A 56,950-nucleotide genomic window follows, 5' to 3' on the forward strand; every position below is an offset into this window, starting at 1 on the left:
CGCCGTTTTTCACCGCCATCCGGTAGGCGGGGTCCTCCGCAACCTCGTAGCAGGTGGCTACACCCAGGATGGTGTTGCCGATTCGCACCACGCCCGGACCATCCCCTGGCTTGAAGTCGCCCGCCAAGTCCACAAGGTCAGAGAAGTTGCGGAAGAAATCCCGCATAGGCATATATTCGCCAAACGGCTGGAGGAAGCGCTTGTGGTGCATATCGCCGGGTCCTGTCACCGGGTCGAAGACGACTTGGGTGTTGCGGGCCCCGACTTGGTCACGGGTCAGCGTGCCAACCATGATCGGCGCGCCCACAGCTTGTACGGCGGAGTCAATGAGCTGCGCAGCCTCAGCATCCGTAAACGGATTGACGTCAGATGAATTCTCGGGCCAGATAACGAAGTCAACATGGGTGCCAGCAAGCTTGAGCGTCTCATTGACGTGGTTGGCCAGCACCGCGCGGCGCTGCGCGTTGAAGTCCAGACCAAGCCTTGGCACGTTGCCTTGCACTGCGGCAACCGTCACCTCGTCGCTGGTTTTCGACGGGGAGTCCACCCCCAACCAAGCACCCAAGCCGAGCAGAAGTGGCGCGACGACACCTGCAGCCGCAGCCACACGCGCACGTCCTGAACGAAGCACCAGGGCGCATAGACTCGCGCCAACAATCACCGTGGCACAGGTAACTAGCACTGGCCCACCCCACGCGGCAAGCGAAGCCAGCGGTCCATTGATCTGCCCCCAGGCAAGGCGAACCCACGCAAACCCTCCAAAAGGCACAGAGGAGCGGATGAACTCCACTGCCACATACACCAGTGCAAACGTAAGGAAGCCGTAGCGGGTGCGCGCCACGCGCACCCCAAAGAGGCCGGTCATAATAGCGTAGAGCGCCATCGTGATACTCAGCGCAACATAGGGCATCGCTCCGACAAATTCGCCGATCCACGGCAACAAGTAGAGGTAGCACGCCACACCGTGCACAAACCCGAGCAGCGCGCCAAAGGCGGCACTCGGACGCTCCTGCGCAGCACCCGCCAGCCCAATCTTGCCGGTTACCTCCGGCGACCACGGCGATAGCGCCAGGAACAACAGCGCAATACCGGCAATGGCGCACCACCAGTAGCCATGCGGTTCATAGGACAAATACACTAGCCAGCCAGCAAGGGCTGCCAGTGTGATGCGGTAAAACGCCAGCACCTAGTCGTCCCCCATCCGGTACCACTTTTCCAGTTCCTCGGCGTCGATAACCTCGTGGGACGTGTCCTTTTCCGGGGTGAACGTTCCGTAGCTGGTGCGGTAGCGAGACATCGGAGCCGACTCATAAACGCGCATGCCCACTTGCTCAATGTCGCGGCGAACACGCGCCGTCAACACGCCGCGGATCAACGCGCGCGCCGGCGGCAAAATCAACAGCAACCCCACAAACGAGGACACGAACCCCGGCACGATACACAGCGCCCACCCCGCCAACAGCAGTGCGCTATCGCCTGCCAATCGGCCAACAGATGAACGCCCTTGTGCTGCGCGCGCCACGGCAGCGCGAAGCGACAAGCTGGCGGCAAACGCCCCGAGCGCCATCAACGCTAGAACCAAAAGGAGCGCCCAACCCACCCCGATTGCTTTGGCAACTCCCCAAAACGCCAGCATCTCAACGGCAAAGTACGCAAACATAAGCAGCGGCATGTGCCATAGGCTACCCGCCAAGCTGTGCTAGCAGCCAACGCACATCCCGGCTGAGCCACGCGAAGTACGGTCCGAAGTGGTTCATACCGGTGCGCCCCAGAATGCGCGGCAGCCGCCGCGTATGCACATCCACGCCCCAGGCGCTGCCGAGGGTGGTGACGGTTGGGTGGGGCACGAGGTCGTCGAAAAGCGAAGCCCACAGGCGGATCGGGATACGCGGCGGGCGGCGCGACCCGAGCCGGGAAGCCTCAAGATGTGCCGATGTCAGCGGCAAGTCTGCCAACAGCTCAGCCATAGTTTGGCCGGTAGTGGTCCATGTGCTTGTCTGCGCCCACGGCCTGTGCAACACCGCGCCTGCCGCACATACCTGCGCACCGAGCATGACAGCGCGCACCCCTTCCCCACTCAAGTGGGGGGTGATCTCGCCAGCAATCCGCTCATCCGCGGCCATGAGTGCCGCCACCGCGTACAGGATGACAACAGAGGACATTGCCCCGTCCACATGGTCCAGCATGGCGATCAGATCGGCCGGCGGGGCGCCCACTACAGCCGCAAGCGGTTGCAGTTCAGGGGTGTACTCCGGCTGCTCAAGCCAGGCACCTACCGCGCCGCCGCCTTGGGAAAACCCCCACAGGCCGAGGTTGGTGGTGTCTATACCAAGCTCGGATGATGCCCGCAGCGCGTCAGCCAACGCGCGAGCTGATGAGACGTGGTCGCAATACAGCTGCACGTTGTCTTCGGGATCACGCGGGTAGTCCGTGACCACCACGTTCGCGCCGCACGCCAACAACAGGTTGATCGCCGGCTGCTCATACGCCGCGATGGCGTCCAAAGGACTGCGACGGGTGCTGAAACCCACGGTGCAGGTGTAGGAAGGATCACAACGCGGCGCGACCCCCTGTGTGGAGGGGGCAAACGCCACCGTGGGTGCCTCGCCTTCACCCCGCCACGGCGAGAGCGATCGGAATACGGCTCCGGTTGCGCTTAAGACGCGGCTATCGCGATCACTCGTTGCGTAGCTGATGCGCCACGCTTTGGCCGGGTTCATCCGACCACCAAGGCCTATCGGGCTGATCGTTTCAGCCGCCAAGAGCTGTCCTGGGCGCGCGCCAGCAAGCCAGGTAGCGGCCGCGAACTCAGGGTCTGTGCGTGGGCGAAGCACAAATACGCTTCCCGCCAGCCCCAATGCCGTGCGTGCGATCGGTGTAAACAAGCTCTATTACCTCGGCATATGGCGCCAAATTGGGCGGGGCACAAGGCGCATGATGAAGGCAAGCAACGCAAGCCTGCCCGGAATCCACACGGTTTGGCTGCGACCGCGGCTTGCGGCGGAAACCACTGCTTCCGCTACAACGTCCGGAGTCACCGACATGATCGCCGGTTTCATTCCGGTGGTCATCTTGCCAATGACAAAGCCTGGCCGCGCCGTGATCAGGTGCAAGTCGCTACCGTGCAAGCGATCCGCCATGCCCTGGCAGAACGCGTCTAGCCCCGCCTTCGTGGAGCCGTAGACGTAGTTCGCGCGGCGCGCCCGCCAGCCGGCAATGGAAGAAAAGGCGAAGATTTCGCCGCGCTGCATTACGTCTGCAAGCACGGTGAGCATGCTGACCTGGGCGAGGTAATCCACGCTGGCAATACGCACGGCTTCCCGCTCATCGCGCTCAGCCAGCTCCTGGTCGCCCAGGATGCCAAACGCCACGATGGCGGTGGTGAGGTTGTCCACCGACTCAACCAGCGCACGGTGCGACTCTAAGTCAGTTGCCTCAAACGCCACCGTCCGCACGCTACTGGCACCAGCATTGAGCAGTTGCTTCTCGACGCCCACGCCAACCCCCACATCCCTCACCGCACACACCACATCGCGGCCCTGACAGATACGCTGAGCAATCTCACCGCCAATATCGCTGGTAGCGCCAAGGAGAAGAATTGTGCCCTGACTTAGCATTTAAGTGCCTTTGGGGCGTTGTTGAGTGAGCGGGCACCTGTATCCGTCAGCGTCACAATGTCCTCGATGCGTACACCGAACTGACCGTCGACGTACACGCCCGGCTCAATGGAAAACGCCATACCTTCCTCAAGGACCAGGTCAGAACCGGCGATGATGAAGGGCTGCTCGTGAATCTCCAGGCCGATGCCGTGACCCAGGCGGTGGGAGAATTCATCGCCAAAACCAGCCGCTGTAATGATGTCGCGCGCAACCGCATCCAGCTCACCAGCCGTCATGCCTGGGCGCGCAGCAGCTGCGGCAGCCTGCTGGGCTTCGAGCACTACCTGGTAGGCGCGTTGAAACTCCGGTGACGCCACAGCACCCGGCACTACATAGGTGCGCGTGCTGTCCGAGTGGTACCCAGTGTCAAGTGTGCCGCCGATGTCCACCACCACCGGATCCCCTGGCTGCAACACGCGGTCAGAAAAGTCGTGGTGCGGATTAGCGCCGTTGGGGCCAGATCCGACGATGACAAAGTCCGCCTGGGCGTGCTCACGGCGAATGAGTTCGGCGATTTCAGCCGCAACCTCTGCCTCCGTACGCCCGGCGACCAGCAGGGCGGGGACCTGCTCGTGGACCCAGTCGATGGCGGCGCCGGCCCGAGCCAACTCAGCGATCTCCGCCGGGTCCTTGATCATGAACATGTCCGCAAACTGCTGCGACATTAGCCTGGTTTCAGGCAGCACGCCCTGAAGACCAAACACGTGATCCGCGGTCAACGTCCGGGCAAGTTCTGCAGGTCCCCCTGCGACGTTGGCCACGGCAGCGTACGGGTTTTCGCCGTCGCGCCACGATTGCACGGTCACGTCCGTAAGGGCCGGCAAAGAGGCCGCATCCGTCGCCGGGGCGATAAGCACCTGGGAATCAGCCGTTACTACCAGCGCGGTCAAGCGCTCATGCGAGTGGAACTCATGCCCAGTCAACGCCTTCATCTCCGCGCCAACGCCGATAACCAGGGCAGTGACATCGGATTGCGCTACCCGCTTCTGTAGTGCTTGGCGGCGTGTTGCGTAGAACTCCTCAGCAAACAAATTCATGGCCACAATCGTAGGGCGCTAGCATGGTCGCGTGTCCGTCTCCCCCGCCCATCTCGTCCGGCTCCACAGTGCCAGCAGTTACTGCACCGGCACACTTGTCGCACCAGATGTGGTGCTGACCTGCGGCCACTTCTTCATTCCGCTGCTGGCAAAGCTTCGCAGTGTGATGTGCTCCGTAGGCGAAGAGCGCCGGCGAATCGACGAGCTCTACCTTTTCCCCGGCACTGACATTGCGCTGGTTACGCTCACAAAACCAGTGGTGCTTGGAGACTTTCCCACGATTGGACCGCCACCTTCACTGCTCAGCCAAACCGTTACTTTCGGCTTCGGCGGAGGAGCACGCACCCCAAACGCGCGCGCAGGCAGGTACCTCACGCCACTGCCCTTGGCAGTCTCGCGCGCAGGCTACACGCGCGTGAGGCCCGCAGGCCTCGTGCTCAGCGGTGCGATTAAAGGCGACTCGGGTGGACCCATCGTCGCGAAGGGACGCATCTTCGCCGTCCAGTCGCTGATCCTAGACCCATACGGCAGGAACCTTCGCTTGGCGACGGTTGCGTTAGTCTCACCCCGCGTCGTCGACAAGCTCGAGGCGCTTAAGCGCCGATAGCCACCACGCCGCGTCGCATAGCATCAATAGCCCGATTGGCGTTCTTGCGGATGGTATCGCTGTAGCCCGTGTTGTGGATCTGCTCCAGCACGTCAATGATCTGACGGCACCAGCGCACAAAGTCACCTGCGGACAACTCCGCGCCCGACTCCGCTGCCGCAGCCATGGCGTAACCTAACGGCGCACCAGCAGTCCACTGATGCACCGCCAGCGCGAACCCAGCCTCCGGGAGACGCGTCACCGGCAGCTGGTGGCGCTGCTCATCCGTAGTCAGCTCGTTGTAGACGCGCATCGTCTCATTCATCGCGTCCGCCATCGCATCTGTGGCGGCCTCCGGATACCCACCGGTGGTTTTGCGGTTCTCAAAGACCATCATTGAGGCAACGCCGGCCAGCTCCGCAGGATCCAACTCGTCCCAAATACCGCGCTTCAAACACTGCGCCACCAGCAAATCGGACACGTTATGGATTCTGGCCAGGCGCTCGCCCTCCTCCGTGACCTGCGGCTGGCCATCACGCAGCTCCACGTAGTCCAGCTCCGTGAGAAGGCCGATAATGCGCTCGAAGGTGCGGCCAAGCGTATCGGTCGAGCGGTCCACCTGGCGCTGGACGCGTTCAAGCTTGCGCTCCTCGCGCACCAACTGCTCGCCAACGCGAGCCAACAGCTCACGCTGCGGCGCCGGCCAATGGTGCGCCGGATGCTGGCGGATCGCCTCTCGCAGCGCCGTGACCTTCTTCGACGGACGCACCCGCGCCTGATCCTTCATCCGCTTCGGCGCGTGGAAATTGCTGCGCCTGAGAAGATCAACCACCTTGCGCGTGTGTTTGCGCGGCTGCTGCTGCATATGACGCGGCACCTTGATACGGCCCACCACAATCGGCGGATTACGGAACATATCCGCGCTAATGCGCCCAGACCAGCCGCGCTCCGTAGTCACCCACGGGCGGGGATCATCCTGCCTGCCCGCTGGCTGCACCACCGCGGCAAGCTCCGGCATCTTCTTGCCCGGAATCGCAACCACTTCGCCTACCTGCAGGCGGCCAAGGATCTTGCGGGTTTCTACTTCGCGGTCATGCAGGAAAGTGCGGCGGGCCTCCTTCTCGGCGTCGCTGAGCTCACGCCGCAGTGTCAGGTACTCCACCAGCTGGTCTGCGGCGTCGTCGGTTTCGGCACCGGCAAGCGTTGCAACGTCACGATCCAACTGCGCCCGCAGCTTTCGCACCTTCGCCTCGAGGCGCTCGATCTCGCGCACCTCACCCACCACCGAACGGTCAGTTTGGAACTGGGCAAACGACTGCTCAATGAGGCGAATGGAGTCCTCGTAGCCGTTCATGCCCAGCATGTTGATCGCCATGTTGTAGCCCGGCGCAAACGGTGAAATCAACGGATAGGTACGCGTAGACGCAAGCCCCGCAACCTCACGCGGGTCCATCGCCGGGGCCCACTGCACCACCGCGTTACCAATGTGGTCAATGCCGCGGCGGCCCGCACGCCCAGTCAGCTGCGTGTACTGGCCAGGTGTTAAGTCCACGTGTGCCTCACCGTTGAACTTCACCATCTTCTCCAGCACCACGGTGCGCGCCGGCATGTTGATACCCAACGCTAGCGTCTCGGTGGCAAACACCACCTTGACCAGGCCTCGCACAAAAAGCTGCTCAACAATGTGCTTAAACGCCGGCAACAGGCCCGCGTGATGCGCCGCAAAACCACGGGTCCAAGCTGTGCGCACTTGGCGATAGTTCAGAACTTCGAGGTCTTCTTCGGGGATGTCGGCTACGCCGGCGTCGATAATCGCCCGGATCTGCTCCTGTTCCTCCGGCGTGGTCAGTTCTTTTCGGGAGCGTAGGCATTGGAACAGTGCGCCGTCGCAACCCGCACGGGAGAAGATGAAGACGATCGCCGGCAACATGTCGCGCCCCTGCAACGCTCGGACCACCTCCGGTCGGCCGACTGGGCGCACTCGGTCCTGGGAGCGTTCGCGGCCGGAGCGCCGACCGTCCGCACGCGAGCGAAAGCCCCTGCCCTGCTCATAATCCGATCGGCCCTGGTCACCCGCACCCGCCTCAATGCGGGCAATGGCGCGTTCAAGTTCCCGATTCACCTGGTCTGAATCCGGCTCAAACAGCGGAAACACCTTGCGGCCGACCATCATGTACTGGCTCAGCGGCACAGGACGGTGCTCAGACACAATCACGGCGGTGTCCCCGCGCACCGTGCTCAGCCACTCACCGAACTCCTCCGAATTCGACACCGTTGCGGATAAGCCGATGAGGCTTACCGAATCATCCAGGTTCAAGATGATCTCTTCCCACACCGCGCCGCGGTCCAGATCCGCCAGGTAGTGGATCTCATCCATCACCACGTGGCTCAGCCTGTCCAACTGGGGCGATTCCGCGTAGATCATATTGCGCAGCACTTCAGTGGTCATCACAACTACCTCAGCGGAGCCGTTAATGGACACATCGCCGGTGAGAAGCCCCACGGCGTCCTCGCCATGCTCTGCAACCAGGTCGTGGTATTTCTGGTTGCTTAGCGCCTTAATTGGCGTAGTGTAGAAACACTTTGTGCCGCGACTCAGCGCCAGCGCCACGGCAAACTCCCCCACCACCGTCTTGCCGGAGCCCGTCGGCGCGCACACCAGCACCCCACGGTCCGCCTCCACCTCACGGCAGGCATCAAGTTGAAAGGGGTCGAGCTTAAAGCTTTTCGACGCCACAAATTCACCCAAAAACGTCCCAGACATAGCTACCAGCGTACGTGGTTGTGTGCGGGGCTAAAGAACGTCGCTAAACGGGTCCTCTGGCTTCTTCCGGCTGGGCGCCACAGGCTGCGGCGACTCTATCGGCGCGGCGGCAATTGACTCTGTGCCGCCAACCGATGTGGGCGCCGTGATTGGCCCGGAGGCCTCCTCATCATCTAGGTCCATCCAGTCCGGGCGCGCACGGTTTGTCCGCTTGTCATGGAGGCGGCAGAACTGAAACGCGATCTCTACAAGCACCGCCATCGATGTACCAAGCGCAACCATGGAGAACGGGTCTTGGCCAGGGGTCATAAACGCCGCGAAAATAAACAGGCCGACGATGATGATGCGGCGCTTTTCCTTCACCATGTCGTATCGCAAGATGCCCGCGAGGTTGAGCATGACAACGATGAGTGGCAGCTCAAAGCTCACGCCGAACACCACGGTCAGGCCAAGCAGGAAGTTGTAGTAGCTCTGGCCGGTGAGACCGCCTACCTGGACTTCCCCGCCCATGGTCATAAGCACGTACAGGCCTTGGTCCAGCACGAAGTACGCCAGCACAGCACCGGCGACAAACAACGTCACCGCAAGCGTGACAAAGGTAAACGTGTAGCGCCGCTCATTCTTGTGCAACCCAGGGGTGATGAAGTTCCAGATCTGCAGCAGCCAGATTGGCGAGGCCATCACCAACCCCGCCAGCGCACCCACCTTCAGGCGCAGCATGAACATCTCAAACGGGCTGGTGGCCAACAGGCGGCAGGAGCCGTCATGCGTGAAATCCGCACGCAAATCCTGCGGCAGGTTGCAGTAAGGGCGGCGAATAATCTCACCCAACGGCATCAGGCCACCGGGGGCGCTCTGGTACCAAATGAACCCGATGATGGTGCCCACCACAATGGCAACCAGGGACACAATAACGCGCCGGCGGAGCTCCGTCAGGTGCTCCACCAGCGTCATTTCCCCCTGAGGGTTATGCTTGCGCTTTCGCCTGCGAGCTTTTCCCGCCCGCGGCGTTGACGACGCCTGAGACGCCATGTGAACTAGCGCTGCGTCGGCTGGTTTTCAGGACGATCCCAGAAGTCATCGCCCTGGGATGCGCTGCTGGTCTCCGGGTTCACCGGGGAGGCCGGGTTAGCCGTGGTGGCCGGGCCTGCAGTCAACTCGCCCTGCGGTGCGGTGGTCGCAGGCTGGTCTTCCGCGTCTTCACGACGCATCTCCTTGACCTCAGACTTGAAAATACGAGCCGAACGACCCATCGAACGCGCCAAGTCAGGCAGCTTGTTTGCGCCAAACAGCAGCAGCACGATGGCAAGAATAATCAGAATTTCGGGAGCACCGAGATTAGGCATGTGCGTCATCCTAACACGCGCATCGCGACGTCCGCGCGACGAACAACTTCCTCGGCAAGTTCCTCTGGTGCCTGCAAACGCACCCTGCCAGCCTGGCCCAAACAGAAGCGCACGAGCCAATCGGCACTGCCGTAGCGCATTTGCGCTGGCACCCACTCCCCACCCTCGTGGGAAAGGTCGATATCCAGATCCCAGTCGTCTGCCAGCCACGTGGCGTCGCGGTGGATCAACAGCTGCGCGCGTTTTGCATCGCGCATGCTGAACGGATCAGCAGGATCCAGGGTTGGGGTTGGGGCGTTGGGTGGGTTCGACGTGGCGTCGGTAAGCACAATGCTCCTGATGCGATCAAAGCGGAACATACGCAGCTCACCGTGATCCCAGGCACGCAGGTACGTTTGGCCATCCTTATGGAACGTGTCAATCGGCGAAACCATGCGCGTTGACGTTGCGTTGGACGTTGCAGAGTAATAGGACAACTCAAGCTGCTTTTCCTCCGCAATTGCCTGGCGGATCGTCGCAGCCGGGGTGCCCTCGGCGTGCATCTGCGCATCATCTACCCCAGCACCATGCGCCACGGCGCGAATCTTTGCGGCGGCAGATATCACCGCGTCAGCGTCCACAATCCCCGGCATGGTTTCCAAGGACTCCAGCAACAGCAACAGCGCGTTCGCCTCAGTGGGAGTCAGGCGCAGAGGCTTGTCCAGCCCCTGGTTGTTAATCACGTTGACCGAAAACCAATCATGATTCAGGTCAATCATCTGCCCACCATGCATGCCCACGCCTGAAAGAAGCAACGCGTTGAGGTCATCCCTGATCTCACCGGGATCCGAACCCAAGTCACGTGCCATCTCCATCACCGTGGAGTCTGGGTGCTTGCCCACATACGCAAGCAAGTTCAGCTGGCGCACCACACGCTCGCGCCTCTGCTGGGCTGGATTCGTTGAGGTCACTTCTCTCCTCCCACGTGCCGCAGCAACGCCACGACGTCTTCTCGCACGTCCGCCGGTTCTATTGCGCTCACACTGCCCGCCAAGGATGCCACTGTGCGCACCAACCAATCACGGTCCACGCCTTGAAGCTTGATCGTGTCACCGTCACGCTGGCCGCGGCTAGCCAGTTCATCGCCCGCGGCGCCGCTCACCGTCACCGTTGCATCCGTCAGCGCATGCTGCAGTTGCTTCTCGACGATCTCCTGCAGACTCCCCTCCTGCCTCTTGAAGTCAGTCGCGTTGACCCCGCGCACATGAGAAATCTTGCGGACGCGAAACACACGCGCCGCATCGCGATCGCGGTCCCATCCCACCAGATAGGCGCGGTTATTCAGCGGCACAATCCCCCATGGATCCACCGTGCGCGTCTGCACCGGCTTGCCCGGTGAGGAAACGAAATCAAACTTTAAGCGTTTCGACGTTCGCACACCCGTGAGCAAATGACGCAACGTGTCTGGGTCTAGGCGTGTGATGTCGTTGGAAAACGAGGCCAACACTGGCTCATCAAACGAACGCGTCGCCCCAGAAGCCGCAAGCTTCGTCCAACCCGAACGAGCAAACGCCCCCAGATTGGCGCCGTGTGCCAAATCAGCCGCCAGACCAATGACGGACGCCTCAGCCTCGGTCAACTCCACCGGTTCCAGCTCGTACTGGTCTTTGTCCAACCACAGTTCACCGTCCAGGTAGCGCACTGGAACCCACATGCTGCGAAGCTCTTTCACGTCACGCGAAAGCATGATTGCCAACGCCGACGGCGACTTACCCTGGTAGCCGTCCACGTTACGTCCAACCCACTCCATGTTGCGTGGGCTTTCAGCGCCCAGCAGGGCAAACGTGAGATTGACTTGCCTGCGGCCAGCATCCACCTCACTCACGGTTTGCCTCGCCTTGGCGCGTTTCGGCGATACGGGAAATCAGTGCGTCGACCTCGTCGTTCTCCGTAGCAAACGGGTCCAGCAGCTCAAGTGTGACCGGCTCCGGACGGTTGATCTTCAGATGCACCCAATCAACGTTATGGTCCACATCCGCTGCACGCACGGCGTCCAAGAATTTGCCGCGCAGCACTGCACGTGTCGTCGCGGGCGGAGCCTGCAGTGCCTGTGCAATTGCTTCATCAGTGGTCCAACGCTTGGCCAGACCCTTGCGCTCCAAGAGGTAAAACAGACCACGATCTCGATCGATGTCGTGATACGTCAAGTCGATCTGGGCAAGACGCGGGTGATCCCAGTCGCAACCCAGTTTGTCCTTGACCTGGGTGAGCAGCTTGCGCTTGATCACCCAGTCGATCTCGGTGTCCACGCCCGAGAAATCCTGCGACGCGATTGCATCAAGTGTGCGCTGCCACAGGTCCACGATGCGCGCCATCTCCTCGTTCGGCGTTCCCTCATCTGGGCGCACCTCCAGCCAGCGCCGGGCAGCGTCCAGCGTGCCTTGTTGGACGGCGAGGGCGGTGGTCACGCCACCGTCGCGAAGCAAAAGCTCCGTGCCACCAGTTGGGTCAAGCGCAATGTCACGAATGTGGCCGATCGGGTTGTCCAGCTCCACATCCGGCAGGTCAAAACCCGCCTCCAACATCTCAATCACCAACAACAGGGAGCCAACCTTCAGCGCAAACGACGGCTCAGACATGTTGGAATCGCCCACAATGACATGCATGCGGCGGAAACGACGCGAATCCCCATGCGGCTCATCACGCGTATTAATAATCGGACGCGTACGAGTCGTGGCAGAAGAAACGCCCTCCCACACCTGATCGGCACGCTGCGAGATGACGAAGCGACCCTTTTTGATCATGCCCGCCCCACAAATCAGCTGACGCGTAATCAGAAAGGGCAACAGCTGCTTGCCAAAAGACTTCAACACCAAATCACGGCTAATCAAGTAGTTCTCATGGGCGCCGTAGGAGTTGCCCGCCGAATCGACGTTGTTCTTAAACAGGTAAATATTGGCGTCAATACGATCGGCAGCCATCGCGTGGTCAGCCTGGCGCGCGAGCTGGGCAAACGCGGCCTCGCCAGCCTTGTCGTAATTCAGAAGCTGCGTTACCGAATCGCACTCCGCTGTCGCATACTCCGGGTGCGAGCCCACATCCAGGTACAACCGTGAGGCGTTATCAGTGAAAATGTTGGAGCTCCGGTGCTTCGCCACAACAGGACGAAACAGGTAGCGAGCGGCCTCCTCCGGCGTCAGCACCGCCTTTCCATCCTTGTACGCGACGACACCAAACTCCGTTTCCACACCCATAATGCGGCGCGGATAGAGGCCGTTTGTCACTCTACTGCCCACCCTTTTGCACGAACGAGCGCACAAACTCCTCCGCGTTGTTATCTAGCAGCGCATCAATCTCATCCAACAGGTCCTCAGTACCAGTGGTGCTGATCTGCGCCTGTCCTGCCTCGAACGGCTCCTCCGGAGTGTCGTCCCCACCAGGTTTTCCAAAAACTTGCTGCTGTGTCATGTCTCTACCCTAACGCTTGAAGTAGTTCCCGAACGTTGGTTACGCGATCCAACACGTCACCAATATCGGCCTTAGTGAAACGGTCAAGTTTGTCCATTGGCAAACGGATCACCTCACCGTCCAGGTTGAAAATGATGGACTGCCAGCTCGCCGCCACAATGTCCTCGCCGAAGCGCTGGGTGACGTGACCGCGGAAGTAGGCGCGCGAGTCCTCCGGCGGGTTGGCTGCGGCTTGTGCAATCACGTCATCGCTGACCATGGTGCGCATCCGGCCCTTGCGCACAAGCGCGTGGTAGAGCGACTTCTCCGGATCAATGTCCGAATACTGGATGTCAATCATCTTCAACTTCGGATCCGACCAGCTGACCCCTCGGTCCGTATAGCCCTTCAGCAGGGCCCACTTCGCCGTCCAATCCAGGCGGTCCGCGGTGGACAGCGGGTCGCGCTCCAAGTCAGTGAGGATCTCGTCCCACAGTTCGAGCACTTGCTTATCGACGCCATCGTGCGCCTCACACCTATCCATATACTTCCGCAGGAGCGCGGTCGCGGGGATGCGCTGGCCGTCCGCAAGCAAAAGCTCATGCTTCAGTGTCGGGTCGTGCGAGACGTTGTGCATCTCCGCAACCGGATCCGCAAGGCGAAGGTCTGTGAAATCAACGTCATTCTCAATCGCATCAATAACCAGCTTGGTCATGCCGATCTTGAGGAAGTTGGAGTACTGGCTCATGTTGGCATCTCCAACAATGACGTGGAGGCGACGGAACTTCGTCGCGTTCGCGTGCGGCTCATCGCGGGTGTTCATGATGCCGCGATTGAGCGTGGTCTCCAGAGAAATTTCCTGCTCAAAGTAATCCGCACGCTGCGAAATCTGGAAACCATCACGCTCAGACGCCTGACCAATGCCGACGCGACCAGCGCCAATAATGACCTGGCGGGCAACAAAGAACGGAATGAGCGCCTGGGTGAGCGTCGAAAAATCCGTCTGGCGCGAATACAGGTAGTTCTCGTGGCTGCCGTAAGACTGGCCCTTACCGTCCACATTGTTCTTGTAAAACTTCAGCGGTGGGCAGGGATCGTGCTTATCCAGCACGCTGACCTGCTGCTCCCACAACTGGCGGATCGTGGCCGCAGCCTGGTTGAGGTAAATGTCACCGGCTGCGTCCTGAATCATGGCGTCAAACGCGTTGGAGGTCTCCGGCGAGCTGTACTCCGGATGCCCGTGGTCCACGTAAAAACGTGCACCGTTGGCCGTGACAACATTGGCAACGCCCATCGCGTTCGGGTCTACCTGCGGAACGCTGCGGTAGCGCCGCAGGTCAAACCCGCGAGTGTCCTTCAGGGGTGCCTCTTCCTCATAGTCCCACCGCGAGCGAGCGGACGTATGCAGCGCCGCATACGCCACCACAGCATGTGTAGAAGTGAGCAGTTGGCTTAACGACGGATCCTGCGGACACATAATGCCGTACTCCGTCTCAGTACCCATGAAGCGTGTCATGCGCTAGATGGTAGCTGCCGATTCCTTCTCTGTGGGGTGTTTACGAACAAGGGAGGCATAGATAGCGCCCGTAATGTTGTGCAGCACCGCGGCAACAGCACCCGGCAGCGCCGCCTCAGGGGCGAAGAACTTACCCGCCATACCCGAAGACAGACCAGCGGATTGCGTACCAACCTCAATGGCAACCGTGCGGCGGTAACTTTCCGGCTGGCCAGTGAACTTCGCTGCGTAGTAACCAAGCACGTAGCCGAGGACGTTGTGCAGCAGCACCGCGAGGAATACCATGAGGCCGACCTCAATGAGTGCTTCGCGGTTCTTGGCCACCGTTGGGAACACCACACCACCGATGCCCAAGATGGAAATCCACGGAAGGACTGGCGAGATCTTCTCCATCCACGAATCCAACAGGTAACGAAGCAGCAGGCCACCGAGCACAGGGATCAGCACCGTCTTTGCAAGCGAAGCAGCCATCGCGCCAGCGTTAACTTCCACCTCTGCCCCGGCGAGCAGCAGCATCAAAATCGGGGTCATGATGGGTGCGACCAACGTAGAAACACTGGTCATGGCAACCGACAGTGCCACATCACCCTTAGACAGGTAGGCGATGACGTTGGAGGACGTACCACCTGGCACCGAACCCAACATAAGGAGGCCAACCGCCAACATCGGGTTGAGGCCCAGCAGCTTCGCTACCGCTACTGCCCCCAACGGCATGATCACAAACTGCGCGATCACGCCGATGACCACAGGGACCGGCCGGCGGGCAATCTCCTTGAAGTCCGGAATGGTCAAGGTCAGACCCATGCCGAACATGATGATCATGAGGAAGTAGGTGATGTACTGCGTCAGTGGCAGAAACGGCGCAGGAAATATGAATGCGATGGCCGAGCCGACAAGAATAAATACGGGGAAAGCAGCAATTGCGAACGCTGCGGATCGGTCCTTCTTTGTTGAGAACTCCGGTTCAATCAGTGTGGCCATGGCCCCTCCTGTCCAAAGTGTGGAAATGTAGTCCCGCTGTGTGGGATGAGGCTACTGTACGCTGCGTCACATTTCGTGTGTGCATTGGGTGGGTAATTGCGTAAAAATCACGCTGAGCACCTCAGGGATGTGTACGATACGGGCTAAAGTCGTACACCCGAAAGGAGACCATGCATGGCGGACCACGTACTGCACGAAAAGCGAGGCCGCGCCGGCATCATCACCCTCAACCGGCCGAAAGCAATCAACGCCCTCACCCTCGAAATGTTCGAGGAAATCACCCGAATTCTGCGAAGCTGGGAGGACGACTCAGACGTATCCCTAGTAATCCTGCGCGGCGCCGGCGAACGCGGACTCTGCGCCGGTGGAGACATTGCATCGCTCTACCAAGACGCCAAAGACGGCGGCACCATGGGGCAAACATTTTGGAAAGTCGAATACGAACTCGACTATTACATTCACACCTACCCCAAGCCCTACGTAGCAATCATGAACGGCATTGTTCTCGGCGGCGGCGTTGGCCTTTCAGCGCTGAGTGCGCACCGCATTGTTACTGATGATTCACGGGTAGGCATGCCCGAAACCGGTATCGGTTACTCCCCTGACGCTGGTGGCACCTACCTGCTCTCACGCAGCCCTGACCGTCTCGGGCGCCACCTTGCCTACACAGGGCTCCACGTCGGTGCAGCAGAAACCATTGACGTTGGGCTTGCAGACCACTACGTACCCCAGGATCAGCTAGAGACGCTTGTATCTGAACTAGCCACCACTGGAGACGTAGGCGTGATCAACGGCTTCGCACAACCTCTTGGCCCCGGATTTGGCGATGACCGCGAGGAAATGGCAGAGATATACGCCGCAGCAACGCCAGAGGCAACCCTTGAGCAATTGAGCGAGCTAGCTGAGCGCAATGATGATGACCACTGGTCCCACAAAGCCGCCAAGGCGATGCGGCGAAACTCGCCACTTGGCATCAAGGTAGCTGAGACCACCTTGAACCGCGGTGCGAACATGACACTGGCTGAGGCACTGACCCAGGAATACTGGTTCAGCCTCAACATGCAGCGCCACCCAGAATTCGTCGAAGGTATCCGAGCCCAGATTGTGGAAAAAGACCGCAACCCGTCCTGGACCTACGCCACGCTTGCCGACGTCCCCGCCAACGTAGTCAGCGACCTCACCGCCTTCGACACCGTGCCAGGCGCGACACCGCCAGAATTCAACTAAACGTGCAAGAAGTCAAGAAAGGAACCACCAACATGGCCTATGAAAACATCCTCGTAGAGACCACTGGCCGAGTAGGCGTAATTACGCTCAACCGCCCGAAGGCGCTCAACGCCCTCAACTCCGCAACCATGACCGAGGTCACCGCTGCTGTAGGCGAGCTTGACAGTGACAATGCGATTGGCTGCATCGTCATTACCGGCTCTGAAAAGGCATTTGCCGCCGGCGCAGACATCAAAGAGATGAGCACCAAGACCGCCACCGAAATGTACACCCTGGACTTCTTCGCCGGATGGGACGCACTGACCCGCGCACGCACCCCGATTATCGCAGCGGTCAACGGATACGCGCTCGGCGGCGGCTGCGAACTTGCCATGATGTGCGACATCATCATCGCCGGCGATACCGCGAAGTTCGGACAACCCGAAGTGAACCTTGGCGTCACCCCAGGCATGGGCGGATCCCAGCGACTCACCCGCGCAATTGGTAAGTCCAAGGCTATGGAAATGTGCCTGACCGGCCGTCAGATGGGCGCTGAAGAGGCCGAACGCTCCGGGCTCGTCGCGCGTGTTGTCCCAGCCGAAGAACTGGTCGATGCAGCGAAGGACCTGGCAGAAGAGATTGCCCAAAAGTCGCTCGTGGCTACCACAATGATCAAGGAACAGATCAACGCCGTAGACGAGCTAAGCCTCTCCCAAGGCCTTATGTACGAGCGCCGCACGTTCCATTCCATCTTCGCTTCCGAAGACCAGAAGGAAGGCATGCAGGCATTCACTGAGAAGCGCAAGGCTAACTTCCAACACCGCTAAATAGGTGCGAAAAGGTGGGAGGAAATTTTCCTCCCACCTTTGTTTTGCCCTACTGGCTTATCGGGTTACCTCAGCCCTTCAGACTCGGGAAATCAGTGTCAGCGAATTCGGTGGACGCCTTGGTCTCACCACCATCGGCTTCGTGAATCTCTACCTCACGCTTACGCAGGTCCACGCGGCGAATCTTGCCCGAGACAGTCTTAGGCAGTTCGTAGAACTCCAGGCGACGAATACGCTTGTACGGAGCTAAGCCGTCGCGGCAATGCTTCAAAATTGACTCTGCGGTTTCCGCAGTCGGCTCCCAATTAGCAGCCAACGCAACATATGCCTTCGGCACCGCCAAACGGATTGGGTCCGGCGAAGGCACAACCGCCACCTCAGCAACCGCCGGGTGCTCAATTACCACAGACTCAAGCTCAAATGGCGACAGGCGGTAGTCGGAAGCCTTGAACACGTCATCAGCCCGACCAATGTAGGTGATGTAGCCATCCGCATCGCGCTCCGCGGTGTCACCGGTGTGGTAGTAGCCGTCACGGAACGTCTCCGCGTTCTTCTCAGGCTCGTTGTAATAGCCAACGGTCAGGCCCACTGGACGTGGATCCAGTTTGACGCAGATTTCGCCCTGGTCACCGATCTCGTCCGTGGCTGGGTCAATCAGGGCGATTTCAAAGCCTGGCAGCGGGCGCCCCATAGAACCAGGCTTAATCTTCTGCCCCGGAGCGTTACCGATCTGCACAGCAGACTCGGTCTGGCCGAAACCGTCACGAACCGGGACCTGCCAATGCTTCTCAATCGTGTTGATCAACTCCGGGTTCAACGGCTCGCCGGCAGCAGCAATCTTCTTTGGCGGGTTCTTCAACCGCGAAAGGTCAGCCTGTACGAGCATGCGCCACACAGTTGGCGGGCAGCAGAAGCTGGTGACACCCTCTGCGTCCATCTTCTCCATCAATGCTGCTGCATCAAAGCGCGTGTAGTTATAGACGTAGATTGTTGCTTCTGCAATCAGCGGTGCGAAGAAGTTCGACCACGTGTGCTTCGCCCAACCAGGTGCTGCAACGTTGAGGTGCACATCATCCTTCTGTAGGCCGATCCAGTACATCGTCGAAAGGTGGCCAACCGGATAGGAGGTGTGGGTGTGCTCTACAAGCTTCGCTCTCGAGGTGGTGCCAGAGGTGAAGTACAGCAGCAGCGTCTCGTCTGCCTTTGTCGGCTGCGACTGCTCAAATACCGCCGACGCACTGAAGGAATCGTTGTAGCGCAACGTCGGGTGAGCCTGCTGCGCATTAGGATCATCACCACACTGAATGATAGTGAAGTCGCCGGCAACCTCATCAAACTTCACAGCGTCCTCAGCATTGGTGATCACCCAAGAGATCTCAGCGCGTGTTGTGCGATCTTCCAGATCAGCCGCACCGAGCATGACCGTAGCCGGGTTGATAACCAGGCCCGCCTTGATGCAAGCAAGCATGGATTCCCAAAGCTCGACCTGGTTGCCAAGCAGCAGCATGACACGGTCACCACGCTTCGCACCGCTATCCAACAGCCAGTTAGCCACTTGCGAGGAACGGCGTGCTAGATCCTCGTAGGTGCGGCGCGTTTCGGTGCCGTCGATCTCCGTGATCACGAGTGCCTCGCGATCTTTTGATGCAGGATCAGACCCAATCTGGTCCACCCAATCGATAGCGAAGTTGAACTCGTCGAATCGGGGCCATTCAAAGGTCTCGTAGGCCGTCTCATAGTCAAACTGCAGCGACTGGAGCTTGTCGCGAGCTTCACGGAATTGCTGGGTCACGCTAGTCATGGCTTCCTCGATTCTCTTCGGTGTTGTTGGGATTGGGTTGAAGTGCGTGGCTTTGTGATGCTGGTGCCGGGGCAGGCGGGTCGAGGCCGCGCAACACTATTCGCCCGAGCTCCCGGTACGCATCCGGTGTGGCAATCACATCGGAGTACTCCCCCTGCTGAATGTCTTGCATTGAGCGCTGAATCATTCGTGCAGCAAAAGCAGGCTGAATTGAGTTAAACTCTCCAGCCTCAATACCTGATTCAATACGACGCATGATCTCATCAATTGCCGCCGCAGTGTTTAGGTCATAAACCCGCTGCGCGACCGGCTCCGTTGCCAGATCATGCATGAACTCGGCGCTGGCTGGCTCCAAACATGTACGGATTGCGTCAAAGTACGCGAAGAGAGATTCTGCGTGATTCGCAATCGGGCGTCCAGCAGCTTCGGTGGTTTGCGCGATCTCTTTGAAGAAGCTGATCAGTATCCTTCGCACAATTTCGTCTCGGCTTTTTCCGAACGTGTACAAGGTGGATTTTGAACAGTGATAGCGCTTCGTCGCAGCGTCGATAGTGAAATCGCGAAATCCTTCCTTGAGAAAGTCGGCCAGTATGGCATCGTGCAACGCCTGCTTGCGCGGGGTGAGTGCTTCGGTCATGGCCTTCCTCCTTTCCGTTTTAGAGAAATCGAATTTCGAGACACGGATTTTCCGTTCCTGTACGATTTGTGTCTAAATCGTACACGGCGTGAGCCCATCCGCAGGAAGGTTTGAAAAAATGCCCCCGATTCTCCCCACCAACTCCCCCCAAAATGCCCATCTTGAAGGTGTGAAATTTCCCCACGCAGACATACTCGGCGTCGCTGACCAGCTAAATAGCGACGAGCGCAAAAGGCTGCAGGAAATCCACGAGTTCCTCCAAACCGAAATCCGCCCCGTTGTTGGCGAATACTGGGACCGCGAAGAACTTCCCTTCGAGCTGCTGCCAAAGCTGGCGGCCCAGGGCCTCGGAGAAATTGAGCTGTCCAACACCTCCCGATTGTTCCGCGGCCTTGTATATGCCGAAATCACGCGTGTAGACGTGTCCCTTTCCGCACTCGTAGGCATTCACAACGAACTCAACGTTGGCGTCATCCACACACTTGGCTCTGATGAACAACGAGACAAGTGGCTGCCGGGGCTTCGCAAGTTTGAAAAGCTCGGTGCGTTCGCTCTGACAGAGCCAGACCACGGCTCAGACATTGCAGGAGGGTTGGCAACCACTGCGCAGCGTACTGAGGACGGCTGGATTATCAACGGCCAAAAGCGCTGGATCGGCGCCGGAACAATCGCCGATTTTGCAATAACATTCGCCCGGGACGTTGAAGACCAAGCGGTGAAAGCCTTCATTGTGGAACTCGACAGAGACGGCGTAAGTACCGACAAGATCTCGCGCAAAATGGGCCTGCGCATCATGCAAAACGCAGATATTACCTACGACAATGTGCTCATCCCGCACGAAAACGCTATCCCGGGTGCGCAATCATTCAGCAACGTCAACGATTTCCTCTGTTCTTCGCGCGCCTGGGTTGCATGGCAGGCAGCAGGGCTTCAACTAGGAATTTTCGACGCTGCACGTGAATACGCCCTTACCCGCCAACAGTTTGGAAAGCCACTTGCAAAATTCCAGCTGATCCAGGAGCCGCTGACCCGGATTTTGGGCAACGCGTCGGCATCATTGGCAATGATGGCTCAAATCGCGCACGTTCAAGAAGAAGGCAAGCTGGAGATGCCTATGGCGGCGATGGCCAAGGCCACAAACACCAGGCTGGCGCGTGAATCAGCCGCGGCAGCCCGAGCGATTGGCGGCGGTAACGGCCTACTGACTCAGCATCACCTATCCAAGATGATGGCGGATGCTGAGGTGCTCTACACCTACGAAGGCACCTACGAGATCAACGCCCTCATCGTCGGGCGTGCAGTGACAGGGCAATCAGCGTTCGTCTAGATCTATATCCTCTAGATCAGCCGTAGGGTTGGATCCCCCAGTACGGGAACACTGCACGGCTTGTCTGAATCAGTGACGTGCTGGGGCGGGAGGTAAGAACACGCTTGGGGTCGTATTCGGCGAATTGGGTGGTAACGCCGGCGTCGCCAAGCGTGAGGCTCCCGTCCCACCCATTGGGCATGGAGGCTGACGCCTCAAGCTCAACCCCCGCCACAGCCGCAAGAAGCTGCGTCCAAGCACGCGCGACCGAATCGAGTGTGTAGCCTCCCCCGCCTAGCGCAACCCACTTACCGCCCGCATACTGATCAGCCCACACTGCCAAAGAACGATATGCGTGAGCCATGGCGTCAATACTCACCTCAAGGTCAGCCAACGGATCAGCTCGGTGTGGATCCGCGCCGTGCTGCGTAACCAGCAACTCCGGCCGGAACTGCTTCAACAGCGCAGGAATCAGCGAATGAATCCCCTGCAGCCACTCACTATCATCAGCATTCTTGCTCAGCGCAAGGTTCACAGCAGTGCCCTGTGCCCCCTGGCCCCCAATCTCGTGCGCATAGCCTGTATGCGGATACAGATAAATACCCGACTCATGCACCGAGATCGTGAGCACTCTCGGGTCGTCCCAGAAAATCTTCTCCACGCCATCACCGTGGTGTGCGTCCAGATCAATGTAAGCAATACGCGTCGCACCCTGCTCTAACAGCCAGCGGATAGCAATCGCTGCATCGTTATACATGCAAAAGCCTTCCATGCGATCCGCCGCGGCATGGTGTAACCCACCTGCCAGGTTCACTGCACGCCTAGTTTCGCCTTGCCAAACAGCGCGTGCCGCTTCAACAGTGCCCGCCGCAATGCAGGAAGCAACGGTGGAAAGTCCGTGACTGATCGGGTTGTCATCGGTGCCAAGCCCGAAGCGTTTCGCAGCCACCTCCGCACGAGTCGCTTCGATATATTCCCGCGTATGCACTAACTGCAACAATGCGGTGCTGAGGGGCTGGGGGCTGTAAATGTCGAAAAGGTCGAGCATGTGAAAATACTCGGCCACGTTTAGCGCAAGTTTCACCCGATCCGGTCCCATCGGGTGCCCCGGCCCGAGTGAGTAGCGGCGCATCTCCTCGGCATTAATCAGCAGTGGTTTCATGCTCAACGGCTGGCTCATTGCAGTGCCCTCGCCAATGGTTCACGCTCTTGCCCAAGCGGCGCCACACGCAGTCGTGCACCAACCACATGCACCGCATCGATACCTACGATGACAGGGATCAACTCCACCTCAACAACCGCGGCAATATCGTCCTTCAGCTTGGAAAGCTGCAGAAGCACCGACTCAAGGCCGCGGATATCAATCGGTTTCATCCCCGTCTGACCTGTCAGCAACGGGGCGGCCTTCAGATCACTGAGCATGTCCACCACATCATGGCGGCGAAGTGGCGGGATACGCCACGCAACATCCTTGAGCAGCTCCGAAGAAATCCCGGAAACACCGACGCCGACCAGCGGCCCCAGCACCGGGTCCTCTACAGCGCGTATTTTCAGCGAAGCACCCGAAGCCACTTGGCGTTGCACAGCAGGCTGCAACACTCCAGCATCCGAGCCCAAATGGAGCTCCTCGGCCAACTTCTCTAGGGTTTTCCAGGCGTGGGCAAGCTCGTCTTCAGTGTTGATCTGTCGGATCACGGTAGGTAGCTCGGAACGCCCGCGCACCAAGGGGCTCGTTGCTTTTAGCACCACATCCCACCCGTATTTCTCCGAAGCCTGTAGGGCTTCAGCAAAGGTTGGGGTGTCCGTCCAAGGCACAAGGTCAATGCCATACGCCGCCAAAATCTCTGCAGTTTCAGTGTCGCTTGCCCACCGCCCTTCCGGATTTTGGGCAAGAAGCTTATCGACGACCCCACGCGCCACATCCTCATCACCACTACCCACCAGATCATCAGGGCTTGGACGGATAGCAGCGCGGCGACGCTGATTGTCCAAAATCACGCCGAGCGCTTCCATGGCATCCGCATAATTGTCAAACACTGGCAGTTGCCCCTGCTGCTCTTCGCCCAAGCCAACCCCATAATTCGGCAACCCGATGCCAATAAACGATGCAATCAGTGGCCGCGGCTTACCTTTAGCAGCAAGGGCTGCAAGGTGGGCATAACTTTCCTCCGCGGCAGGTTCGTCGATTTCGACGACGGCGCAGACGATGATGTCCACGTTGGCGTCGTCAAGCAAAAGCTCAACCTGCGAAATCATCCCCTGCACCCCGGTGCCAACCGGCCGCTTCACCACTGGGCGCAACCCAAAACGCTGCGCCGACGCAGCCATCTGCAACGCAAGCCCCGAAGAATTCGAAACCACCGCCACACGACGCCCACGCGGAAGTGGCTGGCGCGCCAGAATCTGCGCGATATCAAACATGGCGTCACGACGATTCACAACCATCGCACCTGACTGTCGGATAACCGCATCAATCGTCTCCGACGATGCCGGTGCCAACCCCGTCTCATTACCCGGAATCGCCGAGCGCAACGCCCTCGACGGCAAAAACACGATCACGTACTTCTCAAGCGCCAGCCGGCGCACAATGCGGAAAAACTTACGAGGGTTACCGCCGGAATCCAACGACAACATACAAATATGGGTCCGCTCATCATCAGACCAAAACTGCATGACGTCATTACCAGTCACATCAGCAAACGAACCCGAAGCCAAAAAGACACTCAAGCCAGTGCCCCGCGAAACCGCATGCGACAGCATCACCATGGCCACACCCGAAGACTGCGTGAATAGTCCAACAGACCCCGACCGCGGAACCGGTACCGGCGTAGTGTTCAACCGCACCTCCGGATCCGTATTAATTAACCCGAGAGACGTAGGGCCCAACACACGCAAGCCAACGTCACGAGCTGCCATCACCACAGCACGCGTTTCGTTGCTATTCAACGGCGGATAGTCACTCGGCGTAGTCAACACCACCCCATGCGCACCCACATCCGCCGCACACTGCATCAAACTATTGAGCTCATGCGGGTCGTGCACTGCCACAACCAAATCAATAGGCTCCACGACAGCACTGAGAGCGGCAGTATCATCAAAAGCGATTACCTCACCTGCGAAATCCGTGACATGAGACGCAACCCGATCGTGCACCCCCACTACTGCGACACGCTGAGGGGTGAGGAGGCGTCGCAAAGAGTTAGCCTCAGCTCGTGTTTCACGACGCTCCATCACCTCCCGCGAAACCTTATTCGGCGAGATCTCAAAATCCACCGTGATCATGCCGTCCTCCAACTCAGGCTTGACCTGGTATCCAGCAGAAATAAACACCTGAGTCATGGTGCGGTTCTGCATCAACATTTCAGCGAAAAAGCGGCTGACGTTGCCCTCTCGGCCGATCTGCGCCAAATGCTCCAACATGATCGGGCCGACACCTTTGCCCTGATGCGAATCCTGCACCAAAAACGAAACATCACCCACACGTGCCGGGAGAAACTGCTGCACAATCGCGTACCCGGCGACAGCAACAATGTCGCCGCGCTCCTCCAACACCAAGGTGACGCGTTCATACCCCTCAATATCTAACCAACGCTGCATGTCACTATCGGACAGCGTTGGATGAGTGCCAAAGAAACGCAGAAACTTCGACTTATCGGAGACACGGTCGTAGAACTGATAGATAGCCTCTTTGTCACCATTATCAATCGCACGAATGGTGGCGATGGACCCGTCGTTCAAAATGACGTCGGCTTCCCAATGTTGTGGCTGGACGTGCAACATGCTCCCACCGTATTCGTTTTCGGCGCCGTGAAAGCGGGAATCAGGACAGAAGTGTATGCCGTTCACCCCGTCACCACTTTGACCACGCCCGAGGATCAGGCCAGTGCGAGCGACCGAAAACTATGTGCATCTCCGAATTTCACGGGGGTAAATGTCGTCCTGTGCAACACAATTGCCGAAGAAGTGAGCGGCGTCACTGTACGATCAACGGCCATACCGTACATATCGATTTGCAGGGAGGAAAACATGCGTACCATCCACCACTACGTCAACGGCGCCTCATACGAAGGCACATCAGGCCAAACCCAAGACGTATTCTGCCCGTCCACCGGCAAGGTCCAAGCCCAAGTCGTCTTGGCAAACAAGGGCGACGTAGACCACGCAATCGCAGAGGCTGCCAAGGCCCAACCCACATGGGGCAACACCAACCCGCAAAAGCGCATCCGCGTCCTCAACCGCTGGCTGCAACTGATCACCGAAAACATGGATGAGCTGGCCCGCACTCTCGCGCTCGAGCACGGCAAGACCTTCCCCGACGCCAAGGGCGACATCCAACGTGGCCTCGACGTGGTGGAGTTTGCACTCGGCGCCCCGCACCTGCTCAAGGGCGAATATTCCACGCAAGTTGGCACTGGTATTGACACCTACTCCATGCGCCAACCGCTTGGTGTTGTCGCGGGTATCACCCCCTTCAACTTCCCAGCCATGATTCCTCTTTGGAAGGCCGGTCCTGCGTTGGCGGCAGGAAACGCGATGGTGCTCAAGCCTTCCGAGCGCGACCCCTCCGTCCCAGTTCGCCTGGCAGAGCTCTTTGTTGAGGCTGGCGGCCCGCAGGGCGTACTGCAGGTAATCCACGGTGGTAAAGAAGCTGTAGACGCCATCCTGGATTCCGACATCATCCAGGCTGTCGGCTTCGTGGGCTCTACCCCAATCGCACAGTACATTTACACCCGCGCAGCAGAAACCAACAAGCGCGCACAGTGCTTCGGTGGCGCAAAAAACCACGCGATTGTCCTGCCGGATGCAGACATTGAAGCAACAGCCTCCGCGATCGTCGGCGCCGCGTTCGGCTCTGCTGGTGAGCGCTGCATGGCCCTGCCGGTTGTCGTCCCGGTTGGCCAAGAGACTGCCGACAAGCTCGCCGCCTCTATCGCTGAGAAGGCACGCGCGCTGAAGGTTGGCCACTCCTTGGATCCGGAATCTGACTACGGCCCCCTGGTAACTCAGGATTCACTGGATCGAGTCAATCGCATCGTGTCCGAGGGAGTCGAGGCCGGAGCTACTTTGCTTGTCGACGGCCGCAAGTGGACCTTCACCGACAAGACCTTCGACGGCGAATCCTTAGCCGAAGGCTTCTACGCTGGCCCGACGTTTTTCGATAACGTCACGACCGACATGGACCTCTACACTGTCGAAATTTTCGGCCCGGTCCTGGCCATGGTTCGCGCGAACACACTTGAGGAAGCTACCGCACTGGCTACCAACCACGAGTACGGAAACGGTGTGGCAATCTTCACCCAAAACGGTGGAGCAGCCCGCGAGTTCGCCCGCAATGTCCAGGTAGGCATGGTTGGCATCAACGTTCCGATTCCGGTGCCAATCGCCTACCACACCTTCGGCGGCTGGAAGGCGTCCGGCTTCGGCGATCTAAACCAGCACGGACCAGACTCCTTCCGCTTCTACACCAAAACCAAGACCGTTACTCAGGCATGGCCCCAGGCTGAAGACGCTGGCCCACAGTTCACCATGCCGCTGATGAACTAATCCACCCCACTCAACGAAAAGGAATAAAGCAATGAGCACAATCGCGTTTATTGGCTTAGGCAACATGGGTGTGCCGATGGCTGCCAACCTGGCCAAACATGGTGAAACTGTCCGCGGGTTCGATGTTGTCGATGAGGCTCGTGCGCGTGCGAAAGAGCTAGGCATCGAGGTTTTTGAGACCGCTGAAGAGGCCGCCAAAGGCGCCGAACTGGTTTTCACCAGCCTGCCCAACGGAGGTCTGGTGAAGAAGGTCATCGTATCCCTTCTGGAAGCTGATCCGACACCGAAGATTTACATCGACCTATCTACCATCGCGGTCGCAGAGGCGCAGGAAGTGGCCGACCTTATTGCTAAGGCTGGCTCCCGTTTCTTGGACGCACCAGTTTCCGGTGGCATAACTGGCGCCCAGGCGGGCACCCTTGCACTGATGGTCGGCGGGCCAGAAGACCTGTTCAACGAGGTCAAGCCGATCCTGCACCACATCGGCAAATCAGTTACGCACACCGGTGACACCAGCACCGGTCAGGCTGTGAAGGCGTGCAACAACATGATCCTCGCCATCCAGCAGATCGCAGTCGCTGAAGCGCTTGTCCTGGGCCAGCGCTTGGGACTGTCGCCGCAGGCATTTTTCGACGTGGTGTCGAACGCAACCGGCAACTCCTGGTCCTTGTCTGTCAACGCGCCGGTTCCCGATATTGTCCCGACATCGCCAGCAAACAACGACTTTAAGCCGGGTTTTGCGGCTGCACTGATGTTGAAAGACCTCAAACTTGCTATGGCTGCAGCGGATCAAACCGGCACGGACACCGTGTTAGGCCGTATTGCTACTGAGCAGTTCACGGATTTTGTTGATGAAGGCCACGGAGGGCTGGACTTCTCCGCAATTATTAAGGCAGTTGAAGGCAGGAAGGCCTAATCCGACAGTGACGCGCCGTTGATAATCTTCTGCACGATCGGCGCGTAATGATCAACCAACGATTGCGTCGAATGCGCCTCAACACCAGCATTGCCTAATCGACGCATCAACGAAAGCCCCACCAGCAACGCCATCGCGGACTGCGCGCGCAGTTCAGGTGCCGGATGCGGGTGGGGCGCTTCTGTGCGTATACGATCGGCCAAAACCTCGATCAGGTCACTTCGCACCCGCGAGCCGATAGCCGTCAAGCTTTCGTCCTCACCACTGGCCACCGAGATAGTGCGTGCGATGGAATACGGCGCATGCACGGGGGCCGATAGGGTCTCGATAATAGAGGTCTCCCCAAGCCTTTCAAATGGGCCAGCGAACAGCCTCAGGGAAGAGTCCTGGAAGTCCACAGTCGCAGCGAACAATCCTGGCTTACTGCCGAAATGCTTGACCACCAACGCGACTGACACACCAGCTGTTGTAGCAACGTCCTTCAATGAAACGTTCGCGTACGTGTTCTGGCTAAATAGCCTCCGCGCCTCGACCAGAATGCGATCCCTGGCGGATTCAACCATATTTCTTGGCCTCCTTGCTCCGAGCAATAGTAATCGATTACCCACGGCAAAAAGGGGAAAACGAGGTAGGCCGAACGAGTATCGGTCTACCTCAAATGGTGCGGATGGAGATTAGAGGCCCAGAAGCGTCCAACCGCCGACCATGATGAGCAACGTAGTAAGCGGAATGACGATAGTGACTACCGCGATGTCCTTGTATGACAGTTTGTGTGTCATACCGCAAACAATCAGCATGGTCAGCACTGAACCGTTGTGCGGCAGCGAATCGAAGGAAACGGATGCCATTGCAGTGATCCGGTGCATCAGTTCCATAGAAATGCCTTGCTCTGCTGCCATTTGCGCAAGTTGGCTGCCGAGTGTCTCCATGGTGATGGACAAACCACCAGACGAGGAGCCAGTGATACCAGAAATCGCAGCGGTAGAGACCGTGGAGACCAACAAAGCGTTGTCCGAAATATTGAGCATATTCTCTTTCACCACGTTAAACACCACGAGTGAAGCGATAACTGCGCCATAGCCAACCTCAGACGCTGTGGTCAGGCAGGGCAAGATCGCGTTCTTCGCGCCGTCGGAAAGCTCACTGAGGCTCTCTTTGACCCGGGCCGGGAACATGGCAACGATCACGACTACTGCCAAGGCCAAAGCGATGGTTGGAGACCAAATTCCCAACAGTGCATCGATGCTGGTCTTGCCGTACTTATCCTCGCCAAGGTAATCCGTATCCAGCATTCCTGCTACCCCGTAGACCATGGCAAAGTTGGTAGCAACGACAACCAGGATGGGCAGCAGGCCCATCAGGCCTTGAACAGCGACGGACGGTTCCGTATCGGACTTGGCTCGCGTGCCGATTCGGCCCCCGGATTGGCCCTCGAAGGACTCGCCACCGATTTCAACCTTCCCGTCGGTGTTTTCCCCGATACCGGCCGGCGTTTCGACGACATTGCCGTTCTTATCAATTGGGTCATAGCCTTCGCCCGTGCGATTGAGCTGTTTAATGCGGAATTCCAGCCACACCGTGCCAGCCACGAACATGATTAGTGACGCGATGAGGCCAAAAACCGGAGCCGCGTAGACGTTTGTTCCGAAGTAGCTTGTAGGGATTGCATTGTGGATCTGCGGGGAACCCGGCAGTCCGGCTAGTGCGTAGGTGATGGTTCCAAATGCGATTGCCGCTGGCATGAGTCGTTTCGGAACGTTTGCTTCCCGGAACAGCGCGGTCGCAATTGGCACGATGGTAAACGCCACCACCCAAGCTGAGACGCCGCCGTAAGCAAGCAGTGAGGTGGCGACCACGGTGGACAGCATGGCGCGTTTAGGCCCGAAGAGTGCGGTGATGCCGCGTGCGAGGTATCGAGCTAGGCCTGTGGAGGTCATGAGGTAGCCAAATATTGCCCCGAACATAAACAGCGGGAAATATTTGGTTACAAAACCACCAAGCGCCGGCATGAAGATCTGTGTGTAGGTGCCCATGATGGGTTGACCTGCGAAGAGCAGTGCGACAAGCGAGGCAAAGGGAGCGACGACTACAACCGAGTGGCCGCGGTATGCGAGGACAACCAGGATGACTAGCGAGAGCAGGACACCCAGAAACGAAATAACCATTCGTACTCCTTGGTGAGGCGGCTGTTGACTTGCCGAGACTGTAAGTCACCGCACTGTTGACTACCGCCAGAATCGGTATGCCAACTCACCATTCACCCCTAGTGTGTCCTGCATTACATCACGCAAGCTGGTGGTGAAAACTCAACGTGCACCTGGTGAGGGGGTGAACGTGGTTCACTGACCGTGGTGCGGCTTACCAGCCACGTTCAGCTAGACGGTGCGGTGCCGGCAGGTCGGAGACGTTGATGCCGACCATGGCCTCGCCCAGGCCGCGGGAGACCTCGGTAACCGTCGCGATGTCCTGCCAGTTGCGTGTGGCCTTGACTACGGCCTTTGCGCGCGCCTCTGGGTTGCCGGACTTGAAAATGCCGGACCCTACGAAAACGCCATCAGCGCCGAGCTCCATCATGAACGCGGCATCCGCCGGAGTGGATACGCCACCGGCAACCAGGAGCGGGACGGGCAACTTACCGTCCTCCGCCGTCTTGGCAACGAGCTCGTACGGTGCCTGCAGTTCCTTTGCAGCAACGTAGAGTTCGTCGCGATTGTTGCGCCACATGGCGGTCAACGCGCTGATCTCGCCCTTGATTTTGCGAATGTGCTTGACGGCCTCGGACACATCACCGGTGCCGGCTTCGCCCTTGGAACGGATCATGGCAGCGCCTTCGTTAATGCGACGCAGCGCTTCCCCGAGGTTGGTTGCGCCGCAGACAAACGGCACGTTGAAGCTGCGCTTGTCAATGTGGTTGACGTAATCGGCGGGGCTTAGGACCTCGGATTCGTCGATGTAGTCCACCCCGAGGTGCTCAAGAATTCGTGCCTCCATGGCGTGGCCGATGCGTGCCTTGGCCATGACGGGAATGTTGACGGCGGCGATGATGCCGTCGATGAGATCGGGGTCGCTCATGCGTGCCACGCCGCCCTGTGCGCGGATGTCTGCAGGGACTCGCTCGAGTGCCATGACCGCGACGGCGCCGGCGTCTTCCGCGATCTTCGCCTGCTCTGGGGTGACCACATCCATGATCACGCCGCCGAGGAATTGTTGGTTCAGTTCAGAAAAATCAGCCATAGTCATACCTTGCTGGCCCAACTGGTAAGTTCCAAGTGCCAGTTAGGTGTGAATTCTTTGTACCAGTGAGGGCATTGTGCTTATCGACGTCTCCCCCGCCAACCCCCAACCCCTCCCCGCCCAAATCGCCGCAGCGGTGCGGGCGGCCGTGGCTAATGGAACACTTCGCCCCGGAGATACCGTGCCGTCAACCAGGGCGCTTGCCATGCAAGCGAAAGTATCAAGGGGAACGGTTGTCTCTGCTTATGAGCAGTTAATCAGCGAAGGCTACCTGCTTGCTTCACAGGGAGCACCAACACGCGTCCACCCGGATCTGGTTCTTGCGCCGCATACGCAGCAGCGCAAGCAAGCCACTGGCAAGGTGACGCATAATAAGCGGGGAAATAGGCGCAAGCAGGAACTCATCTCGCTAAAACCAGCGCCCGGCACAGCTGGTTTAATCCGCCCAGCAGCCTGGCATGCGGCGTGGCGGGAGGCTGCATCTGACTCGGGCGGGCGGGTTGATAAGGCAGGTCAGGTAGAGCTGCGTGACGCAATCGCGGAGCATCTGCGCGTTGCGCGCAGCCTTGCGGTGGATCCTGGCAACGTGGTGGTCACTGGCGGTTCCCGCGAAGGTTTGATGCTGATTCTGCTTACGCTTGCATCCCACAGTTCGGGGCGGTTACGCATTGGCGTTGAGAGTCCAGGACACCCCGGCCTACAGCGCGTTATCGAAGCAGCTGGTCACGAGATTGTTCCGTGCCCAACGGATAGTCACGGTGTGTGCGTTGATACCCTGCCCGCAACCTTGGACGCGATCCTGGTTACGCCTGCTCACTTGTATCCGCTCGGTGGTGCCATGCCGGTTGCTCGCCGGTCGCAGCTTCTGCGCTGGGCAGCTGAGACTTCGACCTCGATTATCGAAGATGATTTCAACGCAGAACTTCGCTACCGCACAGCCCCACAGCCGACCCTGGCAGCTATTGCTGGGGACGGCGCAGATGTATTTACGCTCGGAACATTTTCAACGTTGCTGTCTCGCGAGCTCGCCGCAGGCTATGTTGTTGCCTCAAACTCCCAGGCAGAGGCCCTAGGGCGTACGCGACAGGTGTTGGGTATGCCGGTCAGCGCGGTCACGCAACGTGCGATAGCTTCGCTACTTCGCGGCGGCTACGTCCGCCGCAACACCAAGGCCACCCACGCCAGGCTGGCGAAGCGACGCGCCATTTTGGAAAGCCGCGTTGTACCCGCCCTTGCCAAGGTTGCCTCGCATGCTCAGCTTTCCGACGGCACCGGCGCCGACCTCATCGCCCACTTCCCCACCCGCGGGCACCGCAACGACTTTGCAGGCGTACTGGCGCGCTCCGGGTTTGAAGCTGGCCGCGCAGACACTGCGCTGACGATGAGTTTCGCGCACCTGTCTGACCAGGACTTCAACCGAGCGATCAACGCCATCGTGGAGACACTCGAGAATACAGACAGTTACTCCGAGCCGGAAACCACCTCAGCGGAAACAACGCGCTGACCGTGACGTCCGGTGATTCGAGCCCACTCATCCGGGTTTGCCGTGTTCGGGAGGTCCTCACTTTCGTCTTGTTCTGCACGAACAGCAAGTCGCAAGTGCTCGACGCTCACACCAACATGTTCCTCGACAACATGTTCCTCGACAACTTGGTCCGTGCCAGGGTGGTTAGCACCCTCAGTACCAGCACCCTTAGCACTGGCGGCGTTGGAAATGTGATCCTTGATCGCTAGCTTCTTGGCGCGGTCAACCACGTTTGCAATCATCGCGCCAGAGACAAAGTCGTGGTAGTGAAGGGTTTCCGTGGTGCCGTCAGCAAGCGTGAGGCGGACAAACGGGCGAGGGGCGTACATCGCCTCCACTGCAGCATCGATGAGGTCCTCGGACGAGGAAGCAAGCGGGATGTCGTCAGTGATGTAGCGGGCAAAAATATCCGCCGCCTCATCCCGGTTCGGGCGGGACACCCTGATTTTGATGTCAAGGCGACCAGGTCGCAGAATCGCCGGGTCGATGAGTTCTTCGCGGTTGGTCGCACCGATGACAATGACGTTTGCGATGTCTTCAACACCGTCAATCTCCGTCAACAACTGCGGGACCACTGTGGTTTCCATGTCGGAGCTCACCCCGGAGCCGCGGGTGCGGAAAATTGACTCCATCTCATCAAAAAACACGATCACCGGACGACCATCAGAAGCCAGCTCACGAGCACGCTCAAAAATGAGCCGAATACGACGCTCCGTCTCGCCCACGAACTTGTTCAGAAGCTCTGGACCTTTGACGTTAATGAAGTGGGCCTGCCCGCCGTCGCCAATACGCTGCGACAACGAATTAGCCACGGCCTTTGCAATCAACGTCTTACCGCATCCCGGAGGCCCATACAGCAACAACCCCTTCGGCGGCGCCAAGCGGTACTGCTGGTACAACTCCGGATACGCAAACGGCAACTCGACAGAGTCTTTGATCGTCTCGATCTGCGAGGACAGACCACCAATATCGGCGTACGTCACGTCCGGCACTTCCTCAAGGGAGAGCTGATTGACCTCAGTCTTCGGTACGCGCTCAAACGCAAACCCAGACTTTAAGTCCACCAGCACGGTGTCACCTGCGCGGGCCTGCGATTGCAAAGGTTCAGTCAGACGCACCAAGTGCTCAGTGCCTTGTTGGTCAGCCACCACTGCACGCGTGCCACCAATCTTCTCAATCAGGGTAGTTAGCTGCCCGGTGGTGTCGTAGGAGCAGGCTTCGACGATCACGGTGCCGTCGCCAAGCCTGACCAGCTTGCCCGGCTTCAGCGAGTCCGGCGCAACCGTCGGCGCGATCTTGACCCGCATCTGCCGACCTGAGGTATAGATCTCAGCTTCATGATCCTGCGACGCCGACTCAAGGTAAATGCCGTAAGTCGAAGCTGGCTCCCCCAAAGCCTCCACCTGGGCGTAGAGGCTGTTGAGCTTGTCGCGACTCGATTTCAACAGCTCCGCAAGCTTGGTGTTGCGCTCAGAGATATCCCTGTTCTCGCGCTTTAATTGGCGCAGTTCCGGCCCGAAAGCATCGTCAGTGATCATGCCTCGAGCATAACGAGATTACCTACGCGCGCGACGCTGCGGCCTCGGCGGCGTCACCCCATCAGCCAACCGGCGAGTCCACACCAGGAACGCAGTGTGCGCGTTCATGCGATGCTCCGGGCGAGTTGCCAGCCCCTCAACCTTCCACTCACGCAGCAGCGTTTCCCACGCGCGCGGCTCCGTAAAGCACTTCGCCTCACGGATAGCCTCCATGATGTTCATCAGCTGCGGCACCGTAGCCACATACGTCATGAACACACCACCAGGAATCAGCAAGTTTTTCACAGTGTCAATGAAATGCCACGGTTCCACCATGTCCAGGATCAGGCGATCCACCGGGCCGCCGAGATCATCAACGGTCACCTCGCCGAAATCCCCCAAGCGCGGGGTCCACCACTGCGGCTCAGAGCCGAAGTACTCCGCCACGTTATTGCGGGCAAACTCCAAGTGATCGTCACGGATCTCATAGGAAAACACGCGCCCTTCCGGGCCAACCGCGCGAAGCAACGACATGGTCAAGGCACCCGAGCCTGCGCCAGCCTCCAACACGCGTGCACCCATGAAGATGTCGCCCTCAACCAGGATCTGCGCAGCATCCTTGGGGTAAATCACCGCAGCACCACGCGGCATAGACAGCACATGGTCTACCAACAGGTGACGGAAGCACAGGTAGTCCGCGCCGAGGGTGGACTGCACTACGCTGCCTTCATCAGCGCCGATGATGTCGTTGTGCTCCACAATGCCCTTATGCGAATGGAACTGACCGTCGGGCACAAGCTCAATGGTGAAGTGCCGACGCTTCGCGTCCGTGAGCTGTACCTTATCGCCCGCCTGGAATTTGCCCGAATACATTTATGCCCCTTTGTAGTACGCAGTTAGCGCCGCCTCGAACCAGGCCTGGTCTTGCAAACCAACCAGTTCCCGTGCTGAATGCATGGAGAGCAGCGGCACGCCGACATCTACCGTAGGGATTCCAAGGCGTGTAGAAGAAATCGGCCCGATCGTTGAGCCGCACGGCACAGCATTGTGGCCAACAAACGTCTGCACAGGGACCTCTGCCACAGCACACGCCCGGTGCCAGAGCGCTTCCGTCACCGCATTCGACGCATAGCGCTGATTCGCGTTGATCTTCAGCACAGGGCCGTGATTCATCAGCGGGCGGTGCGTCGGATCGTGCTTTTGCGGGTAGTTGGGGTGCACGGCATGCGCCGCGTCTGCGGAAATCACGGACGATGCCGCGTAAACATCCAGCGGGTCGCCCATATCACCTGCTAACTTGGCCAGGACTCGTTCCAGCAGCGGCCCACCGGCGCCAACCGCGGTGGCCGATCCGATCTCCTCATGATTGAACGAGGCAAACACAAGCACATCCCCATCTGCCGGCGCATCAGCCACTGCAGCCAGGAAGGCACGCGCAGACGCGTGGACGCTGGACAAGTTGTCCAAGCGCCCTGCAGCCAGGAGGTCCCCCATCGCCGCAGGAGCCTGCGTATCTACGGCGATGAGATCGTGCGAAACAATACGCTTCGGGTCAACGCCTGCGGCCTCACCCATAATGTCCACCATCGGAGTATCCACGCACAACACTGGCTGCATGTGGGTCTGGCGGTCTATCTCAGGGGCATCGCTGCGGTAGAGGTGAATAGCCAAGTTGGGAACGCGGGCAATGGGAAGGGTGGTGATGAGGTGAGACGTGGCGTCGTCAAGCACGATGCGCCCTGCAAACGCCAGTTCACGGTCGAACCACGACTGCAACACCGGCCCGCCGTACACCTCAACCGCCAGCTGACGAAAACCCTCGCCGGCAAACTCTGGGTTCGGCTTCAGCCACAACCCGGGGGAATCCGTATGCGACCCGACAATGCGAAAACGCGGGTTAGCACGCTCCGGCACCCACCAGGCAATCACCGAACCATCTTGAACGATGACGTGGCCACCAGGGGTGATCTCTGAATCTTCGGCAAAACCAGCACCAACAAACGCGCTACGAACAACGTCGGCTGCGTGGAACGCACTCGGGCTGGCGGTGATGAACTCTGCAAGGCTACGCATGGTTCCACCCTAGCGCTGCGCTAAGGTTGGCTTCGATGACGCTCGCATTATCTCCGTCGCGCGCAGGCGACTACCAGCAATGCCCTCTGATGTACCGGCTGAAGGCCATCGACAAGATTCCTGAGCCGAAAACCATCCACCAGGTGCGCGGATCCCTCGTGCACGCGGTGTTGGAAGAGATGTTCACCTGGCCACGGGACCAGCGGACGTATCCGGCCGCGGTCAAAGAGCTGCGGCCAGCGTGGGCGAGACTTCAGGAGCTCGAGCCCGCGTGCGCCGAGCCGGTTGAGGACGAAATGCAGCTGCTTATCGACGCCCGCGCGCTCCTCAAAGGCTACTTCCACATGGAAGGCCCAGAGCGCTTCGACCCACACGCACAGGAAATGCGTGTGGAGTCCGTCCTGCCAAACGGCGTGCCGGTGCGCGGATTCATCGACCGAGTCGACATCGCTGATTCAGGCGAAGTGCGGGTGGTGGACTATAAGACCGGCAAAATGCCGCCGCCACGGTTCGCAGACAGCGCGCTGTTTCAGATGCGATTCTATGCGCTGGTGTACTGGCGTCTCTTTAACGTCATCCCAGCGCAGCTGAAGCTGATGTACCTGAAGGTGATGGACTCTATGGTGATCCAGCCTTCGCGTGAGGAGCTGGAGTATTTTGAACGCGATCTTGGCGATCTATGGGCCAATATTGTTGCCGACGGAAAAGAGGGAACGTTTAAGCCGAAAACGTCTAAACTTTGCGGCTGGTGTTCGTTCCAATCACTGTGCCCAGAGTACGGAGGTACGCCGCCACCCTATCCCGGATGGCCCGAAGTTTTTCAATAACAAGCGCTGAATTTTCAATAAGGACCCGTTTCTGTGGATAACTTCTGGGGGTTTGACCAAGTTATCCACAGGCGGCGAAAAACCTATTGACCAGGGGTTGACCGCCGTCTACCTTCCTGGCCATGAATCCTTTTGAACAGTTCTTACACGCACCAACCATTGACATCCTTGAGTGGTTCGACCGCGACCAAGCGATCGCGGCTGGCTACGACAAAGCCAAAGTGAACGAGTGGGCCAAGCTCCAGGAAATCTACTTCGGCCCCACTCAACAGCGACGCCAGCAAGAAAAAGCACGAGACAAGGCCCGACGTTCAAAACTGAATTTGGACCAGCTGGCCATGCTTGAGCGACGGCTGCGCAGCATCAAAGACAAGCGCACGCGAGACAAGATCCGCATCCAGCTGCTCAGCGTCCGCGGCACGTACCGGACGCTTGCCGAACGCGCGAAAGCATTGATCCCTCAGGCGCAGCGTAAGGCGACACCGCGGGTGACGTTTTCAAAGTCCCGTGACAAGCTACGCACCGTCACTTTTACCGCTGACGAGCACGAACTTGCAGATTTGGAGCACGAATGTACCTCAGGGCTTGACCCGACCAAGCCAGCGATGCCGCAGATGGTGAAACGATTACTTGCCGTGTTGCGTGGCGGTGGCGTGGGGCGGGCAGTGCGGCGCCCAATGATTCTGGTGCCACTCGATGAGCACGTGAAGATTCTGGCTGGCCAAGGCGACGAAACGATCCTAGGTCTTAGCGACGGTACCACCATCACCGGCGCCGAATACCTTGCCGCACAGTACGGCAAGGAGCTTGAGGTCGGGCTTTTTCACCCTCAAGAAGGCCCTGTGAACCTCTACCGCACGAAGCGCCTGGCAAACCAAAAGCAGCGGGATCTAGCGCGCCTGGTCATGCCGGTATGTCCGGTGCCGGATTGCCGCCATGGTTCTGAAGCTTGCGAGTTGCACCACATCACCTCCTGGAAGGCAGGTGGTGAGACAAACCTGAGCAACTTGGCGCCACTATGCCGTTATCACAACCGGGTCAATGATGATGACCCGCTGCGCAAAAAGCGAGGTCGCATCGAAAGTATCGACGGGACCCCGACGTGGGTATCTCCGAACGGTCACCCGGTGCCGAACCCGTATCACCCGTTTGGGGCGATGCGGCAGCTGTTCGGCACCGCAGGGACCTAAATCAGATCTAGAACAGGCCGGAGATGACGCCGTTGCCGTCGACGTTGATGTTGTTGGCGGCTGGCACCTTGGGGAGGCCCGGCATGGTCATGACGTCACCAGTCAACGCGACGATGAAGCCTGCACCGGTACGTGGCAACAGGTTGCGTACGTGCAGAGTGTGGCCGGTTGGCGCACCGAGCTGCGAGGGATCGTCGGAGAACGAGTACTGCGTTTTGGAAATGCATACCGGCAGGGTGTCCCAGCCGTTTTCCTTAAGCGTCTGCAAGTCCTTCAGTGCTGCTTGGGAGTACTGGACGTTCTCAGCGCGGTAGACCTCCCGTGCAATGGTTTCGATGGCGTTTTCAATGCCGTCTGCGGGATCGTACAGCGTGGTCGACTGGTTCTCGGTGAGGTTGTCCAGCAGGGTGCGGGCTAGGTCCTCGGCACCTTCGCCACCCTTTTCCCACACCTTAGCGATCTCGAGTGCAATGCCTTTTTCGCGCGCCCAGTTGCGGACGTATTCGCGCTCGGCGTCGGTGTCGGTGACAAAGTCGTTGAGTGCCACTACCGGGGTCACGCCGAACTTGCGGAGGTTTTCCACGTGGCGCTCGAGGTTGACAATGCCAGCTGCGACAGCGTCGAGGTTTTCCTCGGAGAGCTTTTGCTTATCGACGCCCGCGTTGTACTTCATCGACCTAATCGTCACCACAATCACGGCACCGGCAACATCCAACTCACCAGCACGCGCCTTGATGTCGAAGAACTTCTCAGCTCCAAGGTCGGATCCGAAGCCTGCTTCGGTAAGCACGATATCGGCATACGCCTGGGCGGTACGGGTAGCAATAAGCGTGTTGCAGCCGTGTGCGATGTTGGCGAACGGGCCACCGTGGATGAAGGCCGGCGTGCCGCCAAGTGTTTGCACCAGGTTCGGGTTGATCGCTTCCTTCAAAAGTGCGGCCATTGCGCCTTCGGCGTTGAGCTGGCTCACGGTAACCGGCTTCTTGTCGTAAGTCAGGCCGATGGTGATGTTGCCAAGGCGACGCTTCAGGTCGTCCAGGTCAGTCGCCAGGCCAAGGATTGCCATGATTTCGGAGGCTGCGGTGATGGTGAATCCGGTTTCTGTCGGCACGCCATTGCCCGGCCCACCAAGACCCGTGACCACGTTGCGCAGCGAACGATCGTTGACGTCCAAGCAGCGCTGCCAAGTGATCCTGCGCGGGTCAATGCCTAGTTCGTTGCCTTGCTGAATGTGGTTGTCTACTAGCGCTGCGAGCGTGTTATTGGCCGACGTGATGGCGTGGAAGTCACCCGTGAAGTGCAGGTTGATGTTTTCCATCGGCACTACCTGGGAGTAGCCTCCACCAGCAGCCCCGCCCTTAATACCCATCACGGGCCCAAGCGACGGTTCACGCAGCGCCACGATTGCTTTCTTCCCCAATCGCGCCAGCGCGTCCGTAAGACCAATCAGGGTTGTGGACTTACCCTCGCCAGCTGGTGTTGGTGACACGCCGGTGACAAGCACTAGCTTGCCAGGATTGTTTTCCGGCACCTGGGTGATGTCGACCTTCGCCATGTAGCGGCCGTACGGCACCAGCGCGTCGGCCGATACACCTGCGCGATCAGCGATATCAGTAATGGGTTCTAGCGTGTGGGCTTGAGCAATTTCAACATCGGTCCTCATGAACCCCAAGAGTACCGCAGCTTCAGGCTCTAATCTTCGTCAATGTAGAGCTTGCCGCGGTACTCCGGATGCATGAGGTTTTCCTTGCTCAGGACCTTCTTCAGTTCATCTTCGGTCATGAGCTCGTGCTCAAGCACAAGGTCGTAGACGCTCTTGCCGGTTGCGGCGGCCTCGCGCCCGATGACATCGCCCATGTGGTGGCCGATCACCGGGTTCAGGTAGGTGATGATGCCAATGGAACGCGTCACGTAGGCTTCACACACCTCCTTGTTTGCGGTAATGCCCACGACACACTTCTCGCGCAGCGTCTTCGCCGCGTTAGACAGTAGGTTGATCGACTCAAACAGCGACTGCGCAATCACCGGCTCCATCACGTTGAGCTGCAGCTGGCCAGCTTCCGCCGCCATGGAGACAGTGACGTCATTACCAAACACCTTGAAGCAGACCTGGTTGACAACCTCCGGGATAACGGGGTTGACCTTTGCCGGCATAATCGACGAGCCCGCCTGACGCTCCGGCAAGTTGATCTCGTTCAACCCTGCACGCGGGCCAGACGACAGGAGACGCAAATCGTTGCAAATTTTCGACAGTTTCATCGCAGCGCGCTTGAGCGCGGAGTGCATCATGACGTAGCCGCCGGTGTCAGAGGTGGCCTCGATAAGATCCGGGGAAGCCTGAATATCCAGCCCGGTCACCTCACGCAGCGCGGAGACCACCTGGTCGCGGTACCCCGTCGGAGTGTTAATTCCGGTGCCAATCGCGGTGGCGCCAAGATTGACCTCCAAAAGCGAATCCGCAGCACTGTTGATGGTGCGCTGCTCCTCTGCAAGATTGGCGCCGAAAGCGGTGAATTCTTGGCCAAGGGTCATCGGCACAGCGTCTTGAAGCTGGGTGCGGCCCATCTTGATAATGTCCGCAAACTCGTCGCCCTTTGCGCGCAGTGCCTTCTGTAGCTCATCAAGCTCCGCCATCAATCCTTGTACAGCGTAGAACACTCCGAGGCGGAAGCCCGTTGGATATGCGTCGTTGGTGGACTGCGACATATTGACGTCATCGTTAGGGTTGATCACGTCATAGGCGCCCTTCGGCTCGCCCAACAGCTCCAGGGCAACGTTGGCTACGACCTCATTAGTGTTCATGTTCACCGACGTGCCAGCACCACCCTGAAACACGTCAGAGGGGAACTGATCCATGCAGTAGCCCTCGTTGAGGATCTTGTCGCACGCAGCGACAATTGCCTCAGACTTTTTCTTTGGCAGGGTGTGCAGGCGGCGGTTCGCAATCGCCGTCGCCTTCTTCACCTCAACCATGCCGCGGATGAACTCCGGGAACTGATTAATGGTGGTGCCGGAGATCTGGAAGTTGTCCACAGCACGCAGTGTGTGGATGCCGTAGAACTTATCGTTGGGAACGTCGAGGCGACCAAGCAGGTCTTCTTCAGTGCGAGTGCTCATAGCCTCCCACTATAGCCACGCGATAAAGACTGGTTACAGGCGTGCGATCCGCAGCTCGGTAGCCAGAACACCCTGGGCGCCAAGCGCGGAGAGTTCATCCATCACCCGGTTTGCGGCAGACTTCTCAACCATTGCGCGAACCGCTACCCAATCGTCACGATGCAGTGGGGACACCGTCGGTCCGGTAATACCCGGTGTCAACGCCAACGCCTGCTCCAAGTCTGCCCTAGCTACGTTGTAGTCAATCATCAAGTAGTTGTGTGCGGTCAGGATGCCGGTGATGCGGCCGAGGACGCGGCGGTGGGCGTCGTTAAGCTGCATGCCCTCACGCTTGACCACAACGGCACAGCTGGTCATGATCGGCTCACCAAACGGGGCCAATCCTTGCTGACGCAACGTCGCACCGGTCGAGACCACGTCCGCAATCACATCCGCCACCCCCAGCTTGATGGAAATCTCCACCGCCCCATCGAGGCGGATCACTGAACCAGGCGTAATCCCCTTCTCAGCCAAGTAATCCTCAACCAGGTGCGGGTACGACGTGGCAATGCGCTTGCCCTCCAACGCCTCAACAGTCCACGACTCGCCCTGCGGCGCCGCAAAACGGAACGTTGACGCACCAAACCCAAGGTCTAAAACCTCCTCGACAGACGCACGTGAATCCGCAGCCAAATCACGGCCAGTGATCCCCAAATCAAGGTGACCTTGCGCGACATAGATCGCGATATCCTTCGGACGCAGGAAGAAAAACTCCACGTCATTGGGTTCATCGACCACGTTCAAGGCTTTGGTAATGCCTCGGCCTTTGTAGCCTGCTTCCTTCAGTACCTGGACGGCGTGCTCGGACAGTGACCCTTTGTTGGGCACAGCGATGCGGATCATGGTGTTCCTTAAAAAGCGTTAGAGGTACTTGTAAATATCGTCTGGAGTCAGGCCGCGCTCCAGCATCATCACCTGCGTCCAGTAGATCAGCTGGCTCATCTCCTCAGCCAGCTCGGCATCAGACTGGTATTCGGCGGCGATCCATACCTCGCCGGCTTCCTCGATGATCTTCTTCCCAATGAAATGGGCGCCCTTGTCCAACGCTTCCACGGTGGCGGAGCCAGCGGGACGCTCGGCGGCTTTGGCGGTGAGTTCAGCAAAAAGATCGTCGAAGTGTTTCACGGTGGGTAATGCTAGCCCACCATGGCGTGTGCGCGTGCGAACCAGTCCGCAATATCGTCCGCCTTTGCGCCAACAAAGTCCGTTGGATCAAACTTCAACACACCCTCAGGCACCGTTTCGGCAAGCCCCAGCACCGCGCATCCGGCGGCGGCCGCAGCACTCATGCCGGTCCACGAGTCCTCGAACACGAGGCAATCTCTGGGCGCCGCACCAGCGCGACGGGCTGCTTCGACGTACATGTCGGGGGCGGGTTTTGCCTGAGCAACGTCCTCGCCGCTAAGGATGTCTACAAAGTAGTGCGCGCCAATGCCCGCGATGCACGGATCTGCCAGCACGTGCGGCGTGTTAGTGGCTACGTACATAGGCACCCCGCGCTCACGCAGCGCCGCCAGCACGTCGCCGACGCCTGGGTTGAGCGCCACGCCTTCGCCCATCAGTTGCGCCATGCGGGTGTGCATGATGGTGCGGAGGTGGTTCACGCGAGCGTCGTCAAGCTGATAGCCCGTGTAGCGCGACAGGATGCCCACGGTGTTTTCAAACGAACCGCCGACGGTGTCCTCACGCACCTCCGGCGGGATGCGGCGGCCCATGTACTCAGACAGTTCGTAGGTGGCGATGCCCCACAGCGGCTCCGTGTCCACCAGGGTGCCGTCCATGTCCCAAAACACCGCAGCAGGCAGGCTACTCAAGTTCAGGCAACTCCCCTAGCGCCTCATCGGTGGCACCTGTCGCGGCGGCCGCGCGCAACACGAGTGCCTCGATGTCTGCCTTCTCCTCCGGCTCCAGCACCGCGTCGGCGTGCTTGGCGTTGAACTCGGCCAAGTTTGCGTAAAACGGCGCGACAACCTTGACAAGCGTTTCCTCGGATGGGTCCTCACCGCACTGGTCGAGCGCGTCCAGAAACATCTCCAGGATGTGCTTCAGATCGGGCAATACTGCGGGGTCGAAGGGCTCGTCCCAAAGATCCTTGTCCTCATCTGCCAGGTAGGAGCCGGATGCAAAAGTGGTCAGATCTGCGATGAACTCGTCGACGTCTGCCTGAAACTGCTCACGAATCGTGGTCATGGCTGCAATCTTTCCTTAGTGCCCTGAGATCTGCACACCGAGCAGCCCGTCGATGGCGGCTGCCAGCATGCCGTCGGCGTCGCCAGTTGCCTCATCGATGATTGCCAGGGCAGCCGGCGTGTCCAGGTCGTTTGCCAGGGCATTCCTTAGCTTATCGACGCCCACGCGCACCTCCCCCACGTCACCCTCATTCGCCAACGCCTCACGCCACCTTGCCAAACGAGCCTCAGCCGCATCGAGGACCTCATACGTGAAGTCGCGGTCCGCGCGGTAGTGACCGTCGAACACGGCGAGGCGAATCGCCGAAGGGTCGTATCCCGCCTCGGTGAGCTTGTGCACAAACACGAGGTTGCCCAAGGATTTGCTCATCTTCACCCCGTCCAACGCAATCATGCCGCTGTGGACGTAGTGGCCCGCCATACGCTGTGTGTTGTGGGCGGCCTCGGCGTGAGCGGCGGAAAACTCGTGGTGGGGAAACGCCAAGTCACTGCCTCCACCCTGGATGGCAAACGTTGCGCCAAGGCGGTTCGTAGCAATCGCCGAGCACTCCACGTGCCAGCCTGGACGACCTAGGCCAAACGGCGACTCCCAGGCAGGCTCGCCTTCCCTGTGGCCACGCCATAGCAGGGCATCCAACGGATCGCGCTTGCCTTCGCGCTGCGGGTCGCCACCGCGCTCGGCGAAAAACTTAAGCATGGTCGCGCGGTCCAGGTTGGACTCATAACCAAACTGGGCTGTGGCATCGATAGGCGCGTAGATATCACCGTGGTCCAGCTTGTACGCGGCCCCGGCATCCAACAGACGTTGAATCATCACGACGATTTCATCAACCGCCTCCATCGCCCCGATGTAGTCTCGCGGCGGGATGACGGACAACGTCTCCATGTCGCTGCGGAACAGATCAATCTGGCTGGTGCCAAGCTCGCGCCAGTCCACTCCGTCGCGGGCGGCGCGCTCGAACAGCGGGTCGTCTACGTCGGTGATGTTTTGGACGTAGTGCACCTTGTGTCCATTCGCCAGCAGCTGGCGGTACACCAGGTCAAACGTGAGATACGTCGCAGCGTGCCCTAGGTGGGTCGAGTCATAGGGGGTGATGCCGCAGACGTACATGCCTACTTCTTCACCGCTGGTGTCTACGGGTTTGATGCGTTGATCAGCGGTGTCGTACATCGACAACGGGACGGCGGTCCCAGGGACGGCAGAAACAGAGGGCACGGGCCAAGATTGCATACCGGCCACCCTACCCGGCTTGCATCACCCCAGTTGCAAGCAAGATCATCACGAGGATGCCCAGCGGGATCCGGTACGCCGCAAACCAAGCGAAGGAATGGTGGGAGACAAACTTCAGAAGCCACGCAATGGAGACGTAGCCCAGCACAAACCCGATGCCGGTACCAACGAGTAGTTGCATGCCGGTGGCGGCTTGGCCGGCTTGGGGCGCGAAAGCGTCGGGAAGCGAGAAAAGCCCCGACGCCAGCACTGCCGGGATGGCGAGCAGGAAGGAGAAACGGGTGGCTACCTCGCGGTCAAGGTTCAGCAGCAAGCCGCCGGAGATGGTGCCGCCGGAGCGCGACACGCCCGGGATGAGTGCGAGGCACTGCCATAGGCCCATGACAATGGCGTCGCGCATGGTGAGCTCTTCAAAGCCGCGCTTTTTCGTGCCAATCCGCTCCGCCACAATAAATACCAGCGAAAACAGGATAAGCACGGTGGCGGTGATCCACAGGTTGCGGAAGTTTTCACGGATCAAGTCTTTAAGCAGCAGCCCGGCCACGCCGACTGGGATGGTGCCCACGATGACCATCCAGCCCATCCGATAATCCAGCCCGCGCTTGTACGGGTTGAACAGGCCGGCAAACCAAGCGGTGAGGATGCGCCAGATGTCTTTGGCAAAAAAGACCAGCACGGCAGCTTCGGTGCCTAGCTGGATGACGGCGGTGAAGCTGGCACCGGCATCTTGGCCCCAAAATAGTTGGGAAACAATGCGCAAATGCCCCGATGATGACACCGGGAGGAACTCGGTGAGTCCCTGCACGATGGACAAAACGACGACTTGGAGCCAGCTCATGGTTTCGTTCACGCGTTGCAACACTACTCTGGGAAGCTATGAAACCCTTGCCCACACGCGTGGCGTCGGCGACTGTGCTGGCTGCTGCGCTTTCACTTGCCGCTTGTACGTCCCCGACTGAAGTTGCTGATGATTTGGCGCAGAACATGGGAAGCGCCTCCCCCGTTGCGTCGCCGCCGACGACAGACCCGGACGGGGAGGTAATCGCGTTTGCCCCGGTGCGTGACTTGGATACCACTGGTGATCTGGTTGCGGTTCGTACCGATGATGCTGTGCATGTGGGCACTGTTGAGCAGCTGCGTAACAACACTGCCGTGACCTACCCCACCGACGCCTCCTGCGGCGAGGTCAGCGCAAACGCCGGGACGTTCGCGTTGGCTTGCGGCAGTCAGGTACGCCTGTTTGACGCGAGCGGTGAGACCACCTTGGAAGTGGAAGAGCCTGCGACCGCCGCAGTGGTCACCTCTAGTGGTGAGGTGGTAACCGCGAGCGATGCGCAACGCAAGGTGTGGGTGTACCGCGACGGTAAAAAGGTGGACACGATCTCCGTAGCGCGTGAAACCGACCAGCTGATCGCTATGCAGTTGCCTGATCAGGATGATGCGGTGGTGCGTATCAATCGCTTCGATACCACGATTCAAGACGTCGATTGGTCCGGCGGCAGGCAGGGCGGCACGCTGCGCGTGGGCCTTGGCGTGGGCAAGATTGACGGAACGGATGGTGTGGTGCTCGCGGCTGACGCGACCGGCTCGCAGCTCTTTGTCTACAACACCATGGACATCATTCGTCTGCACCAGACGGCGCCTGTGGCGCAAGGCCCGTGGGATGTGACGTGGGATGCGGCGAACAAGCTCGCTTGGATCACGTCCACTGCTGACAACACCGCCACCGGCTACGACCTGTCCGGTGGTGTGCCAGCGCAAAAGGCGCAGGTAGCGACAGTTGCGGATCCGCAGAGCATCATTTCGCTTGACGACGCCACGTTGATCATCGCCTCCGCCACCGGCGACGGCATCCAAATCGTGAAAGAAACACTGTAAAGGATCCATGATGACGCTTTATGACACCGCGCTGAAACTCATGTTCCGCATCCCCCCTGAGCGCATCCACGGCATCATCTCCGGTGCGCTCGGTGTGCTCAATACGGTCACGCCGCTCAACCGCGGGATGGAAAAGGTCGTGCGCGTGCACAGCCCGCGTCTTGAGCAGGAACTTTTCGGGGTTCGTTTCCCCTCGCCGCTGGGCCTGTCAGCGGGATTTGATAAAAACGCCACCGCGTTGGATGCCTGGGGCGCGGTCGGATTCGGCTACGCGGAGGTTGGCACGGTCACCCCGCAACCGCAGCCTGGCAACGACACCCCGCGTCTGTTCCGCCTGCCTGCGGACAAAGCCATTTTGAACCGTATGGGCTTTAACAATGACGGTGCCCTGAAGGTTGCTAGCCGCCTGCGCAAGCGCAAATCGAACGATGTCGTAGGCATCAACATTGGCAAGAACAAGGCCGCTGCCGACGCCGTCGCCGACTACCGCGCAGGCGCCACATTGCTCGGGCCTCTGGCAGACTTCGTGGTGGTCAACGTCTCCTCTCCCAACACCCCTGGGTTGCGTGACCTACAGGCTGTGGAGGAACTGCGTCCAATCCTGGGCGCTGTCAAGGACTCCACCGATACGCCGGTGTTGGTCAAGATTGCCCCCGATCTTTCAGACGAGGATATCGACGCTGTAGCGGACCTGGCCGTCGAGCTCGGCCTGGCTGGCATCGTGGCCACTAACACCACCATCTCTCGCGAGGGCCTGAAAACCCCCGCCGACGAGGTTGCGGCGATGGGCGCCGGCGGCATTTCCGGTGCTCCGCTGACCGCACGCTCCTTGGAGGTGCTTCAGCGGCTGCACGCTCGCGTCGGCGACAAGCTCGTGCTCGTCAGCTCCGGCGGCATCATGGATGCACAAGAAGCGTGGAAGCGAATCACTGCGGGTGCAAGCCTGCTGCAGGGATACACCCCGTTCATCTACGGAGGGCTGGGGTGGGTTCGTGGGGTGCACGTGGGCGTCGACAAGCAGCTGAAGCTCCACGGCCTGAGCAACATCAGCCAGGCCGTAGGTAGCGGGCTTACCTGGAAAAACGACGCAGAATAAGCGCACACACCAGCGCCCCACCGCCCCACAATGCAAGTGAGGTGGTGGGCACAATGGTCAGCGCCTGGTTGGGCACCACCATGCCCACAGCGATCAGCGCAACCGCAACCCCCAACGCAACGAGCTGCTTCCGCGAGCCGCCCGTTGCGGTGTTGGTCGTTGCAAATGCGCCGAAAATCAACGACGCCACACACGTCAACACAAAACGCAGCGTGAGCGCATACGTTTGATCCCCGCGCATGAACGCGAGAAACGCGAAAATGAACAAGACAACCGCCAGCGCCATAAAGGCGCCGCCGGCGCGCAACTGAATTGGAACCATTGCGCAGAGGTTACTTGTTCTCGTACCAACCCCACGTTAAGGCACGGCCAAGCGTGTGGAAGTAAAGGTTGAAACCAAGCTGCGTCGGGTTAGCAATGCTGTCCGCATCAAGCTCCGTATCCACAGCGTGCACCACAAACAGGTAACGGTGCGGGCCGTGGCCGGCGGGCGGGTTTGCGCCGTAGTAGCCCTTCACCTCGGCATCACCAGTCAAAACGACAGCGCCGACGCCCATGCCGTCCTCGGCACCCGCGCCGGCGGGCAACTCCGTGACGTCGGCCGGGATGTTAAACGCCGACCAGTGCCAGAACCCAGAAGCAGTCGGCGCATCCGGGTCGAAGCAGGTCACAGCAAATGTCTTCGTGCCCTCAGGCACGTTCGACCAAGCAAGGTGCGGGCTGGTGGCGTTATCGCCGGCTAGGTGATCCGGGAGGCGCTCACCATCCACGACGTCGTTGGACGAGATGTCAAACGACGGTACCTCCTTCAGCGGCGCGTACGGGTCAGGGCCAGGGAAACGATCAGAAACATATGAAGCAGTCATGGCCCCATTAGTACCTGAGGGTTAGTGACCTCCGCCACTCCACGCTGCAAATAGTTGCGCATATCTCCCCCGTTGGGTCAATAGCTCGGCGTGGGTGCCGTCCTCAATAATCTGCCCTGCGTCCATAACCAGAATGCGGTCAGCGGCCGCAGCCTGATCCAGGCGGTGCGCCACTACCAGTGCCGTAGTCCCCTTGGTAATTGCCGCGGCGGCAGCCTCCAAAGCGTTAGTGTCATCACTTCCGGCCTCTGCTGTGGCTTCATCCAAGATCAGCACCTTCGGCGACGCAAGTGCAACACGCGCCAACGCCACCTGCTGGGCCGTCTCCGGCGGCAGGTCCTCAGCGCCAGCACCAACCGGGGTGTCCAGGCCTTGCGGGAATACGCGCGCAAACTGGGCGCTTTCGGGATCCAAACCTGCGCGGCGGAGCGCATCCAACAGATCTGCATCTGAAGCGTCCTCATCAGCCATGGCCAAGTCTTGACGCAATGTACCGGCAAAGATGTGGACGTCTTGGGTCATGAGCGTCACGTTCTTAGCTGTCCACAGGTCGCTGACCTGAGTCGTGTCCACCTCACCCACGCGGATGCGGCCCGCGGTCGGCTCCACAAGGCCCGCAATCAGCGCAGCCAGTGTCGACTTGCCCGCACCTGAAGTGCCCACCAGCGCAGTCGTCGTACCAGCGGCCAACGTGACGCTAAGATTCTCCAACACGTTCGCTCCACCCGGGTAGGCAAACGAGACGTTATCCACCTCAACATCTACCGGTGCGTTCAAGTCCTCAGGCAGTGCGGATGCCTCACGGCCATCTGCCAACGTTGCCAAACTCACCGCACGCCCGACAGAGGTCGCCGCGCTTTGCAGCTCTCCGACGAAAAACAGGGCATTGAACACCACCGCCTCTGCGCGGACTACCAAAAACACCGCAGCACTTGCCTGACCGGGGCTAATCGACCCATGAGCAACCAACCACGCACCCACCCCGAGCGTCAGCAACAGCCACGCGGCGAACACAAACTGCCCCAACCCCATAAGACGGATAAACCAGGGCGCGCGATCCATCGTCGCCTCTACCGCACCCCACGAAGCCTTGCGCATCCGCCCAAGCGCCCAGTTCTGCAGTCCAAACGCGCGCAGCGTAGGCAGACCACGGACCGTATCAAGCAGCGCCGCGTTCCGTTTCGCCTCAGCAACACTCACCGCATTCGACGCCGCCGGGATGCTCCGAATGATTTCACGGGCAAACGGGTAGGCGCAGAGGATGAGGGTGATGAGGATGAGGGCGAGGCGGACGTCGATAAGCAAAAGTCCAATGAACGAAATTGGGAACACAAACACCGTCGTCAACACGCGCGAACCGATAGCCGTGATAATCCGCACAACCTCGTCAATGTCTTTAGTCATGCGGGTAATCACGTTGCCGGTGCCCAACTCCATCACCCGTGGGACCGGCGTGCGAAGCACCGCGTCCAAACATCGCCGGCGCAAATCCACCGACGCCCGTGCAACCTTTGAGCCAACGATGTAGAAGCTCAACATCCGCAACGCCACGTCGACCAACATGCATGCCATGGCAAGGGCAATGGTCACCACAAACGCGCGCGTACCAGTGCCGAGAATCGGCACCGGCGTGCCAGTCAGCGGATCAACACTTCGGCCAAAAAGATTCGCCTGCAGCGCATAGGCTGAGACGATCAACACCTGGACGCTGAGCAGTACCACCCACCAACGCCTATTCAACGCGTTCGGAAGCTGCGACAGGTAAGCAAAGGTCTCTCGAACTGTCGCAGGGGCAACGGCATCAGTGCGCTCATACTCTCGCTGCATTTACTTCACCTCCAACGCTTGGCCAGCCGCACCCCACGTGGTGTTGCCGGTGATGACAACAGTGGTTGCGCCGCCACGTAGCGCCTTGACTGCCTCGACCACGTTGGCTTGGGTGACGGAATCGAGGCCGGTCGTTGGGTCATCGAGGATCAGCACTTCCGGGTTCGCAGCCAAAGCGCGGGCAAGGGCGACGCGTTGGCGTTGGCCGCCGGAGAGGTTCAGGCCGGCCTCACCAAGCGGTGCAGTTGGCAGCTCGCCGTCAGGTCCGACACCGCCGAGGCGTCGCAAAATGTCCTGGCAATGCGCCGCTGCAAGCGCCTCTTTGACCGCCGTGTCTGAAAACTCGCCGCGTGGATTGACGTTGTCTTCAATCGTGCCTTCGAAGATGTTGACGGTGTGCGGCGGGAACAAGACGTCGTCGCGCTGGGCCCACAATGAGGTCAACTCGTAAGACTCCTGGTCAGGCGGTAGCACCCAGAGTCCAGGGCCCGGCACCTCGGCGGCAACACCAGCATCGGGCGCAGCCAACGCCTCACCCGCGCTATACAGCTCAGATACGCGCTGACCACTGGCTACCGCGCGACCCCATCCGCTAGCCAAGTCACCGAACGCGAAGCCTGCCATGTTTAACGCCGGCGGCACCAAAAGCGCAACGGAAGCCATCTGACCCGGGGTAATCTCAGCGCGCAGCGTCAAACGAGCAGCAACGAAAATGATCAAAGCGTTACACACCCACGCAACTGCCTGGCGAGCAAAGCTCAACCACGCATCAGCCACCAAAAACTGCAGGTTCAGCCCGCGCGCCGTTTGCGTAGAGGTGGCAAAACGGCCGGTGACCGCCGTGGCAGCGCCCAGGCCTTTCACAGCACGAATCCCCTGCGCAACGTCGGTTGCAAGACCCGCAACGTCAGCCTCCGCAGCGCGTCGCTTGAGCGAAATGCGGGTGATGGGGCGCGAGGTCCACGCCGAAAATAGCGCGATGACAACAATGGAGACAGGCACAGCCAGCGCAACCCACGGTGAGACGCTCCACATCGCCACCACGGCACCCGTGGAGTAACCAAGCGCCATGAGCGGAAACGATAGGGACTCGCGGTAGTTCGCAATCGTGCTGGAGTCGGCGTCGATGGTGTTGAGCACCGTGCCAGGACTCATCGATCCCGCCCCGTTGCGCATCACCCCCAACGTCAAGTGTTGTTGCGCCAGGTGACGAACGCGTCCCACGGACGCTGCGGAAAGGCCGTCGCCCGTTGCCTCTCCAAGAAACTGCACAAAAAAGATTGCGATAAGCACTCCAAACAGCCACCAGGCGTTGAAGTCGGTATCGCCCAGGAGGCCGTCCACAATCTTGCCCACTACAACGGGTACGAACGCCCCAACACCGGACCCGATGAGGTAGCTCAAAACATGCAACGCCAATACGCGCGGGTAGGCAAACACCATGTCGCCAACCACGCGACGGCCTGCGGTCCACGAGCTGGGCGTGAGATGTTGGGCGTCGTCCGCTGGTGGCACTGGTGGGACAAACCAGCGGTACGTCATCATTCTTCTAGGTGGTGGTAGCACGCGGGAGAATTTAGCAGATATAGCCCGTTGCGCTGGCGATTTGGCGGGCGCGGCGGGCCGACCTATAGTTATGCGAGTGCCTGGCCGAAAGGCCGAAACACCCAAAGCCCGGGTGGCGGAATGGCAGACGCGCTAGCTTGAGGTGCTAGTGTCCTATTAACGGACGTGGGGGTTCAAGTCCCCCTCCGGGCACAACCATCACCCTGCACATGTTGCGGGGTGTTTTTCGTCTGGGAGGTTGTGTGAAACGTCGCCAACTACTCCTTATTGCGGCACTGGTCGTGTTTGTGTTGGGCTGGTTGCTTTTCGACGCCCCAACGCCCTCCACCCTCCGCTCCTGGGCTGATTCCACGGGAGCATGGTTCCCGGTGATCTTTTGGCTGCTATATGTCGGCATCACGCTGTTTCCGATTCCGCGCACCATCCTGACGGTATCTTCCGGCCTGCTGTTTGGCCCCGCGCTGGGCATTGTGATCGCGATTAGTGCCACCACGGTTGCTGCCGTGATTACGCTGCTGGTTGTGCGGTATACGCTTCGAGATTTCGTAGCACCTCGGTTGACCCATCCCTCGGTGGAACGCATTAACGCCCGACTGGAATCCCGCGGATGGCTGGCGGTGGCAAGTCTTCGCATGGTGGCGTTTGTGCCGTTCAGCATTATGAACTACGCCTGCGCGTTGACCCGTGTTCGGGTTGTACCGTTTGCGGTGGCCACGTTTGTCGGCTCCCTGCCTGGGACAATTGTCACGGTTCTGCTTGGAGACACGCTCAGCGGACACGCAAGCCCCACCGTCATCGCTCTGACCGTTGCGCTTACCGTCGTGGGGCTTGTTGGCCTGCTTCTCGACGCCAACCTCCCCCAACCCACCCGTCAAGCCCCCAAGGTAGACCGCTAAGTCATTAACGCTAGGATTGCTGGCGTGATTGGCGTACATGCAAGGTATCGGGGCCGCGAGCGGCGGCGCGGCGAATACGTCTCCCGCTCGGCCGAGGCACTGTCCTCGCTGCCGGGGGTGGCGGAGTTTGAGGTGGTGGGCGTTGAGGATATTCGCGCGGACGTCGATACGCCTGAGCACGCGCTGAACCTGGTGATGGCCCTGCTTTCGGACGGTGACTGGGCCATCGGCCTCGGCATCACCTCGCATGGGCGCGGCGTGCATGCTGCTTCGGAGGCAGTAGGCACGCGCCCGGCGCAGGTGAAAGTAGGCGTAGACACCCGTAACCCAGGCACCAACGCGGAAGACATCGCCGCAGCTTTCGCGCTTGTCGGCCACGTGCTGCAAAAACGCACCATTGAGGGCCGGGAGGCCACTGCCCTGGTGCGCCGCGGGATGAACCAAAACGAAGCGGCCCGGGAGCTGGGCATCTCCAAACAGGCGATGAGTCAGCGTCTCCAGGCCGCGGGGTGGCAAGCGGAACAGGCGGGGTGGCGCCTAGCGCTCAACCTAATTATTCGGGCTGAGGAAGGTCGCTAGGCCGCTCGATTTCCAGCGGGTTAGCAATCGGCGTCTCAGGCGCACGGTGCTGCGTCGGATCCGGCTCGTCGACGTGCTTGTTCGCAACCGCACGCGCCTCCGCCAGTGCGCGGGCCAGCTCCGGGTCAGTGGAGGTATCAAACCACTGATCCGTATCCCCCTCCGACGCCAGGTCCTTGGTGTCCTGGTCAACGCGCTGTGCCTCGTAGCGGAACACGCCGTCATCGTCCTTGTTGGCAAAGGCCTTCGCAAACTGCTCCAGAGAGTTGCCAAACTGGGACGGGATCATCCACATCGTCGCCGCATCATTATTGGCAATCTTTGGCAAGTTCTCCAGGTACTGGTAGGCCAGCAGCTCAGGGGTCACGCCGGAAGACTTAATCGCCGCGTTGACCTTTTGAATTGCGCGGGCCTCACCCTGCGCCTCAAGGTACTTCGCCGCGCGCTCACCCTCAGCGCGCAGGATCATCGCCTGGCGCTCGGCTTCCGCGTTCAGGATGGCGGCGTGCTTCTCGCCCTCCGCGGACAGGATGCGTGCCTGCTTCTCACCCTCCGCTGTCTTGATGTCAGACTCGCGCTTACCTTCAGCAGTCAGAATCATGGCGCGCTTTTCACGGTCCGCCTTCATCTGCATCTCCATGGACTGCTGGATGGACGGTGGCGGATCAATCGCCTTCAGCTCCACACGGCTAATACGCAGACCCCATTTGGCGGTTGCCGCGTCCAGCTCGCCGCGCAGGCGGCGGTTGATGGTCTCACGCGACGTCAGGGTCTCCTCCAGCGTCATGCCGCCAACAACGTCACGCAGCGTAGCCACAGAAATCTGCTCTACGCCGACCAGGTAGTTGTCAACGCCATAGATCGCCTTAGCGGGATCATTGATCTGGAACGTCACCACCGTGTCAATTGCCACGGTCAGGTTATCCTGCGTGATCACCGCCTGCGGTGGAAACGAGACCACGCGCTCACGCGTATCAACGCGCGCACGAATACGGTCAATGTAGGGCACCAGAAGCGTCAACCCACCAGAGACGGTGCGCGTGTAGCGGCCTAAACGCTCAACTACGGCGGCTTCGCCTTGCGGGATCATCTTCACGGATGCAAAAAGCAGCGACACCACAAGTATAAGGATGACGCCAAAAAGAAAAAGGCCTGGCATGCTCTAGTCCTTCCAGACGACCGCGACTGGGCCATCAATTGCAGAGACAGTTACTACGTCACCCACCGTGTAGGTCTCCCCTGGGTCGAGGGCGCGGGCGGACCAGATGCTGCCGTCGAAACGCACCTGTCCTCCCACTGGGGTGATGTCTTCAACAACCTCGGCACGTGAGCCAACGAGTGCACGAGGTGATTCGTCGTACGTCTTCGGCGATTCCAAACGACGCCGCAAGTACGGGCGCAGGAAGAACCAAAAGGCGGCGGACGATGCGGCAAAGATGGCAACTTCAGCAGCAGGCGGGATGCCGATCAGCGAGAAGCCCGCTGTTGTCAGCGCACCGGCGGCGATCATGAGCAGGGTCATTTCGCCAACGAATACTTCAAGGATGGCAAGCACCGCGGCTGCCGCAAACCATATCAATGGACCCATGGCGGCCATGCTACATATCTGTTTTGCTCAGCTCAGGATTAGTCACGAAATCCACGAGCCGTTCAACCGCCCCGATCAGGGTGTAGTCCAGGTCACGGAAGGTGTTGACCGAGGAGTAAACGCGGTGCCAGCCTTCCTTCGGGTCAGACCAGCCGAGGCGTTGGCAGGTGCCGGTTTTCCAGTCTTCGCCGTAGGGGACGTCGGGCCAGGCAGCAATGCCGACACTGGCAGGTTTCACTGCCGCCCAGATGTCAATGTAGGGGTGTCCGGTAACAAGCACGTGAGGCCCGACGTCCTCGACCAGGCGCGATTCCTTGGTGCCTTCGATCAGGTGGTCTGCCAGCACGCCGATGCGCCGGCCAGGCCCCGGCTGAAACTCGGCGAGCCTCTCTGGCAGGTTGTCGAGGCCTTCGAGGTACTCCACCACGACGCCTTCGACGCGTAGGTCGTGGCCCCATACTTTCTCTACGATTGCGGCATCGTGAATACCTTCGACCCAGATGCGGCTGGGCTGGGCCACCTTTGCCTGCACGTTGGCCACTTTGCGGGAGCCGGAGTTGGATCGCGCCGGGGCGTCGTCACGCTTGGGCACGTACCTGGTCAGCGTCACGCGTTGCCCTTCTACCATGAAGGCGCCTGGCAGCATTTTGAAGAGTCGTTGGGTGCCGTAGCGGTCTTCAAGCCGGACGAAGTCGCCGTCGTAGGTGCGTTCAAACCCGACGACGGCGCCGACGAAATCATTGCCAACGATCTCCACGATGATGCCGGGTTCGGCCGGCACCGACGGGTAGGTTGGGCGCTTGCTGCGCGCATGCCCGCTAAAAATGTCTCCGCTGTAGCGACTGTCTCCCATAGTGTGTCCGTATTCTATCGGTCTGGCTAGACTGGCCGGAATGCACACGCGCGCTCAGGTTTATTCTCCGTTGCAAAACACTGCCGTCTGGTTGGCGGCGTGGCTGTATGGCGTTGAGTCAACGGATGAGACGCTTGATGCGTTGCGTGATTTGGGTGGTCGGCACAGTTTCGGTGGGGCGCCTGTTGGGCAGTTGCTTGCCGACGTCCGCACGCACTCCAACCTCACCTCCCCCGATCCCGTCGTACGCCTTGTGTTGTGGGGCCCTGGTCAGGCGGCGCGACTTCGGGCTGGCTCGCCCGCAATGGAGGCGCTTACACAGGCCGGCGCGATCGTGCTGCGGGGTGTGGACGCGCAGCACATCTTGGTACCGGAATATCAGACAAGCGAGGTGCACTGGCGGTGGTTTGTGGAGCAGGATCCGTTGCCGGAGCCTGAGTGGCTGTCTCCCGGGGAGGCGGACCAGTTGTTGTCGCGGGCGACAGACGAGGCCGCAGTGTTGATTGAGGCCGCCGGCGGCACCAGGCAGGATCTTCCAAATCCGCGTCTGACGGTGGGCACACTTGCGGATTTCTACGACACCCCGGGGCTTCCCGTGGGGGTCACGCCGCGTGCAGCGAAGCTATTTGCGCGTGCCGACCGAGTGGCGGCAACCATTGAGACGGTGACCGACCGTCTGGGCGACCATTCATTTGACCCGCAACTCTTTGCCTTGTGGCGCCACGTGCGTAGCGCCCGCATGGCGGGGGTTGCGGATGCGGTTATTGATTATCGTCGTGCCTGGACCTGACGTGGGTGGGGCCAGCGTGTGGGGGTCGCACTGGCGCGCAACAGTCCACCTTGCAGGGCTCGCCATTGACCGTGCATCCCAACGTGTCAACGCTAGACAAGGTTTGCGGCTTGACATCGGTGGCGACTGCCTCGACTAAATCCACAATCATCGATGCAAACGCCGGCTCCAGACCAACGGTGCCGACGCGCTCGAAGCTGACACCAATCTCGTCACACGCCTGTTTAAGCTCCGTGTCTAGGTCCCAGACCACCTCCATGTGGTCAGTAATAAACCCGATTGGGACGCAGATGAGGTGTTGCAGTTTGCCTTCGCCATGCAGTTCGCGGGTCCGGTCAACAACGTCAGGCTCAAGCCACGGGGTTGCGGGGTTGCCGGAGCGAGACTGCCACACCACTTCGTAGTCGCTCACGCCTGCCTCCGCGGCTACGAGGCGCGCTGCTTCAGCGACTTGGCGCGAGTACAGGTGTGGGTCTTCGGCGCCTCCGGCGGCGGCGTCGGCGGCCGTCGGTACGCT

54 protein-coding genes and 1 tRNA gene (2 of these 55 only partly in view) are annotated in these 56,950 nt (G+C 59.7%); 15 read left to right on the forward strand and 40 right to left on the reverse strand.

The features are described from left to right. The 5 genes in view from lnt to I6I71_RS09180 are tightly spaced (at most 10 nt apart) and all read right to left on the reverse strand, a layout consistent with a single transcriptional unit that may run on beyond the window. Positions 1–1,186, reverse strand: the 5' portion of a protein-coding gene (gene lnt, locus I6I71_RS09160) for an apolipoprotein N-acyltransferase (RefSeq protein WP_201820579.1). The gene continues 335 nt to the left of window position 1, outside the view; only the first 1,186 of its 1,521 coding nucleotides appear in the window; it begins with the start codon at positions 1,184–1,186; the stop codon falls past the left edge of the window. Next, positions 1,187–1,672, reverse strand: a complete 486-nt coding sequence (locus tag I6I71_RS09165) for an FxsA family protein (protein WP_201820580.1) — start codon at positions 1,670–1,672, stop codon at positions 1,187–1,189. It abuts the gene before it with no gap. Positions 1,673–1,682: 10 nt separating this feature from the next. After that, complete coding sequence (locus tag I6I71_RS09170) at positions 1,683–2,885, reverse strand: lipase family protein (protein WP_201820581.1); 1,203 nt, start codon at positions 2,883–2,885, stop codon at positions 1,683–1,685. A gap of 6 nt (positions 2,886–2,891) precedes the next feature. Further along, the gene (locus tag I6I71_RS09175) at positions 2,892–3,617 is read right to left on the reverse strand and encodes an SDR family oxidoreductase (RefSeq protein WP_101734233.1); all 726 of its coding nucleotides are present in this window, start codon (positions 3,615–3,617) and stop codon (positions 2,892–2,894) included. After that, the gene (locus I6I71_RS09180; protein ID WP_201820582.1) at positions 3,611–4,696 is read right to left on the reverse strand and encodes a M24 family metallopeptidase; all 1,086 of its coding nucleotides are present in this window, start codon (positions 4,694–4,696) and stop codon (positions 3,611–3,613) included. The genes I6I71_RS09175 and I6I71_RS09180 overlap by 7 nt, the downstream gene beginning before the upstream one ends. Before the next feature lie 31 nt (positions 4,697–4,727). On the opposite strand from I6I71_RS09180, the gene I6I71_RS09185 reads away from it, so the two are divergent. After that, a complete protein-coding gene (locus I6I71_RS09185) occupies positions 4,728–5,303 on the forward strand; it encodes a trypsin-like serine peptidase (RefSeq protein ID WP_083439733.1) in 576 nt (191 codons plus the stop codon). On the opposite strand, the gene I6I71_RS09190 is transcribed toward I6I71_RS09185, so the two are convergent. Genes I6I71_RS09190 through I6I71_RS09230 form a run of 9 tightly spaced genes read right to left on the reverse strand, consistent with a single transcriptional unit; the run spans position 5,290 to position 15,315 of the window. After that, on the reverse strand, positions 5,290–8,046 hold the full coding sequence (locus I6I71_RS09190; protein ID WP_201820583.1) for a DEAD/DEAH box helicase: 2,757 nt from the start codon (positions 8,044–8,046) through the stop codon (positions 5,290–5,292). The two genes, I6I71_RS09185 and I6I71_RS09190, sit on opposite strands and share 14 nt — an antisense overlap. A 30-nt stretch (positions 8,047–8,076) precedes the next feature. After that, entirely contained in the window at positions 8,077–9,078 is a 1,002-nt protein-coding gene (tatC, locus tag I6I71_RS09195; protein WP_083278985.1) for a twin-arginine translocase subunit TatC, read from the reverse strand. 5 nt (positions 9,079–9,083) lie between these two features. Next, positions 9,084–9,392, reverse strand: coding sequence for a Sec-independent protein translocase subunit TatA (gene tatA, locus I6I71_RS09200; RefSeq protein ID WP_052204324.1), 309 nt, complete (start codon positions 9,390–9,392; stop codon positions 9,084–9,086). Between the two features lie 5 nt (positions 9,393–9,397). After that, a complete protein-coding gene (locus I6I71_RS09205; RefSeq protein WP_236587295.1) occupies positions 9,398–10,342 on the reverse strand; it encodes a helix-turn-helix transcriptional regulator in 945 nt (314 codons plus the stop codon). Beyond that, positions 10,339–11,256, reverse strand: coding sequence for a helix-turn-helix transcriptional regulator (locus tag I6I71_RS09210; RefSeq protein WP_236587296.1), 918 nt, complete (start codon positions 11,254–11,256; stop codon positions 10,339–10,341). The genes I6I71_RS09205 and I6I71_RS09210 overlap by 4 nt, the downstream gene beginning before the upstream one ends. Then, positions 11,249–12,625 (reverse strand): Pup--protein ligase, encoded by a 1,377-nt coding sequence (gene pafA, locus I6I71_RS09215; protein ID WP_201823626.1) that lies wholly within the window; start codon positions 12,623–12,625, stop codon positions 11,249–11,251. Before pafA ends, I6I71_RS09210 begins: the two co-directional genes overlap by 8 nt. A 31-nt stretch (positions 12,626–12,656) precedes the next feature. Beyond that, positions 12,657–12,839 (reverse strand): ubiquitin-like protein Pup, encoded by a 183-nt coding sequence (locus I6I71_RS09220; protein ID WP_052204318.1) that lies wholly within the window; start codon positions 12,837–12,839, stop codon positions 12,657–12,659. Between the two features lie 4 nt (positions 12,840–12,843). Beyond that, positions 12,844–14,334, reverse strand: coding sequence for a depupylase/deamidase Dop (gene dop, locus I6I71_RS09225; RefSeq protein ID WP_101734235.1), 1,491 nt, complete (start codon positions 14,332–14,334; stop codon positions 12,844–12,846). Positions 14,335–14,337: 3 nt separating this feature from the next. Then, the gene (locus tag I6I71_RS09230) at positions 14,338–15,315 is read right to left on the reverse strand and encodes a bile acid:sodium symporter family protein (RefSeq protein ID WP_052204314.1); all 978 of its coding nucleotides are present in this window, start codon (positions 15,313–15,315) and stop codon (positions 14,338–14,340) included. A gap of 174 nt (positions 15,316–15,489) precedes the next feature. Here I6I71_RS09230 and I6I71_RS09235 point away from each other — a divergent pair, with 174 nt between their 5' ends. After that, on the forward strand, positions 15,490–16,542 hold the full coding sequence (locus I6I71_RS09235) for an enoyl-CoA hydratase/isomerase family protein (RefSeq protein WP_052204312.1): 1,053 nt from the start codon (positions 15,490–15,492) through the stop codon (positions 16,540–16,542). Between the two features lie 32 nt (positions 16,543–16,574). Then, positions 16,575–17,348, forward strand: a complete 774-nt coding sequence (locus I6I71_RS09240; protein ID WP_052204310.1) for an enoyl-CoA hydratase — start codon at positions 16,575–16,577, stop codon at positions 17,346–17,348. Between the two features lie 70 nt (positions 17,349–17,418). Here the strand turns inward: I6I71_RS09240 and I6I71_RS09245 are convergent, their stop codons facing one another. Next, the gene (locus I6I71_RS09245) at positions 17,419–19,149 is read right to left on the reverse strand and encodes an AMP-binding protein (protein WP_070494959.1); all 1,731 of its coding nucleotides are present in this window, start codon (positions 19,147–19,149) and stop codon (positions 17,419–17,421) included. Then, positions 19,142–19,786, reverse strand: coding sequence for a TetR/AcrR family transcriptional regulator (locus tag I6I71_RS09250; RefSeq protein WP_201820585.1), 645 nt, complete (start codon positions 19,784–19,786; stop codon positions 19,142–19,144). Before I6I71_RS09250 ends, I6I71_RS09245 begins: the two co-directional genes overlap by 8 nt. Positions 19,787–19,904: 118 nt before the next feature. Between I6I71_RS09250 and I6I71_RS09255 the strand changes: the two genes are divergently transcribed. Continuing rightward, positions 19,905–21,113 carry an acyl-CoA dehydrogenase family protein gene (locus I6I71_RS09255; RefSeq protein WP_052204306.1) on the forward strand — a complete coding sequence of 403 codons (1,209 nt, stop codon included), beginning with the start codon at positions 19,905–19,907 and terminating at the stop codon, positions 21,111–21,113. A 16-nt stretch (positions 21,114–21,129) separates the two neighbouring features. Here the strand turns inward: I6I71_RS09255 and I6I71_RS09260 are convergent, their stop codons facing one another. Both I6I71_RS09260 and I6I71_RS09265 read right to left on the reverse strand, forming a co-directional pair. After that, a complete protein-coding gene (locus tag I6I71_RS09260) occupies positions 21,130–22,254 on the reverse strand; it encodes an acetoin utilization protein AcuC (RefSeq protein ID WP_232305804.1) in 1,125 nt (374 codons plus the stop codon). A gap of 14 nt (positions 22,255–22,268) precedes the next feature. Further along, a complete protein-coding gene (locus I6I71_RS09265; RefSeq protein WP_201820587.1) occupies positions 22,269–24,872 on the reverse strand; it encodes a GNAT family N-acetyltransferase in 2,604 nt (867 codons plus the stop codon). Between the two features lie 246 nt (positions 24,873–25,118). Here I6I71_RS09265 and I6I71_RS09270 point away from each other — a divergent pair, with 246 nt between their 5' ends. Beyond that, positions 25,119–26,636, forward strand: a complete 1,518-nt coding sequence (locus I6I71_RS09270) for a CoA-acylating methylmalonate-semialdehyde dehydrogenase (RefSeq protein WP_201820590.1) — start codon at positions 25,119–25,121, stop codon at positions 26,634–26,636. A 31-nt stretch (positions 26,637–26,667) separates the two neighbouring features. After that, positions 26,668–27,552: a 3-hydroxyisobutyrate dehydrogenase gene (mmsB, locus tag I6I71_RS09275; RefSeq protein ID WP_201820597.1), complete on the forward strand. Its 885-nt coding sequence runs from the start codon at positions 26,668–26,670 to the stop codon at positions 27,550–27,552. Here the strand turns inward: mmsB and I6I71_RS09280 are convergent. From I6I71_RS09280 to pdxS, 3 genes are all read right to left on the reverse strand, one after another. Further along, positions 27,549–28,115 (reverse strand): TetR/AcrR family transcriptional regulator, encoded by a 567-nt coding sequence (locus I6I71_RS09280; RefSeq protein ID WP_052204297.1) that lies wholly within the window; start codon positions 28,113–28,115, stop codon positions 27,549–27,551. The two genes, mmsB and I6I71_RS09280, sit on opposite strands and share 4 nt — an antisense overlap. 111 nt (positions 28,116–28,226) lie before the next feature. Next, complete coding sequence (locus tag I6I71_RS09285; RefSeq protein ID WP_201820599.1) at positions 28,227–29,717, reverse strand: GntP family permease; 1,491 nt, start codon at positions 29,715–29,717, stop codon at positions 28,227–28,229. A gap of 193 nt (positions 29,718–29,910) precedes the next feature. Further along, the gene (gene pdxS / locus I6I71_RS09290; RefSeq protein ID WP_306482369.1) at positions 29,911–30,786 is read right to left on the reverse strand and encodes a pyridoxal 5'-phosphate synthase lyase subunit PdxS; all 876 of its coding nucleotides are present in this window, start codon (positions 30,784–30,786) and stop codon (positions 29,911–29,913) included. A gap of 136 nt (positions 30,787–30,922) precedes the next feature. Between pdxS and pdxR the strand changes: the two genes are divergently transcribed. After that, positions 30,923–32,290 (forward strand): MocR-like pyridoxine biosynthesis transcription factor PdxR, encoded by a 1,368-nt coding sequence (gene pdxR, locus I6I71_RS09295; protein ID WP_236587452.1) that lies wholly within the window; start codon positions 30,923–30,925, stop codon positions 32,288–32,290. Here the strand turns inward: pdxR and arc are convergent. From arc to I6I71_RS09310, 3 genes are read right to left on the reverse strand one after another with little or no spacing between them, the layout of a single operon-like run. Continuing rightward, on the reverse strand, positions 32,248–33,849 hold the full coding sequence (arc, locus tag I6I71_RS09300; RefSeq protein WP_201820607.1) for a proteasome ATPase: 1,602 nt from the start codon (positions 33,847–33,849) through the stop codon (positions 32,248–32,250). The genes pdxR and arc overlap by 43 nt on opposite strands. A gap of 18 nt (positions 33,850–33,867) precedes the next feature. Continuing rightward, positions 33,868–34,701 (reverse strand): tRNA (adenine-N1)-methyltransferase, encoded by an 834-nt coding sequence (locus tag I6I71_RS09305; RefSeq protein WP_052204288.1) that lies wholly within the window; start codon positions 34,699–34,701, stop codon positions 33,868–33,870. After that, the gene (locus I6I71_RS09310; RefSeq protein ID WP_201820609.1) at positions 34,702–35,901 is read right to left on the reverse strand and encodes a M18 family aminopeptidase; all 1,200 of its coding nucleotides are present in this window, start codon (positions 35,899–35,901) and stop codon (positions 34,702–34,704) included. Between the two features lie 35 nt (positions 35,902–35,936). On the opposite strand from I6I71_RS09310, the gene I6I71_RS09315 reads away from it, so the two are divergent. Beyond that, on the forward strand, positions 35,937–36,728 hold the full coding sequence (locus I6I71_RS09315) for a RecB family exonuclease (protein WP_052204285.1): 792 nt from the start codon (positions 35,937–35,939) through the stop codon (positions 36,726–36,728). A 122-nt stretch (positions 36,729–36,850) separates the two neighbouring features. After that, the gene (locus I6I71_RS09320; protein WP_201820611.1) at positions 36,851–37,918 is read left to right on the forward strand and encodes an HNH endonuclease signature motif containing protein; all 1,068 of its coding nucleotides are present in this window, start codon (positions 36,851–36,853) and stop codon (positions 37,916–37,918) included. Between the two features lie 7 nt (positions 37,919–37,925). On the opposite strand, the gene I6I71_RS09325 is transcribed toward I6I71_RS09320, so the two are convergent. From I6I71_RS09325 to I6I71_RS09360, 8 genes are read right to left on the reverse strand one after another with little or no spacing between them, the layout of a single operon-like run. Then, positions 37,926–39,581 (reverse strand): formate--tetrahydrofolate ligase, encoded by a 1,656-nt coding sequence (locus I6I71_RS09325; RefSeq protein WP_201820613.1) that lies wholly within the window; start codon positions 39,579–39,581, stop codon positions 37,926–37,928. Between the two features lie 29 nt (positions 39,582–39,610). Continuing rightward, a complete protein-coding gene (aspA, locus tag I6I71_RS09330; protein WP_052204279.1) occupies positions 39,611–41,035 on the reverse strand; it encodes an aspartate ammonia-lyase in 1,425 nt (474 codons plus the stop codon). A gap of 33 nt (positions 41,036–41,068) precedes the next feature. Next, positions 41,069–41,917, reverse strand: a complete 849-nt coding sequence (hisG, locus tag I6I71_RS09335) for an ATP phosphoribosyltransferase (RefSeq protein WP_070494948.1) — start codon at positions 41,915–41,917, stop codon at positions 41,069–41,071. Between the two features lie 18 nt (positions 41,918–41,935). Further along, a complete protein-coding gene (locus I6I71_RS09340) occupies positions 41,936–42,199 on the reverse strand; it encodes a phosphoribosyl-ATP diphosphatase (protein ID WP_052204275.1) in 264 nt (87 codons plus the stop codon). 11 nt (positions 42,200–42,210) lie between these two features. After that, positions 42,211–42,888 (reverse strand): HAD family hydrolase, encoded by a 678-nt coding sequence (locus I6I71_RS09345; protein WP_330910975.1) that lies wholly within the window; start codon positions 42,886–42,888, stop codon positions 42,211–42,213. Continuing rightward, complete coding sequence (locus tag I6I71_RS09350; protein ID WP_201820621.1) at positions 42,881–43,264, reverse strand: hypothetical protein; 384 nt, start codon at positions 43,262–43,264, stop codon at positions 42,881–42,883. The genes I6I71_RS09345 and I6I71_RS09350 overlap by 8 nt, the downstream gene beginning before the upstream one ends. A gap of 15 nt (positions 43,265–43,279) precedes the next feature. Further along, complete coding sequence (gene mshC, locus I6I71_RS09355) at positions 43,280–44,494, reverse strand: cysteine--1-D-myo-inosityl 2-amino-2-deoxy-alpha-D-glucopyranoside ligase (RefSeq protein WP_201820627.1); 1,215 nt, start codon at positions 44,492–44,494, stop codon at positions 43,280–43,282. Positions 44,495–44,504: 10 nt separating this feature from the next. Then, positions 44,505–45,332 carry an undecaprenyl-diphosphate phosphatase gene (locus tag I6I71_RS09360; protein WP_201823633.1) on the reverse strand — a complete coding sequence of 276 codons (828 nt, stop codon included), beginning with the start codon at positions 45,330–45,332 and terminating at the stop codon, positions 44,505–44,507. A 38-nt stretch (positions 45,333–45,370) separates the two neighbouring features. Between I6I71_RS09360 and I6I71_RS09365 the strand changes: the two genes are divergently transcribed. Then, positions 45,371–46,372 (forward strand): hypothetical protein, encoded by a 1,002-nt coding sequence (locus I6I71_RS09365; protein ID WP_201820628.1) that lies wholly within the window; start codon positions 45,371–45,373, stop codon positions 46,370–46,372. Positions 46,373–46,382: 10 nt separating this feature from the next. Then, entirely contained in the window at positions 46,383–47,468 is a 1,086-nt protein-coding gene (locus I6I71_RS09370) for a quinone-dependent dihydroorotate dehydrogenase (RefSeq protein WP_201823636.1), read from the forward strand. Here I6I71_RS09370 and I6I71_RS09375 read toward each other — a convergent pair. From I6I71_RS09375 to I6I71_RS09390, 4 genes are read right to left on the reverse strand one after another with little or no spacing between them, the layout of a single operon-like run. Next, positions 47,443–47,790: a hypothetical protein gene (locus I6I71_RS09375; RefSeq protein ID WP_052204267.1), complete on the reverse strand. Its 348-nt coding sequence runs from the start codon at positions 47,788–47,790 to the stop codon at positions 47,443–47,445. The genes I6I71_RS09370 and I6I71_RS09375 overlap by 26 nt on opposite strands. A gap of 10 nt (positions 47,791–47,800) precedes the next feature. Continuing rightward, positions 47,801–48,334, reverse strand: coding sequence for a YbhB/YbcL family Raf kinase inhibitor-like protein (locus tag I6I71_RS09380; RefSeq protein WP_052204265.1), 534 nt, complete (start codon positions 48,332–48,334; stop codon positions 47,801–47,803). Positions 48,335–48,355: 21 nt separating this feature from the next. Then, positions 48,356–50,161: an ABC transporter ATP-binding protein gene (locus tag I6I71_RS09385; protein ID WP_201820629.1), complete on the reverse strand. Its 1,806-nt coding sequence runs from the start codon at positions 50,159–50,161 to the stop codon at positions 48,356–48,358. Further along, positions 50,162–51,706 carry an ABC transporter transmembrane domain-containing protein gene (locus I6I71_RS09390; RefSeq protein WP_201820630.1) on the reverse strand — a complete coding sequence of 515 codons (1,545 nt, stop codon included), beginning with the start codon at positions 51,704–51,706 and terminating at the stop codon, positions 50,162–50,164. A 127-nt stretch (positions 51,707–51,833) separates the two neighbouring features. Between I6I71_RS09390 and I6I71_RS09395 the strand changes: the two genes are divergently transcribed. The 3 genes from I6I71_RS09395 to I6I71_RS09405 all read left to right on the forward strand — a co-directional run bounded on the left by I6I71_RS09395 (position 51,834) and on the right by I6I71_RS09405 (position 53,202). Beyond that, a tRNA-Leu gene (locus tag I6I71_RS09395) sits at positions 51,834–51,919 on the forward strand. Positions 51,920–51,969: 50 nt separating this feature from the next. Beyond that, positions 51,970–52,623: a TVP38/TMEM64 family protein gene (locus I6I71_RS09400; protein WP_236587297.1), complete on the forward strand. Its 654-nt coding sequence runs from the start codon at positions 51,970–51,972 to the stop codon at positions 52,621–52,623. Positions 52,624–52,647: 24 nt separating this feature from the next. Continuing rightward, positions 52,648–53,202 (forward strand): DNA-binding protein, encoded by a 555-nt coding sequence (locus I6I71_RS09405; protein ID WP_052204254.1) that lies wholly within the window; start codon positions 52,648–52,650, stop codon positions 53,200–53,202. On the opposite strand, the gene I6I71_RS09410 is transcribed toward I6I71_RS09405, so the two are convergent. From I6I71_RS09410 to I6I71_RS09420, 3 genes are read right to left on the reverse strand one after another with little or no spacing between them, the layout of a single operon-like run. Then, positions 53,177–54,361, reverse strand: coding sequence for an SPFH domain-containing protein (locus I6I71_RS09410; protein ID WP_052204252.1), 1,185 nt, complete (start codon positions 54,359–54,361; stop codon positions 53,177–53,179). The two genes, I6I71_RS09405 and I6I71_RS09410, sit on opposite strands and share 26 nt — an antisense overlap. A gap of 3 nt (positions 54,362–54,364) precedes the next feature. Further along, positions 54,365–54,790 carry an NfeD family protein gene (locus tag I6I71_RS09415; protein WP_201820633.1) on the reverse strand — a complete coding sequence of 142 codons (426 nt, stop codon included), beginning with the start codon at positions 54,788–54,790 and terminating at the stop codon, positions 54,365–54,367. 10 nt (positions 54,791–54,800) lie between these two features. Beyond that, entirely contained in the window at positions 54,801–55,643 is an 843-nt protein-coding gene (locus I6I71_RS09420; protein WP_201820635.1) for a DUF3097 domain-containing protein, read from the reverse strand. 40 nt (positions 55,644–55,683) lie between these two features. Between I6I71_RS09420 and I6I71_RS09425 the strand changes: the two genes are divergently transcribed. Then, on the forward strand, positions 55,684–56,433 hold the full coding sequence (locus I6I71_RS09425; RefSeq protein ID WP_070494939.1) for a hypothetical protein: 750 nt from the start codon (positions 55,684–55,686) through the stop codon (positions 56,431–56,433). Here the strand turns inward: I6I71_RS09425 and I6I71_RS09430 are convergent. Further along, positions 56,405–56,950 carry the 3' portion of a ferrochelatase gene (locus tag I6I71_RS09430; RefSeq protein ID WP_201820637.1) on the reverse strand. 534 nt of this gene lie beyond the right edge of the window, so only the last 546 of its 1,080 coding nucleotides appear in the window; the start codon falls outside the window, past its right edge — the gene reads right to left on this strand; its stop codon occupies positions 56,405–56,407. The genes I6I71_RS09425 and I6I71_RS09430 overlap by 29 nt on opposite strands.

Origin of the sequence: Corynebacterium riegelii (assembly GCF_016728505.1) — a bacterium.
Lineage (GTDB): Bacteria > Actinomycetota > Actinomycetes > Mycobacteriales > Mycobacteriaceae > Corynebacterium > Corynebacterium riegelii.

Excerpts from the sequence above, each read along its gene's own strand:
- I6I71_RS09165 (WP_201820580.1), bottom strand. The coding sequence starts at position 1,672 with ATGCCGCTGCTTATGTTTGCGTACTTTGCCGTTGAGATGCTGGCGTTT.
- I6I71_RS09175 (WP_101734233.1), bottom strand. The coding sequence starts at position 3,617 with ATGCTAAGTCAGGGCACAATTCTTCTCCTTGGCGCTACCAGCGATATT.
- I6I71_RS09180 (WP_201820582.1), bottom strand. The coding sequence starts at position 4,696 with ATGAATTTGTTTGCTGAGGAGTTCTACGCAACACGCCGCCAAGCACTA.
- I6I71_RS09190 (WP_201820583.1), bottom strand. The coding sequence starts at position 8,046 with ATGTCTGGGACGTTTTTGGGTGAATTTGTGGCGTCGAAAAGCTTTAAG.
- tatC (WP_083278985.1), bottom strand. The coding sequence starts at position 9,078 with ATGGCGTCTCAGGCGTCGTCAACGCCGCGGGCGGGAAAAGCTCGCAGG.
- tatA (WP_052204324.1), bottom strand. The coding sequence starts at position 9,392 with ATGCCTAATCTCGGTGCTCCCGAAATTCTGATTATTCTTGCCATCGTG.
- pafA (WP_201823626.1), bottom strand. The coding sequence starts at position 12,625 with ATGGGTGTGGAAACGGAGTTTGGTGTCGTCGCGTACAAGGATGGAAAG.
- I6I71_RS09220 (WP_052204318.1), bottom strand. The coding sequence starts at position 12,839 with ATGACACAGCAGCAAGTTTTTGGAAAACCTGGTGGGGACGACACTCCG.
- dop (WP_101734235.1), bottom strand. The coding sequence starts at position 14,334 with ATGACACGCTTCATGGGTACTGAGACGGAGTACGGCATTATGTGTCCG.
- I6I71_RS09230 (WP_052204314.1), bottom strand. The coding sequence starts at position 15,315 with ATGGCCACACTGATTGAACCGGAGTTCTCAACAAAGAAGGACCGATCC.
- I6I71_RS09235 (WP_052204312.1), top strand. The coding sequence starts at position 15,490 with ATGGCGGACCACGTACTGCACGAAAAGCGAGGCCGCGCCGGCATCATC.
- I6I71_RS09240 (WP_052204310.1), top strand. The coding sequence starts at position 16,575 with ATGGCCTATGAAAACATCCTCGTAGAGACCACTGGCCGAGTAGGCGTA.
- I6I71_RS09245 (WP_070494959.1), bottom strand. The coding sequence starts at position 19,149 with ATGACTAGCGTGACCCAGCAATTCCGTGAAGCTCGCGACAAGCTCCAG.
- I6I71_RS09250 (WP_201820585.1), bottom strand. The coding sequence starts at position 19,786 with ATGACCGAAGCACTCACCCCGCGCAAGCAGGCGTTGCACGATGCCATA.
- I6I71_RS09255 (WP_052204306.1), top strand. The coding sequence starts at position 19,905 with ATGCCCCCGATTCTCCCCACCAACTCCCCCCAAAATGCCCATCTTGAA.
- I6I71_RS09260 (WP_232305804.1), bottom strand. The coding sequence starts at position 22,254 with ATGAAACCACTGCTGATTAATGCCGAGGAGATGCGCCGCTACTCACTC.
- I6I71_RS09265 (WP_201820587.1), bottom strand. The coding sequence starts at position 24,872 with ATGTTGCACGTCCAGCCACAACATTGGGAAGCCGACGTCATTTTGAAC.
- I6I71_RS09270 (WP_201820590.1), top strand. The coding sequence starts at position 25,119 with ATGCGTACCATCCACCACTACGTCAACGGCGCCTCATACGAAGGCACA.
- mmsB (WP_201820597.1), top strand. The coding sequence starts at position 26,668 with ATGAGCACAATCGCGTTTATTGGCTTAGGCAACATGGGTGTGCCGATG.
- I6I71_RS09280 (WP_052204297.1), bottom strand. The coding sequence starts at position 28,115 with ATGGTTGAATCCGCCAGGGATCGCATTCTGGTCGAGGCGCGGAGGCTA.
- I6I71_RS09285 (WP_201820599.1), bottom strand. The coding sequence starts at position 29,717 with ATGGTTATTTCGTTTCTGGGTGTCCTGCTCTCGCTAGTCATCCTGGTT.
- pdxS (WP_306482369.1), bottom strand. The coding sequence starts at position 30,786 with ATGGCTGATTTTTCTGAACTGAACCAACAATTCCTCGGCGGCGTGATC.
- arc (WP_201820607.1), bottom strand. The coding sequence starts at position 33,849 with ATGATCACTGACGATGCTTTCGGGCCGGAACTGCGCCAATTAAAGCGC.
- I6I71_RS09305 (WP_052204288.1), bottom strand. The coding sequence starts at position 34,701 with ATGTATTCGGGCAAATTCCAGGCGGGCGATAAGGTACAGCTCACGGAC.
- I6I71_RS09310 (WP_201820609.1), bottom strand. The coding sequence starts at position 35,901 with ATGCGTAGCCTTGCAGAGTTCATCACCGCCAGCCCGAGTGCGTTCCAC.
- I6I71_RS09315 (WP_052204285.1), top strand. The coding sequence starts at position 35,937 with ATGACGCTCGCATTATCTCCGTCGCGCGCAGGCGACTACCAGCAATGC.
- I6I71_RS09320 (WP_201820611.1), top strand. The coding sequence starts at position 36,851 with ATGAATCCTTTTGAACAGTTCTTACACGCACCAACCATTGACATCCTT.
- I6I71_RS09325 (WP_201820613.1), bottom strand. The coding sequence starts at position 39,581 with ATGAGGACCGATGTTGAAATTGCTCAAGCCCACACGCTAGAACCCATT.
- aspA (WP_052204279.1), bottom strand. The coding sequence starts at position 41,035 with ATGAGCACTCGCACTGAAGAAGACCTGCTTGGTCGCCTCGACGTTCCC.
- hisG (WP_070494948.1), bottom strand. The coding sequence starts at position 41,917 with ATGATCCGCATCGCTGTGCCCAACAAAGGGTCACTGTCCGAGCACGCC.
- I6I71_RS09350 (WP_201820621.1), bottom strand. The coding sequence starts at position 43,264 with ATGACCACGATTCGTGAGCAGTTTCAGGCAGACGTCGACGAGTTCATC.
- mshC (WP_201820627.1), bottom strand. The coding sequence starts at position 44,494 with ATGCAATCTTGGCCCGTGCCCTCTGTTTCTGCCGTCCCTGGGACCGCC.
- I6I71_RS09360 (WP_201823633.1), bottom strand. The coding sequence starts at position 45,332 with ATGAGCTGGCTCCAAGTCGTCGTTTTGTCCATCGTGCAGGGACTCACC.
- I6I71_RS09365 (WP_201820628.1), top strand. The coding sequence starts at position 45,371 with ATGAAACCCTTGCCCACACGCGTGGCGTCGGCGACTGTGCTGGCTGCT.
- I6I71_RS09370 (WP_201823636.1), top strand. The coding sequence starts at position 46,383 with ATGACGCTTTATGACACCGCGCTGAAACTCATGTTCCGCATCCCCCCT.
- I6I71_RS09375 (WP_052204267.1), bottom strand. The coding sequence starts at position 47,790 with ATGGTTCCAATTCAGTTGCGCGCCGGCGGCGCCTTTATGGCGCTGGCG.
- I6I71_RS09380 (WP_052204265.1), bottom strand. The coding sequence starts at position 48,334 with ATGACTGCTTCATATGTTTCTGATCGTTTCCCTGGCCCTGACCCGTAC.
- I6I71_RS09385 (WP_201820629.1), bottom strand. The coding sequence starts at position 50,161 with ATGCAGCGAGAGTATGAGCGCACTGATGCCGTTGCCCCTGCGACAGTT.
- I6I71_RS09390 (WP_201820630.1), bottom strand. The coding sequence starts at position 51,706 with ATGATGACGTACCGCTGGTTTGTCCCACCAGTGCCACCAGCGGACGAC.
- I6I71_RS09410 (WP_052204252.1), bottom strand. The coding sequence starts at position 54,361 with ATGCCAGGCCTTTTTCTTTTTGGCGTCATCCTTATACTTGTGGTGTCG.
- I6I71_RS09415 (WP_201820633.1), bottom strand. The coding sequence starts at position 54,790 with ATGGGTCCATTGATATGGTTTGCGGCAGCCGCGGTGCTTGCCATCCTT.
- I6I71_RS09420 (WP_201820635.1), bottom strand. The coding sequence starts at position 55,643 with ATGGGAGACAGTCGCTACAGCGGAGACATTTTTAGCGGGCATGCGCGC.
- I6I71_RS09425 (WP_070494939.1), top strand. The coding sequence starts at position 55,684 with ATGCACACGCGCGCTCAGGTTTATTCTCCGTTGCAAAACACTGCCGTC.